The organism is Methylomonas koyamae (assembly GCF_001644025.1).
GTDB classification, from domain to species: domain Bacteria; phylum Pseudomonadota; class Gammaproteobacteria; order Methylococcales; family Methylomonadaceae; genus Methylomonas; species Methylomonas koyamae_A.
Genome location: NZ_LUUK01000145.1, coordinates 1 through 42,254, shown reverse-complemented (window position 1 = coordinate 42,254; position 42,254 = coordinate 1). Strand labels below are relative to the sequence as shown.

Here is a 42,254-nt window from a genome sequence, read left to right as displayed (position 1 = left end):
GCTCGGCATGCAAGCGGGCCAAAAACGCCTCGGCTTCCAAACAGTGTTCGCAGCCGTCGCGCACGAACGCTTCGATGTCGGCCGCGTCAGCCGCGCGGAGTCCGGTCTGCATGATCAGCGCGAGTATGCCGCAGATTAGCCGTAGGCTTAATGTTCGATAAACCGTCCTGTCGAACCCGAAAATCCGTCCGATTGAACTCATCCGTCCCCCTTGCGTCTACCGCCGGTCGGCCGTGTTAGTCGCGACCGAGATAAAATTATTGGATAATACGCCGTTATTGCCAACGACCCGCCTCCACCGCGGTGGAGCCACACCGCAACACGCCTTAGAGCGGCAGACTCCCAACGACACTGAATGGCCAAACGACCCAACAGATACCGAAAACTCACCGTTAGACGCAAAAAAACGCCCTCGAAATCCAACTGGTTGATACGCGGCGCAATCACCGTGGCGCTGGCCGCGTTGGCGGCCCTGGCAATTTATACCTTCTACCTGGATTATACCGTTCGCCAACAATTCGAAGGCAAGCGCTGGTCGATTCCGGCCCGGGTCTACGCCAGTCCGGTCGAGCTTTACAACGGCTACGAGATGTCCGCTAAAAGCTTCGAGGACTTGCTGCAACAACTGCATTACCGGATGGACCCGCAACTGGCCGCCGAAGGCTCCTACGTGGTCAAGGGCAGTCAAATATCGCTAAAAACCCGTGCCTTCAATTTCGGCGATACACCTCAGGAGAGCCGAAAAATCAACGTCGGCTTCGCCGCCGGCGGCGTTGCTAACATAGCCGACGCTGCGACCGGCGAAAGCGTCGCCATCTTGCGGATGGACCCGGTGCAGATCGGCAGTTTTTATCCTACCCGCAAGGAAGACCGCATTCTGATCAAACTGGACGAAGCGCCGCCTACACTGGTGCAAGGCTTGCTGTCCACCGAGGACCGCGACTTTTATCATCATTTCGGCATCTCGCCCAAGGGCATCGCCCGGGCGATGTGGAACAATCTGAAGGCCGGCGGCATGGTGCAAGGCGGCAGCACGATCACCCAGCAATTGGTGAAAAACTTCTTCCTGCACCCCAAACGCACTCTACGGCGCAAGCTCAAGGAAGTGCTGATGTCGCTGATTCTGGAATACCGCTACAGCAAGGACGAGATACTGGAAGCCTACTTGAACGAAATCTTCCTGGGCCAGGACGGTTCCAGCGCGGTACACGGCTTCGGTCTGGCCAGCGAGTTTTATTTCGGCCAATCGCTGAAAACGTTGAATCTGCCGCAGGTCGCTACGCTGGTCGCGCTGGTGCGCGGACCGTCGGAATACGACCCGCGCCGCAATCCGGACCACACTCTGGATCGACGCAATCTGGTGCTGGACTCGATGCTCGCCGAAGGCTATATCGACGAACAACAGGCCAGCGAAGCCAAAAAGCAGCCGTTGGGCGTGGCCAAGGTGATACACCGCTCGGCCAACCGTTTTCCGGATTTCATCGACTTGGTCAAGCGCCAACTTAGACAGGAATACAAGGAAGAGGATCTGACCTCGGAAGGCTTGCGCATTGTAACGACGCTGGACACGCGCACGCAGGACACCTTGGAGCAAACGCTGGCGAACAAACTGAAACACCTGGAGAAAAGCCCGAAAAGCGACGACTTGCAAAGCGCCGCCATCGTCACCCGCCGCGACAACGGCGAGATCGTCGCCTTGGTCGGCGGTCGCGACAGCGCGGTCACGACCGGCTTTAACCGGGCGCTGGACGCGGTCCGGCCGATCGGCTCGTTGATCAAACCGGTGGTATATCTAACCGCGCTGGAACACCCCGACCGCTACACGATCGCCACGCCGATCAGCGATACCGCGATCGCGTTGGACGACGGCAGCGGCAAAACCTGGTCGCCGGATAACTACGACAATCGCGAGCACGGCGTGGTACCGCTGCATACCGCGCTGACCCATTCCTACAATCTGGCGACGGTGCGGATCGGCATGGACATCGGGTTGGGCAAAATCGCCAACACCCTGAAGGCGATGGGCGTGTCGCGGCCGGTGAATCTATATCCGTCCTTCCTGCTCGGCGCCCAAGCCCTGACGCCGTTCGAAGTCACCCAACTTTACCAGACCCTGGCCGGCGACGGCTTCGCGACGCCACTGCGCTCGATTCGGGCGGTTAATGCCGCCGACGGCAAGGCACTGCAAAGCTATCCGTTCACGGTCCATCAGGCCGTCGATCCCGCCGCCGCCTTCATCACCAACACGATACTGCAGGAAGTGATGTATGCCGGCACCGGCCACTCGGCCTACAGCTACATGCCGCAAAGCATGGCGCTGGCCGGCAAGACCGGCACCACCAATCAGTTGCGGGATAGCTGGTTCGCCGGTTTCAGCGGCGATTTGTTGTCGGTGGTATGGGTAGGCCGCGACGATAACAAGCCGACCGGCCTGACCGGCGGCAGCGGCGCGCTGCAAATCTGGGCCGATCTGATGCGGCAGGTCTCGAAAAAGCCGGTCAGCCTGATCCGGCCGGACAATGTCGAAATGAAGTGGATCGATCCGTCCACCGGCTTGCTCAGTACCGAGGACTGCCCCGGCGCCAAATTACTGCCCTTTATCGACGGCTCCGGCCCCAGCCAATTTTCCGAATGCGGCGGCGGCGGCGAAACCGACGGCAACTGGCTTAACAACCTCAATCCTTTTTAACCGATGAAAATTCTTAGCTTCGTTTTTTGCCTAATATGCGCCACCCCATTGCACGCGGAGGAAACGCCGATCGCCCGATTGAAAACTTTTTTGGCCGGCTCGAGCGCGCTGGCCGCCGACTTCCGCCAAGTGACGCTGGACAAGAGCGGCAAACCGGCGCAAACCAGCAGCGGCAAGTTTTATTTGAGCCGCCCCGGCAAATTCCGCTGGAATTATCAAAAACCCTTCGTCCAGGAAATCGTATCCAATGGCGGCAAGGTCTGGTTTTACGATGCGGATTTGGAGCAGGTCACGGTCAAGCAATTGGACGATTCGCTGGGTTCGACGCCGGCCTTGCTGTTGACCGGTCAAATCGACATCGAAGAGAAATTCAAGTTGCAAGAGCAAGGCGAGGACGAAGGCATGAATTGGGTGAAATTGTCGCCCAAGAACGAAGAAAGCGGCTTCAAATACATCCTGATCGGCTTGGAGCGCGACCAGTTGGGCGGCATGGAATTGAGCGATAATTTCGGCCAATTGACGCGTATCTATTTTTCCAACATCCAAATCAATCCCAAGCTGGAAGAAGCCTTGTTTAACTTCAAAGCGCCCAAGGGCGCCGACGTGTTCGAAAACTAAGCGGTCGGAACCGGCAAGATTTTGCCGGCCTTGCCGTCAGGCGGCCAATTCCACCCGGTTACGGCCGCGTTGTTTGGCCGCGTACATTGCTTTGTCGGCACGCTTGACCAGCAATTCCGCGCTGTCGTCGCCTTGCAGCGTGGCAACGCCCAAACTGGCGGTCAAATTCAACACATCCATGCCGTAAGCCAGGGTATGCGACTCGATGTCGGCGCGCAGACGCTCGGCGATAATCCCGGCGCCGTCGATGTCGGTGTCGGCCAATAAAATCACGAACTCTTCGCCGCCGAAGCGGTAAACCGCATCGCTGCCGCGCACGCTATCGCGTAACCAGGCGGCCACCGATGCCAAGGCCAAATCGCCGCAAGCATGGCCGTATTGGTCGTTAATATTCTTAAAATGATCGATATCGACGAAGACCAAGGACAAATGCTGGCCGTGGCGTACCGCCCGCTTGACCTCGCGTTGCAAGCTATCGTTAAAGGCCGCGCGATTGTTGGTTTTGGTCAACGGATCGGTATACGCCATCCGTAAGGCTTGTTGAAACAGCGTGGCATTGCGTAACGGATAAATCAGACAGCACAACAGGCTTTCCAGCATTTTCAGCTCTTCGCGGCCGAAGCGTTGGGTACGGGTCAGCTTCAGTTCGCCCAGCTCCTGCTCCTCGACTTTCAAGACATAAGAGCATGAGTGGCGGGCCATCACCCCGCGCTGATAGTGCATGTTGAACAGCGGATGGTTGTATTCGACGCCGTTGTGCGGGATCGTCGCTTGAATCTTATTGCAAAAGATCCCGATCAATTCGTCGAACTCCAGCGTGGTTTGCAAGGCACTGCTGATGTCGTAATGATGAAGATTGACCGCCGTCGAGGCTTCGAAGGTTTTGTTGCTGACGACGGCTAATTCGGCGGATTGTTCTTTCATGACGGTCCCCAGTGATCGAGTTGGCGTTCAAGCCATCGAAAGCCAGGACCGTGCCAGCTTGTTTTAAGCGTTTTTTTTCAATTGGTTAATAAATTAAACATCGATTAGAAGCAACAAGGCGGCAAATTTCCGCCGGATTCCCGGCGCCGCTCAAAACAGACCCAATTGAACCTGAGCCACCTCCGACATCATTTCCCTGGACCAGGGCGGGTCCAAGACCACTTCGACATCCACGCTGTCGACGCCGGGCAAACCGCGGATACACTTCTCGACGTCGCCCTGAATCACCGGGCCCATGCCGCAACCCGGCGCGGTCAACGTCATCCGTATCCGGACGTCGTGACCGCCATTGGCGTTGGCCGTCACGTCGCAACCGTAGACCAAGCCCAAATCGACGATATTCACCGGAATTTCCGGATCGTAGACGGTTTTCATCACTTCCCAGCAATTGCGCTCGACCGCCTGCGCATCGGTTTCCGACACCAGGGTCTGCAAATGCTGAGGCTCCTTGCCGAGCGCGTCGGCGTCGACGCCGGCGATCCGCACCATGTGGCCGTAATCGGTGAAAACCGTATAGTTACTGCCCAAGGACTGGTGGATCGTGACTTCCTGACCCTTGCGCAACATGCCGTGATGGCCGTCGGGAATCGTGACGATGTTGACGTCACGGTTTAAAAACACCACTTCTCTGTCTGCCATAGCTCGTTTCAACGGTTGAATGTCTGGGCGTCAATAATTTGACCGGTGACGCCGAGGCTGGCGTCGCTGAATAAATAAACGTAGGCCGGCTGCAAACTGGCGGGCGCCGGCAGCGCCGCCTTGTCTTCGGCCGGATAGGCCTTACGCCGCAACGGACTGTCGACCGGCCCCGGCACCAAGGTGTTGACCCGGATTTTGCCGGCGGATTCCAACTCAGCCGCCAATATCGCAGCGAAACCTTCCAATGCGATTTTGGAAACGCCGTAAGCGCCGGAATAGGCTTGGCCCTTGCGAGCCGAGGAGTCCGAGGTAAACACAATCGCGGCATGCTCGGCCGCCAGCAATACCGGCAGCAAAACCCGGCACAGTAAAAACGCCGCGTTCAGATTGACGTTCAACGCATGCCCCCAATCCTTGGTTTTGTAATTGGCGATCGGGCTGAACGCGCTGAATTCCACCGCCGAATGCAATACGCCGTGCAATGCGCCGAAGCGCTCGGCGATGGCGTCGGCCATTTCCTGATATTGAGCTTCGGTGGCGCCGGCCAAATCGAAAGGGTACATCGTCGGTTCCGGACCGCCGGCCGCGACGATCGCGTCGTAGGTTTTTTCCAATTTCGGGATGCTGTTGTCCAGCAAAATCAGGCTGGCACCCTGCCCGGCCAGAGCCAGCGCGGCGGCACCGCCCAAGCCGCCACCGGCGCCGGTGATCAAAATTAATTGATTGTTCAATGACATAGACTGGTTTGGATCCATTGCGTCAGTTGACGGGGATGTTCGATCATCGCGTCCGCCCCCCAGGTATCGGGTTGGTCGTCGCTGTTCAAATAGCCGTACAAGGCCGCTAGAGTTTTCATGCGGGCGTTTTTGCCGGCGGCAATGTCGTGCGGCGCATCGCCAATGTAGACGCAGCGCTCGGGTGTTACGCCGGCCAACCGGCAAGCTTCGAACATCGGCCCCGGATGCGGCTTGCTAAACGCGGTGGTGTCGCCGCTGACCGCGCAAGCCACGCGCGTGTCCAACGCCAGCGCTCGCAACAACGGCGAGGTAAACCGCTGCTTTTTGTTGGTCACGACCCCCCACTTCAAACCGGCGGTTTCGATGGCGTCCAGGCAATCGACGATGCCGTCGAAAAAGCGACTGTGTTCGGCAATATTGGCCTGATAGGCGTCCAACATGTCGCTCAACATCGTTTGCGCCGTGGCTTCGTCCACCGTAACCGCTTGCCGAATCATCGCCATGGCGCCCCGCGAAATCGCCGGCTTCACCGTCGCCGGATCAATTTCGGCAAAACCGTGCGCCGCCAGCGTTCGATTTAGACAGGCGATCAGGTCCGGCGCGGTATCGACCAGGGTACCGTCCAAATCGAACAACACGCACTCCAGTTTGAAGTCGGTCATGCGGTTTATTCCGGACGCGCGAACGCGGCGATGTAGTTGACGTCGATATCGCGGCCCAGACTGAAGCGCTTGGCGAACGGGTTGTATTCGATGCCGGTCATTGCCTGCAATTCCAGACCGCCGGCCCGCGCCATTCGATCCAATTCGGCCGGTTTGATAAAGGTTTTATATTCGTGAGTGCCCTTCGGCACCATTTTCAGCAGATGCTCGGCGGCGACGATCGCCAGCAGCCAAGCCTTCGGCACCCGGTTCAAGGTCGAAAAAAACACCAGACCGCCCGGTTTGACCAGCGTCGCGCATGCCTTGACCACCGAAGCCGGATCGGGAACGTGCTCCAACATTTCCATACAGGTCACCACGTCGAAGCCGCCCGGCTCCTCGGCCGCCAATTGTTCGGCGCTGACCTTGCGGTAATTGACCGCCACGCCGGTTTCCAGACTGTGCAGATCGGCGATATCCAGCAGATCTTCGCTCAGATCGATACCCAAGGCATCGGCGCCCTGCCCGGCCAAACCTTCGGTCAGAATGCCGCCGCCGCAACCGACGTCAACCACCCGCTTGCCGGCCAAATCGACTTGCCGGCCGATGAATGCCAAGCGAAGCGGATTAACGGCGTGCAAGGTATGCAATTCGCCGTTCGGGTCCCACCAGCGCTCCGCTTGAGCGCCGAACTTATGAATTTCGTGAGGATGTACGTTGTCTGCTGCCGTCATGATCTACCGCGCGCTGTGTAAGTTGGCGATAGTTTACTTTAACACTAGGTTATTCGTCATGCGGCAACTGCAAGCATTCGGTTCGCCGCGACCCGCTTCATCGAATGGCGTTGAAATCGGCCGTCCAAGCCCCCAAGATTGTCAGCGTTACTCGGGACGGGCAATTCTCCCCAACTTCCGCCGGATTTGGCTAGACTAAGCCTTCCACTCACCCAGAAGCGGCGTATGCGGGAAGAAAGCAAGACGGAAGACCACAAGCTGGACATCCAGCGCATTATCCAGTGGCTGGACGACGACGGCATATTGTCGAAAGCGGACCTGGAAAAATGCCGCCAATACGCGGCCGCCAAGATCAATCTCAACAAGCATCCGTTGAAAATTTTGAGCGAATGCGAATTGGCCGACCGCAGTCAACTCGGCAAGCTGCTGACTCAGGAAGACCTCACCCAATGGTTGGCCAAAAAGCTGGCGCTGCCCTACTACTATTTCGACCCGCTGAAAATCGACGTACCCAGCGTGACCGCGATCTTCAGCAAAGCCTATGCGGTCAATTACAACATCCTGCCGATCAAGATCAACGACGAGGAAATTGTCGTCGCCACCGCCGAGCCCTTCATCCGCGCCTGGCAACTGGATCTGGCCAAGATGCACCACGGCAAGATTCGCTGCGTGTTCGCCAATCCCGACGAAATCAAGCGCTATCTGGACGAGTTTTACAACTTTTCGCAATCGCTGAAAGGCGCGCAAACCCAAAACGAAGGGCGCGGCGGCGGCCAGAACTTCGAGCAATTGGTCGAACTCAGCAAAATGGCGGACCTGGACGCCAACAACCAGCACGTCGTCAATCTGGTCAACTGGCTGCTGCAATACGCTTTCGACCAACGCGCCAGCGACATCCACATCGAGCCGCGCCGCCAGCAAGGCAACGTGCGCTTTCGGATCGACGGCATCCTGCACCACGTCTACCAGTTGCCGATGCCGATCATGAACGCGGTGCTGAGCCGGCTGAAAATCCTGGGACGGATGAACATCGCCGAAAAGCGTTTGCCGCAAGACGGCCGCATCAAAACCCAAATGAATGCCAAGGAAATCGAATTGCGGCTATCGACCATGCCGACCGCGTTCGGCGAAAAACTGGTGATGCGGATATTCGACCCGGAAGTGCTGCTGCGCGATTACGAACAACTCGGCTTCAACAAGCAGGAATTGGCGATCTGGAATCGGATGACCGGCCAGACCCACGGCATCATCCTGGTTACCGGGCCGACCGGTTCCGGCAAAACCACGACGCTGTATTCGACACTGAAACGGCTGGCGACGCCGGAAATCAATCTGTGCACCGTCGAAGACCCGATCGAGCAAATCGAACCGGTCTTCAACCAGATGCAGGTGCAGGCCAATATCGGCCTAGACTTCGCCAGCGGCATCCGCACCCTGCTGCGCCAGGACCCCGACATCATCATGGTCGGCGAGATCCGCGACTTGGAAACCGCCGAAATGGCGGTGCAAGCCTCGCTGACCGGCCATCTGGTCATCTCGACGCTGCACACCAATAACGCCCCGGCCGCCGTCACCCGCTTGCTGAATTTGGGCGTGCCCGGCTACCTGATTCAGCAAACCGTATTGGGGGTGATGGCGCAACGTTTGATTCGGGTCTTATGCAAGCATTGCAAAACGCCGGTCGCCGTCGACGACGCCCAATGGCAAGCCCTGGTCGCGCCGTTCCGAGTGGCCCCACCCAAGCAAATCCACCGCGCCACCGGCTGCAAGGAATGCCGCAACACCGGCTTCGCCGGCCGGATAGGCATCTACGAAATCTTCGAGAACAGCCAGACTTTGGAAAAGCTAATCGTGGAAGGTTGCGACACAGCCTTATTGCAAAAACAAGCCATCAAGGAAGGCATGCGACCGCTCCGCCTCAGCGGCGCCGAAAAAGTCGCGGCCGGCATCACGACCATCGAAGAGGTGCTCCGAGTCGCACCGGAGCGGATTGAATTTTAGCGGTCGGCGGAATCGCGGGGCAAAGTCTAGGCGCGGCTGAACCGGTGACAATGACATGTTCGATCATCGCATCCGAAGAATTATCCGTAGAGGAATGACATCGTCCTGGAAGTTATGAAATGCAGAAATCGACCATAGAAGACAACCGACAGGGGGTATCCAATGACTGGGGGTGAGCCAATGACCGACAGTAGGATGGGTAGAGCGAAGCGAAACCCATCAATCGAAGCACCGATAAATGAGATATGACAGAATATCACCGAGATCGCCTCAAAGGCGGTTGTTATTTTTCACAGTCACGGTTTTGGGAGCATCGAATTAGAAACGAGGACGACTTCGTCAAGCATGTCGACTATATTCATTACAATCCGGTAAAACACGGCTATGTCCGTTATGTTGCCGATTGGCGATATTCTTCATTTAATGATTTCGTCGAACGCGGCATTCTCCCGACAAATTGGGCGGGCGGCATATATCCTAAATTGGATTTGGCGTAATTGATGGTATTTTTGATGGGTTTCGGCTAGCGCCTCTACCCATCCTACGAGCTAAAATGGCTTCGCTATTAGTGGCATTGTTGGGAGAGCCAACGCTGACACATAGACGCTGTTTAGCAGGCTCATACTGTACGGCGAGCACCTCAACGCCTAACAAATCAGGGTGCTTGCATTCGCCTTCGAGAAATAAACTTAAAGCGCGATGTGCCTGTTTACTCAGTTGTTGATCTTTACGCGCCAGTTGTTTAACTGGGTCGCGTTGTTCGAAACGAGGCGCTAGACCGTCGCCTTCGCGCCATTCTTCGCACAGCAAACGTGTGCGGCTGGATTGATGTGTTTTCATAAACTTCCACAAAGCCTATCCGAAGCCTGCAGCCCAACGGCAATAGCAAGCCCTGACCGGAATCGGCCAAAAATTAAAATAAGGGATTAATGCGGAAGCCCGATCCCGACGATCGGATGAAAATTACCGACCGGTTAAGGATGCGAGGCTTAAGCGCGTTGCAAAATCGAACATACAGCCTCCTTCGGTGGGTTGGTGGGTTAGAAAGACGAGCAGTTTAGTAACCTGGACTATGGATGTCAAAATATTGTGTAGCTTGTAATTGCCGTAATGGGGCTGATATCGCTAGCGGTGTCAAAATACACCATAGTGCAATTACGGGAACGAAGGAGAGTTAATTGCTTGGGCTTAATCAATCCGCAAGATATACAGAAATCATCCAACTATACGGGTCACAAATAAAAAGCATGTACCGATCAAGTCTTCTAGCACTTTTGCACCCGCCAGAAATCGTAAAAATTAAACCATTGTCGCGGGGCGGCCAGACAGTGGTGTTGCAAACGCTCGGCGTAGCGGCGGACGGCGGCATGGATGACCGCGTCGCGGTTGGCGCGGGTCCAGGTCAAGCCGTCGCTGAACGGCTCGAAAATGATCCGGTGCCGGCCGGCCTGGTTGATGCAGAACAAGCCGTAAACCGGGCATTGCAACAAGCCGGCCAGCACGAACGGACCCTGAGGCAACGGCGCCGGCGCGCCAAGAAAGTCTGCCCAGGCTATCCGGCCGCCGCCCACCGGCGTGCGGTCGGCGGCGATGACCACCAACTCGCCCTGCTCGATTTTTTCGGCCAAGCGCATCGCCACGCCGGCGTCGATCTCGGTGACTTGCAGCAAGTTCAACGCGCTAGCCGGGTTGTAGCGCGCCAACAAACGGTTGAAGCGCTCGGCATGCTTGGTGTGTACCAGCACGTTGATCTTGACGTTCGGATCGCGCCGGGCCATGACCCGGCACACTTCGGGATTGCCCAGATGGCAGGCCAACAGCAACGCGCCGCGCCCCCGCCCCAAATCCGCCAGCAGCCGCTCGCGGCCCTGGAATTCGACCGCATCCGCCGGCAAGGCATCGGCCCAGGCCGCCATTTTGTCGATAATGGCATTGGCGAAGGCGATGAAATGCCGCCAACTCCGCCAACTCAGATGCTCCGGCCGCTCGCCGTTAAATATCGCCAAACGCCGCCAAAATTCGCGACTGGCCTGTCTGGCGTTAGGATGGCTTAGCCAGTAATAACTGACCACCGGATACAAGAACGCCTGCAACAACGGCCGGCCGCCGTAACGGAACACGCCGAACAGCAAGCGCATGCCCCAAACGCAGGTCGATTCGCCGATTTGCGCCCAATGGCCGGCGGCCTTCATCGCAAACGCCTGAACAACAAAACCGGCAGTCTGAGCAGCATCCCGAAGAACAGCCGGGCGTGCGTCGCGGAAATCAACGCGTTATCGCGCAACAGCCGAAAGTGCGACACGCCGTCTTCCGGATAACGCACCGCCGTCGGCAGATTGAGCGCGGCGACGCCTTGCCAATGCAGCCGGACCACGATATCGATGTCGAAGGCCATGCCGCTAGCCACGCGTTGCCCCGCCAGCAGGCGTTCGACCGCCGCCAGCGGATACAAGCGAAACCCGCACATGCCGTCGGCGATGGCATCCGACCAAGTGTTGATACGAATCCAGAAGTTAGTGATGCGCCGGCCGTGTACCCGGCTCCGCGGCGCGTCGGCGCCGTAACGTGGCGCGCCGAGTATCATCGCGTCCGGATACAACCTGGCCAACGCCAGAAACGCCGGAATATCGGCGGTATCGTGCTGGCCGTCGGCGTCGATTTGCAGCGCGTGGCTAAACCCGCGCGCCAGCGCTTGGCGAAAACCGTCCACGACCGCCGCGCCCTTGCCGCCGTTCGCCGGCCGTTCCAACAAGCTCAGCCAATCGCCTTGCGCGGCGGCCAGCTCGCGTAACACTTGTCCGCAGGCCGGCGAGCTGCCGTCGTTGACCAATAGGCACGGCAGTCCGTGCGGCTTGAGCCGCGCCAACAAGGCCGGCAGCGCCCGCTCGTGGTTGTACACCGGAATCACGATGCAGACCTTGATCGTCATGCTTCGGCTTGGATCAAGCGACCGGAGCTATAGGCCCGGTCGGCGTCGCGAAACTCGAAGCCCAACCGGCCGGCAGCAGCCCGCCAAGTCAAATTCAACTGAAGTTCGCTATCGGGCCGTATCGGCTGCACGAATTTGATCGCTTCCAAACTCCGAAACGGCACGACGAAACCGAACAACAAACGGCCGTAATACTCGACCCAAGCCAACTGCACCACGCCGGGCAAGATCGCAAACCGGGGAAAATGGTCGGCGAAGTAACGCAAATCGGCCGGGATCTTCAGCGTCAACTCGGCGCTGTCGCCCGACCAGCGCACTTGGCGCGGCAACGGCAAGCGATCGTCGCTGACCAACCAGCGCCGCAATGACGGCACATCCGGCTTGCCCGCCGAAGTTTCCGGCAGCGTCGAAAAAAACAGCCAGCGCCTCGGTAACAGCACCGCCTCGAAATGCCGCAGCAGACCTTCTCGCAGCTCGGCTATCAGAGCCTTGCGGCCGTCGCCGAGCATTAAGCGATGACCGGTCGCGGACAACACCCCTGCCACCGCGACGGCATCGCGCCGGCCGCTGATCGGCAAGGCCACGGCTTCGGCCAGCCAGCCGCCGGCCAATAAGCACTGCTCCAATTCGGTTAACGACAAACGCTTTTCCTCGATCTTGACGATGCGGTCGCGCCGGCCCATCAGCTCGAAACATCCGTCGGCCCGCCATGCCAGCGCATCATCCAGCGGATAGGGCTCGGCATCCGGTAAATAGGGCGAACTCAACTCGCCGTCGGGACTTAGAGTCAGCCCGGCGAACAAGCGCCAGCCGTTGTCGGGAAAGCGGCGCCAAGCGATGCCGCCGGTTTCGCTACTACCGTAAATTTCCAGCGCGGCCAGGCCGGTTTGCCGCGCCAGGCACTCGGCGGCGGCGGCCGCCAGCGGACCGCCGGAACTGAAGACGGCTGGGAAACCGGCAATCTTGGCCCAACAAGATTCGGCATCCAGGCGCTTCAGATGGGCCGGGCTGGCAATCCAGCAAACGCGCTCCGGCAAGCCGGCCGCATCCAACGCGGTTTCGCTGATAAAACCGCGACCGGCCGCCAACGGCCACAACACCCGAAACAACAAACCGTAAATGTGTTGATGACCGACGGTGCCCGCTACCCGGCAGGCGCCGAGCAAGCCGCCCCACTGGGCTTCCAGGCCGGCGACTTCGCGCCAAAGTTGGCGTTGGCTTTTAAAAATGGGCTTGGCGACGCCGGTCGAACCGGAGGTAAACAAGGCGAGGTCCGGCGGTTGGCGATCAGTCCCGCTCGCCCAGGCCCGCCAAGCGGTCCAGGGTCGGCTAAAACAGGCCGGCTCGGGCGCTTGGGCGTCGGTTGCGCCACTCGCTTCAGTGGAGATGGCTTTGAAATCCGGCCCGCTCAAGCCTTGCGCCGGCCAATCGCCGAGCAAGCGGCAGTCTTCGCTTTCCAGCAAGGCGCCGGTATCGGGCCGGTTATTCGCCGCCAGCCAGACCTGCTTGCCGGCCTGCCATAACGCAAACAACAACACCGCGAACGGATAGGCATCCTGGCAATACAAGCCGTAACGCGGATGGGAATCGGCGGCAAAACGCTCGGCCCAGGCCGCGACGGCCAGCCGGAAATCGCCGCGCGTGTAGCATAGACCGCGATGCCAAGCCACCGGCCGGCCGTCGTCGGCGCTATCGAAAGCCCGAGCCACGCGCTAACCTCGCCAACCGGCGCGGCGCCGGACACCGTATTCGCCGAGCAACAGCAGCCCCATCAACAGATAGGCGATCAGTCCGTTGTACAAGCTCCACACCTCGAAGCTGGCATACAGCGCGGTGACCAGCGCGGCCGTGCCGTTCAGCACGAAAAAGCCGCACCACAACACGGTCACCCGGCGAGTGTAAATCACGCCTGCGGCCGGTAAATCCGGGGTTTGCAACCGGGCCAGCCGCTCGATCAGGCTGGGCGGGCGCAGCAGGCTGACGCCGAAGATTGCCAGCATCGCGGCGTTGACCGCGAACGGGTAGAAACGCAGGGTCGATACCTGATTGCTCCAGACCGCGAACGCCGCGAAGGCCAAGCCGGCCCAAGCCGCCTGACGCATCCAGCGCTGGCCGGCCAAGGCCAGGCGCGCGGCCAGCAATCCGGCCAACGCCGCCGCGATCCAGCGCGGTTCCAGATAGCGTAGGCCGAAATACACCGCCGCCGGATACAACAGCATCAACAGGCCGACCGCCGCATTGAACCAGCGCGGCATGCTACTCTTGCAGCAAACGATGGACGGCCTCGACCACGTCGCCAATGCTGCGAGCGGTTTTGAAGTCTTCCGGTTTGACCATCTTGCCGGTAACTTCCTTCAGACGCACGATCATGTCCACCGCGTCTATGCTGTCGAAATCCAGATCTTCGTAGAGTTTGGCTTCCGGAACGATGGCCGCCGCGTCGATTTCGAACATTTCGACCATGATGTCGCGGATCGCCGCCAAGATGTCTTCGCGGGTTTGCATCATACCGCGCTCCCGGCGGTCGCCAAAAAGCGCGCCAGCGACGCCACCGACGCAAATATCGCCGCGACGTCGTGCTGCTCGGCATCGATCTTGACCCCGTAGCGCTTGCGGATCGCCACGCCCAGTTCCAGCGCATCGATCGAGTCCAGCCCCAGGCCGCCGTCGAACAACGCAGCATCGCTGTCGATGTCGGCGACATCGACATCCTCCAAGGCCAGCGTGTCGATAATCAGGCGTTTTAATTCAGTTTCCATCGTGTTCATCGTTCATTCGTCGTTCGCTAAAGTAGTCTTGCAAGGTTTCGGTCAGCCGCCGCACCGCGATCGAACGCGGCTCGATCGCTCGAAAGGCGTCGATATCGATGGCGTCGCCGACCTGCATTGTAAGCGCAAAGCGCCGCGCCGGGATGCGATACCACGGCTCGGCCTTGGTCAGCGTGCTGGGACGGCAGCGCAGCACCACCGGCGTGACGAGGCAGTTGGCCTGCAAGGCCAGCGCCGCCGCGCCGCGCTGAAACCGGTAGGCTCGGCCCGGTACCGAACGAGTGCCTTCCGGAAACACGATCAGACAGCCGCCTTCGCGCAGACGTTCGGCGCAGGCGTCCAACATCGCTTGCGAATCGGCGTTGCTGATGTAGCCGGCGTGCAATATCGGTCCGCGCATCGCCGGATTGCGCCATAGACTGGCCTTGACAATGCAACTGGCGTGTTGAATGCGGCTCAGCAGAAATACCACGTCGACCAGCGTCGGGTGATTGGCGACGATCAACTGGCCGGGCCGGTTAAATTTCTCCAAGCCGTCGATCCGGTAAGTCATCACGCCCAGCCGATGCATCAGACCGATGAAGGCGTAAAAGCTCAGATGCACCGCGTATTGGGCGCGGCGTTGCTTGGCGGCCGGCAAACCGGGCCGCAACGCCAAGATCGGCAACACCAGCCACCACAACAGCATGCCGCCGACGCCGAACACCGCGAAACTCAGCGCGGTGGCGAACAGCCGCCAAGCGTAGTCCAAGCTGCGAATCAGCGCTTTTGCCATAACCAGCCCTGGCCGTTGTTGCCCAAACGCAGTTCGGCGCGGGTATCGAAAAGAAATTCGACCAAGGCCGGCAATTGCAGCGGCTGCTCGCCGTCGCCGCGCGGCGCGGCCAGCGGTTCGAAACGGCAGACCAGGCCTGCCCCGCCGAGCGCCAAACGCAGGGCCAAGGCCGCGCCGGGCGCCGACAACCGATAGCCGGTAGCCGGATAAAAGTCCGGCAGCGCTTCGTCGTAAAACACCAGCAAGACTTCTTGATTGCCTTCGCCGAGCAGCCCCAAGGCTTCGATAAAGCCCGGGCCCACGCCGCCCACGCCGGGCGCCAGAGCCACTGTTTCCAGCCGGTGGGCGTAAACCATCGAATACAGGCCGGCGATGGCATTGTGTACCGACAAGCTAAATCCGGCCGGCGACAAGTCCTCGCCGGCTTGCAGGGTTTGCAGCAAGGCCAGCGAATCGGCAATTTGGCCGTGGCTGGAGCTGAATACCGCCGGCAAGGCTTCGCCCGGTGCGATGCAGCCGTCGATCGCCCGAAACGCGCGGTGGGCCAGCGGGCTCAAGCGTCGTAACAAACTTTTCGGAACCTGGCGCGGTGCCGGGCCGTCGGCCGGGTTTAAATCCGCGTGCCAGCCGCGAATCGTAAAATCGAGTGCCATGGCTTCGCTTAAACCGCCGAACGCCGCCGCCACTCCGTGTCGGCCAATCGGTACAAAACATGCCGCCGCAACGGGCTGTTTGCCGGCAGCAGCGGGTGATCGAATTCGCGGTCGCGGCGCATGCCCAAGCGCCGCATCACCGCTTCCGAGCGAGCGTTCCCCAGTGCGGTGAACGAGACGATTTCCGGCAGACTCAGGATTTCGAATCCAAAAGCCAACGCGGCCCGCGCCGCCTCGCTGGCGTAGCCCTGCCGCCAATGGCGGTAGGCCAGGCGCCAGCCGACTTCGACGCAAGGCGCGAAGTCGTGGCGGGTGGCGGGTTCGTGCAATCCCACGTAGCCGATGAACTCGCCGGAGCCGGTCAATTCCACCGCCCAGAATCCCCAACCATGCTCGGCGATCAAGGCTTGCAAACGCTCGGCCAACGCATCGCTGGCGGCCCGGTCCAGGGCTTGCGGCAGATGCGCCATCACGCGGGCATCGGCATTGATCGCTGCGAACGTCGGCCGGTCGGCGTCCCGCCACTGCCGCAGTATCAAGCGGGCAGTGGCGAGAGTGCGGACTTCGGTCATCTCCGCCCCCGTTCGGTTCCGATCGGGCGCACCGCGGTCACTCCTGCTTGTCGTTGATCAAGTCGTAAGTGATGTCAGGGTTCAAGCCGATAGGCCAATAAATGATCGCGAACGGCGGCCAAAAGATCGAAACCACCCGGAACTTGGCGCGGAGTTTACCTTCCTTCAGCACCTTGCCGTTTTTCTCCAATTTGTACGGTATGCCGCCGCCGGGCGGCATGCCAGCCGCGGTCCAGAAATACGGTTTGGTGGTAACTTCGCCGTTCGCACTGATTTGCACCGGCTCCGGACGTTTGTACAAATACAGTTGCGAGCCATCCGGCACTTTGAAGTGACCGGTCGTCGAACAGCCGGCCAATATCATCAGGGCCGCGAACCACAGGATTAATCGTTTCATGTCGTCTCCTATTAAAGTTAAGACCAGCGTTTGAAAATCAGCGAGGTATTGATGCCGCCAAACGCAAAGTTGTTGCTCATCACGTACTCGCAAGTCAACAAGCGAATACTGCCCTGAATATAGTCGAGTTCGGCGCAAGCCGGATCGACGCTTTCCAGATTGGCGGTAGCGTGAAACCAACCCTCGCGCATCATCATGATCGCGGCCCAGGCTTCCAACACGCCGCAGGCACCCAAGGTATGTCCGGTAAAGCTCTTTAAGGCACTGACCGGCATCCGCGCGCCGAACACCGCGCGGGTGGCGTGACTCTCGGCGATGTCGCCGTATTCGGTGGCGGTGCCGTGGGCGCTGACATAGCCGATCGCCGCCGGCTCCAACCCTGCGTCGCTCAGCGCCAGCCGCATCGTGGTTTGCATGCTGGCGCTGTCCGGTTGGGTCACATGCAGACCGTCGGAATTGGTGCCGTAGCCGACGACTTCCGCGTAAATTCGCGCGCCGCGCGCTTGAGCGTGTTCCAGATCTTCCAGGATGAAGGTGCCGGCCCCCTCGCCTATCACCAGGCCGTCGCGGTCGCGGTCGAAGGGGCGCGGCGTTTGCTCGGGATGGTCGTTGCGCAAGCTGGTCGCGAACAAGGTATCGAACACGGCCGCTTCGGAAGCCGACAGCTCGTCGGCGCCGCCGGCCACCATCACTTGCTGCCGGCCGAATTTGATCGCCTCGTAGGCATAGCCTATGCCCTGACTGCCCGAGGTACAGGCACTGGAGGTGGTGTAAACCCGGCCGTTGATCCCAAAATACAGGCCGATATTGACCGGCGCGGTGTGCGCCATCATTCGGATATAGGAGGTGGCATTCAGGCCATCGGTGGCGCGGTTGAGCAGCATGTTGCCGAAATCGGCGATCGCATCGTAACTGCCGGCGCAACTGCCGTAGGCGATGCCGGTTTGACCGCTGTCCAGACAGGGGTGAAACAACAAGCCGGCGTCCTTCAACGCCCATTCGGTGGCAAGCGTCGCCATCAAGGCCACTCGGCCCATCGACCGGGTTTGCTTACGGGTATAGTGCGCCGGCCGCTCGAACTCGACCGGCCCGGCCAGGCGGGTGTTCAGTCCTTTATAAATATCCCACTCCGGCATGGTCCGAATGCCGGTGCGATCAGCCTGCAAATGTTCGGCGATGGTTTCCCAATCGTTACCGATCGGCGATAGTCCGGCCATGCCGGTCACCACAACGCGTTTCAACACAGGCCTCCGTTGACCGAAATCACTTGCCGAGTGATGTAAGCCGCATCCTTGGACAATAAAAACGCGACCGTCGCCGCGACTTCCTCCGGACGACCGACCCGGCGGGCCGGAATCAAGCCCTTGATTTCGTCCAGCGGCAGTTCGTCCAGCATGTCGGTGGCGATCAGACCCGGCGCCACGCAATTGACGGTAATCTCGCGCTTGGCCAACTCCAGCGCCAAGGCTTTGGTCGCGCCGATGATGCCGGCCTTGGCGGCGCTGTAATTGACCTGGCCGCGATTGCCCATCAGGCCGGACACCGACGACAGCGTGACGATGCGGCCGGGTTTACGGCGCCGGACCATCGGCATCACCAGCGGTTGCAAGACGTTGTAAAAGGCGTCGAGATTGGTGTGGATGACGCTGTCCCATTCCTCGCCGGTCAGGGCCGGAAAAGCGTTATCGGCGGCGATGCCGGCGTTGCAAACCACGCCGTAATAGGCGCCGTGACTATCGATGTCGGCGTTCAATACCGCCGCGCATTCAGCCCGGTCGGCGACGTCGAATTGCAGGATGCGGGACTGCCGGCCGAGTTCGGCAATCTGGGCCGCCACGACTTCGGCGTCGTGGCGTCGGCCGCGGCAATGCAGGACCAAATCGTAACCCAGACCGGCCAAGTAAAGGGCAATAGCGCGGCCTATGCCCCGACTGGAGCCGGTCACTAACACGGTATCATTCATGCAAATCGTCAGGTTGGAAAACGTTGAGGGTGGCGGAAATGTCGATATTGTCGCCGCGAATCCGGCATTCGAAAACTCCCAATTGACCTTCTTGCAGAATTTTCGCGGCTTCGACCGTCAGACGAGCGCCGACCGGCAGATAATCGACATTGCCGAGATAGCGCCGGGTACCCAGCAAAAAGCCCAGCCGGATCGGCTCGCCGGCCTGCTTGGCTTTCAGTCCGGCATAAACGCCGATGGTTTGCGCCATGTATTCGATACCGGCCCAGGCCGGTACCCTCTCGGCGTCGCCGAACAACAAGCCGTCGCCGCGCACCGTTAACTCGGCGGTAACTCCGGCCTCGTCGAAATGCAACAGCCGGTCCAACAGCACCATCGCGCCGGTATGCGGCAACAGCTCGGCGATCGGCGTATCGAACCCGATCATGCCCGCGCCACGACTATCGAGACGTTGCTGCCCCCGAACGCAAACGAATTGCTCTGGCACACCGCCACCGGCCGGCCCAGCGTTTGCCCGGGCCGTACCCAGTTCAGCTGGGGCAAGGCCGGATCATCGTCGGCGTCGTTGACGTTGGGAATCAGTGCGCCGGCCGGGTTGGCATCGGTCAGCAACAACCAACAAAATCCCAATTCCAGCGCCGCCGCCGTGCCTAGCGTATGACCGGTCATGCCCTTACTGGAGCCGACCGGCACTCGACCGCCGAACACTTCATGCACGGCCCGGCTTTCCATCGCGTCGTTCAACGGGGTCGCGGTACCGTGCAGGTTGACGTAATCGACTTGCGCCGTATCTAGGCGAGCTTGCTCCAGCGCCTGCCGCATCGCGGCGGCGACCGCGACGCCGGCCGGGTCGGGCGCGGAAAAATGATGGGCGTCGCTGGTCGCAGCCGCGCCGAGCAGGGCCACCGGCCCCGGCACCCGGCTCATCACGAATAGCGCGGCCGCTTCGCCCAAATTGATACCGTCGCGCCCAGCGCCAAACGGCCGGCACAATCCCTTGCTGACCGATTCCAGCGCCGCGAAGCCGTTGACCGTCAAACCGCACAGGCTATCGGCCCCACCGACCAGCACCGCGTCGCACAAGTCCAGATCTAGTAAGCGCCGGGCCGACAATATCGCCTTGCCGCTCGAAGAACAGGCGGTCGATACCGTGTAATGCGGCCCGCCCAAGCCCAAATAGCCCGCCAAGAAATCGGCGCCGGCCCCCATTTGCTGTTGCTTGTAATGGAAACCGGCCGGAATCGCGCCGGTCTCGGCCAGCGCTTGCAAAGCCAGTTCGCTGTTGCGCACGCCGGACGTGCTGGTGCCCAGAACGACACCGATCCGGTCGGCACCGTAACGCGCGGTCATTTCGAACAACGTGGTTTCGAGCTGGCGCGCGGCCGCCAACAGCAGCCGATTGTTGCGGCAGCGATACGCGGCCCAAGCGTCCGGCAATTCGGGCAATTCGGCCCCGACCCGGCCCAGATACAGCGGCCGGCCCGGCGTGAACTCGTCGCTGGCCACCAAGCCGGAGCGGTCGCCTCGCTGCAACGCCCCGAGTATCTCGCTCCGCTGGTGGCCCAGCGCGCACAGCAGTGCCGCATCGTTGAAGTAAAACCTCATCGGCCCAGCACTATTTCACCGCCACCAGATTCAGCAGCGTCGGTTCGGGACGGGTTGGGAGCGACCAGCCGAACCATTCCAGCGCACCGGCATCCGGCCTACTCCACCACAAATACGGCGTCGAAATCCGCTCGGCATCGACGCGAAAACCGGTGTCGCGAATCAAGCGCAAATATTGGTCGGCGGTCTTTTGCACCGCCATCGGGTGGCGAAACAGCAAGCGTATCGGTAGCGAATGGATGAAACGCTTGCAAGACTCGGCAAATAACAGCAAACCGCCGGGTTTTAACACCCGGTAAAACTCCCGCATCGCCTCCGGGTGCCGAACGATATGATGAAAACTCTGATGGCAAAACACGATATCGAAGCCGGCGTCCGGATACGGCAGGCGCTCGGCGTTGCCGAGGCTGACCGTCACCGGGCAAGCGCAACGGCCGGCCTGACCTTGGGCATCGGCCAACAGTGCGGCGTCGATTTCGATCGCGGCGATGCGGCTGGGCGCGAACGCCTCCGCCAGCAACGCAAACGAATTTCCCCGGCCGCAGCCCACGTCCAATATCGTCGGTGCCGCCGGCGCGGCGGGCATCAAACGCCGCAAATCGGCGATCGCCACCCGCAACACCCGCTTACGCCAGGTTTCGGTGTTCAAAAACCAAATGCCGAAGGCGCTTTCCTTGATCCAGCAGGTTTGGGAGAGAGTCATGTCAGCAACGCTATGATCGGGCGATTGGGAAACCAGCGGAAAATGTAGTCATCGCACCGCGAATTCCGGTTTTTAGACCCGCCCTAGGTCTTGCCGGGCGAGCCAGAGGCGGATAAGTCGAAATTGACCGCGCGACACGGTTAAACAGCGGCGCATTATAAGCGGATAGGACCGATTCCGGCACGCCGGCGGCGGCTTAGATTTTCGCCAGCAACATCACCGTCGACCGGGCTTGAGCTCGGTAAACGAACTCGCCTACCGCGACCGCCGCCTCGGCACCGACGCAATCGTCCGGCGACGCCAGCGCGGTATCGATCACCCGCGCCCATTGCAGCGGGGCGTTTTGATAACTCGACGGCAATTCGAAAGCCAGGCTTTCCCAGTAGCTATTGAAAATAAAATAAATCAGATACGGCCGCTGCAGCTTGGCGATCAGAATCGCCAGGCCGTGCGAATCCCGCCCCCAATCGGGTTGATGTAACTTGACGCCGTGGTACTCGATATACAGCTGTTGGAAAAACAGATTCAACGTGGCTTGCGACTCCTTCCAGGTATACAGCAAGCCGCGCAACTCGATCAGCAGTTTGACGAAGCGGTGAATGTCGACGTGTTTGTCCCGCAATGACCAATCCAACCAGCTCAGCTCGTTATCCTGGCAATAGGCATTGTTGTTACCCCACTGGCTGCGGCAGACTTCGTCGCCCATCGTCAGCATCGGCGTGCCGGCGGAAAGCAAGGTCAAGGCCAGGAAATTCTTGATCTGCCGCTTGCGCAGCCGGTTGATGTCCGCGGCATCGGTTGGTCCCTCGGCGCCGCAATTCCAGCTGAGATTGTTGTCGCAACCGTCGCGGTTGCCTTCCCGATTGGCTTCGTTGTGCTTGACGTTGTAGGACACCAAATCGTGGAGCGTAAAACCGTCGTGGCAGGTCACGAAGTTGACGCTGGTCTCCGGCTCGCGCCGTTCGGCGGCAAAAATATCGGGACTGGCGAACAGACGATTGGGCAATTTGGCGACGCTACTCGGCGCGGCGCGCCAGAAATCGCGGATGTCGTCGCGAAACTGGCCGTTCCACTCCTTCCAGAAGTCGCCTATGAAACAGCCAACTTGGTACAAGCCGGCCGCATCCCAGGCTTCGGCGATCAATTTGCTGCCGGACAACACCGGATCGGTTTCGATGTCCCATAAAATCGGCGGATTCGGAAACGGCCGGCCTTCTTCGTCGCGCGACAAAATCGACGCCAAATCGAAGCGAAAGCCGTCCACGTGCATTTCGGTAACCCAATAGCGCAAACTATCCAAAATCAAGCGCCGCACCACCGAATGGTTGGCCTTCAGGGTGTTGCCGGTACCGGCGTAGTTGGTGTAGGCGCCGTTTTGCGGATCGAGGATGTAGTAGACGTCGTTGGCCAGGCCCTTGAAACAAAACATCGGCCCGCGCTGATCGCCCTCGGCGGTATGGTTGAACACCACGTCCAGGATCACTTCGATACCGGCGCGGTGCAGGGCTTTCACCATGTCGCGAAACTCGGCGATCGCGGCCAGCGGCGCCGAATCCGAGCTGTAACCGCAATGCGGCGCGAAAAACGAGACCGGCGAATAGCCCCAATAATTGCTCAGACCCGGCGGCGCGTCTTGCGGATCGAATTGAAACACCGGCAGCAACTCGACGGCGGTGACGCCCAAATCCTTCAAATACGGAATTTTCTCGATCACGCCGGCATAGGTGCCGCGCTTGTTCGCCGCGACGCCGGAACTGGCGTGCTGGGTGAAACCGCGCACGTGCATTTCGTAAATCACGCTACCGCGAAACGGTTTACGCAGCGGCGCGTCGCCTTCCCAGTTGTAGCCCCGGTAATCGACCACGACGCTTTTCATCGCCGCCCCCCAATTGCCGCCTGGCCGGCACGCGGCCTGGCGGTCGTAATTCGGCCCGGCCGCGACGCCGCGCGCGTAAGGATCGAGCAGCAGTTTTTCCGGATCGAAACGCAGACCGCGCTCGGGATTGTTGGGCCCGTTCACCCGGTAACCGTACAACTGGCCGGCTTGAATGTCGGGTGCGTAAATGTGCCAGTAGTGGAAGGTCCTATGGCGGAGCGGGTCCAGCGGCACGATGCGGCTGGGTATATCGTCGTCCGCCGCGTCGAACAGCAGCAGCTCGACCGAGGTAGCATTCTTGGCGTACACGCTGAAGTTGGCGCCCCCCGGACGCAAGGTTGAACCCAGCGGATAGGAACTGCCCGTGTTGACTTTGCCGTTCATGTCGCAAAAACTCCCGGTTACGTGGGATTCCCGAACCAAGATCCCTGACCGAAAGTTTAGGAGAATATCTAGAAACTGGACGAAACCTAGGGTTTTGCCGTTGCCGATCAGGCGGCCGCCAAAACGCGCGGAATCGTCAAGGGAGGTATCGCGGTTTCGGTTTGGTCATAGGGGATGACGACGCAGACCAGACAAGGTGTGCACTCCGTTAGCCGCTGGATCGAAATTGGTCGCGGACAGATTGCCGTCCCGATAGGCTTAGCACGAATTGATCGGCGCCCCTCCTGGACCCGAAAAGCCTTCAACGCTTGATGCAACTGAATACCGAAAACTTCGGATTGGCCGCCACTAACCGACAGTTGCCGAATAACTTGCCCAAACTCAGCTGATAATTCAAATGACGGTTGCCGATCACCCGCAATTCGCCGCCGCTACGCAAGACCCGTTGGGCGTGGGTAAACATCGACCAAGCGATCTGGTCGCCAACCGTATGTTGTTGATGAAAGGGCGGATTGCAAACGACGCAATCGGCGCTTTCGGCCGGAAACTCTGTCAGGCCGTCACCGGCGACAAATTCGGCGTCGCGGCTATCCGCGAATGCCGTTTGGAAATTTTCCCGCGCCGACGCCAAGGCCATGAACGATTCGTCGACGAATACCAAACGGCCGGCCGGATAGCGCCGGGCCAGCATCACGCCGACGATGCCGTTTCCGCAACCCAGGTCGATCAAATCGCGGTAGCCGGTCCGATCCGGCAGGTGCCGCAACAAAAAGCGGGTGCCGATGTCCAGCGAATCGCGCGAAAACACATTGGCGTGGTTGGTGACGATCAACTCGTCGTCTTCCAAGCGGTAACGGGTCGGATAGGGATTGGCCGGCAGTTCCAAGTCGGAATTGACTTGCACGAACAATAAGCGGGCTTTTTTGACCGCCAGCGACGGCGTGCAAGGGCCGAGCAAGCGTTCGAGTAACTTCCAGGCGGTGGGCGGCAGATTCTTGACCATGCCGGCCGCGATCACGCGAGCGCCGGGGGCCAATCGCGGTTTCAAGCCGTGTAGTTGGTGTTCCAGCAAAGCCAGCGTTTTCGGAATTTTGATCAGCAGGCAATCGATACCGGGGATAGGCAATCCGAGGCTGTCCAGCAATGCGACGTTTGCCACGTCTAGGCCGTTGCGGCGCAAATTGTCGCGGGTGGCTTGTTGCGACAGCCAGGAATCGGATATCGCGGTCGGCCGGTACGCGTGCAGCGCTACGGCCAATGCGCCGAAGCCGTCGTTTAAAATGGCGATCCTCGCGCGGTCGGAAAGCCCGATTTCCGCAAGATGAGTCAACAGATATTCGTCGGCCGCATCCCACGCTCTGAGCGTTTCCTGGCGCTGGTGTGGCAGGCGCGCCAGTTGAAAACGCCCCTGGGGCACTATCATCTCTTGTTCCATGTTCGGTTGACGGCTTCCGCCTAGAGCTTGGCGGCTAGGTGACCGCACCCAATGGTTTCAGTAGCGACAATTTGCCACGCGGCAATATGCCACATTTTCGACCGCACTTTAGTTCAGTAGACTAAACGCGACTCTTGTATGCGCCCCAGACGGGGAATGAGAGTTATACCCCACCTCTCTATGCGGTCAGCCTCAAACATCCGGGTCCTGACCGCTTTTTTTTGCCGCTGGTTCAATGCGCCTCGCCAAAACCGCCGGCAAATAAGCGATAAAAATTCTCGGTGGACTGCCGGGCGACCGTCTCGACGTCGACGCCGCGCAATTCGGCGATGTGCTCGGCGACATACCGCACATATAACGGATAATTGGGCTTGCCGCGATGCGGTACCGGCGCCAGATACGGCGAATCGGTTTCGATCAAGTAGCGGTCGGCCGGAATTCGCCGGGCGACATCCTTGATCGCTTCGGCGTTCTTGAAGGTCACGATCCCGGAAAACGAAATATAAAAATTCAGTTCCAAGGCTTTTTCGGCATAATCCCAGTCCTCGGTAAAACAATGGATGATACCGCCGACCGTATCGGCGCCTTCTTCCCTGAGCACCTGCAACGCATCCTGGCCGGCTTCGCGGGTATGAATAATCAGCGGCTTATTCAGCTGCTTGGCGACGGCGATGTGGTTACGAAAGCGGCGAAATTGCCAACCCAGATCGCCTTGGCTGCGAAAATAATCCAGTCCGGTTTCGCCGATGGCGATTACCCTGGCGTCGCTCCCCAGTTCCAGCAAATCCTCGACGCCGGGTTCGCGGCCGTCGGTCACGTTAGGATGTACGCCAACCGATAGCGAAATGTCGGGGTAAGGCTCGATCAAGCGCCGCATGGCGGGATAGGCCTCCAGATCGATGCCTATGCACAGCATGCGGCTGATTTGCTGGGCGCGAGCGGCGCCGACGAAACCGGCAAAATCGCCGCCGTAGGGCTGCAAGTCGATCCGGTCGAGGTGGCAATGGGAGTCTATGAACATCGGATGGTTTACGAAAATCAAGGCCGGCGGACATGCCGACAATACTACATGGTATGGGTGGAGCGGTCGGATTCCAGCGCGCCGGCCAGATAGGTTTCGATTTTATTGCGGGCCATGCCGCCATCCTGGTCGCTGAATTGCACGCCGATGCCGGCGGCCCGATAACCCTCGGCGCCGTTCGGGGTTTTCCAGATGATCTTGCCGGCGATCGGCAATCGCTCGGTTTCATCCATCAAATTCAGCAGCATGAACACTTCTTCGCCCATATCGTATTCGCGCTTGGTCGGAATGAACAATCCGCCGTTTTTGACGAAAGGCATATAGGCGGCATACAAGGCGTTCTTGTCCTTGATCGACAGCGAGAGTATGCCTTGCCGGGGTGACGGAGTTTCTGCCATGGCTTAATTCGGATTGAGTTGCGACCAACGGATCAGGAGTTGCTCGACCAGTAATTGCCGGTTCATTTGGGTCGCCAATTGCGATTTGGCGAGCAACAAGGCGTCGTAAAAACGGTACAAGCCTTGCAATTCTAGCCGCTTGGACAGGGCTTGCAAGGCATTTTTCATGTCGAGATCGGCTGCGCCGGCCGGCTCCGCCGCATGAGCGCAGCGAATGATGTCCGCCACCCATTGCGCCATCCAGGTCAAGGCCACCGCTAATTCCACCGGCTCGCCCTTCTGCCACTGTTCGGCAACCGCCAACGGATTACCCTGCCCCCTAACTATCGCCAACCAGTCCTGGAAATAGCGCTGGCGATATTCGGCGATGTTGCGTTGTGCATATTCGCCGGCCAGTAGCGGAGCACCGCGCGCCAACTCCAATATCGGTTCGGCGTCGGTCAATATGCCTTGTCCGGCTAGCCATTCCAAGGCCAGCGCCTTGGGCGGCAATGGACAATACAGCTTTTGACAACGACTGCGTATCGTTGCCGGTAGCCGGCCAGGTTGCTCAGTCAGCAACAGCAAACAAGTCCTTTCGGTCGGTTCTTCCAGACACTTAAGAAAGGCGTTGGCCGATGCGGTGTTGAGCAGTTCGGCCGGGCTCAAAATCACCACCCGGTAGGTGCGGTCGTATTGCGGCTTCAGCGCGAGCTTGGCGATCAAGTGGCGGATTTTGTCGATACCGATCGCCTTGCCGGGTTCGTCGGGTTCGACGCTCAAATAGTCGGGATGCGTGCCGGCCGCCACCAACAGGCAAGCATGACAGCGCCCGCAGGCTGAAGCGTCGCCCGCCGGCGTTTCGCACAACAAAGCCCGCGCGTAGTAGTCCAGCAAATGCCGCCGGCCGATGCCGGCCGGACCGGAAACCAGCAAGGCCTGCGGTATCCGCCCTTGGGCGAGGTAGGCTTGCAAGGTTTGCCAAGCCGGCTGCTGCCAGGGGTAAAGCGTCGTCATTGCCGCTCCAAAAACGCCGCCAATTCGTCGGCCAAACTAACTTGCACGTCCTCCAGCGGCCGCCCGGCATCGACGACCCGGTAGCGTTCCGGATATTGCGCGGCCCTGGATAGATAGCATTGGCGAACGCGCTCGAAAAACTCGCCACGCTCGGCTTCGAAGCGGTCGGCCGCGCCGCGCCGTCCGACCCGCCCCATACCAATTTCGACCGGCGCATCCAACAACAAGGTCAGGTCGGGCCGCAGATCGCCCTGCACGCAATGCTCCAACCATTCGATCGTCGCGACGTCCAGTCGGCGTCCGCCACCCTGATAAGCGTAAGTCGCATCGGTGAAACGGTCGCACAGTACCCATTGTCCGGACTCCAAGGCCGGCAAGATCACTTGGCGGATGTGCTGAGCCCGCGCCGCGAATACCAGCAACAGTTCAGCCTGCTCGGACAAGGGCTCGTCGGCTTTTTCCAGCAGAATCGCTCGGATCTTCTCGGCAATCCCGGTGCCGCCCGGTTCGCGAGTCACCACCGAAACGATGCCGCGCATCTCCAGCCAAGCCTTGACGAATTGTAGATTGGTGGACTTACCGACGCCTTCGCCGCCTTCCAAGGTGATGAAACAACCGCGGCTCATCGTTGGTAACGCTCCACGTACTTTTCGTGCTCGGCCAAGGTGGACGAAAACGCGTGACGGCCGTTGCCGCGCGCGACGAAATACAACGCATCGCCTTGGTCGGGATGCAGCGCGGCGACGATAGCCTCCTTGCCCGGCAATGCGATCGGCGTCGGCGGCAAGCCTTCGATGACGTAGGTGTTATAAGGCGTGGGTTCGCGCAAATCCTTGTGGCGAATATCGCCGTGATAACTGTCGCCCATCCCGTAAATCACGGTCGGATCGGTTTGCAGCAACATACCTTTTTTCAGGCGCCGGGCGAATACGCCGGCGATTTGTCGACGCTCTTCGGCCGCTCCGGTTTCCTTTTCGACGATCGACGCCAAGATCAAGGCTTGGTAGGGGGTTTCCAGCGGCACGTTTTGATCGCGCTTGGACCACTCCTCGGCCAACACTTTTTGCATCCGGTCGTGTGCGCGTTTCAGCAGTTCGATATCGGCCGTGTATTTTTCAAAGTAATAAGTATCCGGAAAAAACAAGCCCTCCGGATGGGGTTTGTCCGAGCCGATGCCCTTCATCAATTCGGTCAACTCGGCGTCGCTGAGCGTATGCGCCAAATATGGATTGGTCTTGACGGCTTGAAACAGTTGTTTGAACGACCAACCTTCCGGAAAAGTGATGGAATATTGGCGGGTGCGACCTTCGGTCAGCTGTTGCAAAATGTCGGCCGCGCTGGCGCCCTTGGCCAAGACGTACTCGCCGCGCTTGAGGCCGCGATCCAAGTGTTTTCGATAGGCGAACAGCTTGAACCAGAAGCGGTTGATTTGCACGCGGTGGGCCAGCAGTGTCGAAATCACGCTGTCCAAGGTATCGCCGCGGCGGATTTCGATCACGGTTTCGCTGGCCACCACCGGTTTTTTCTCGATCAGATGATAGTGCATCCCGGCCCAGATCGAGATCAGTCCCGCCAGCATCAGCAGCGTGAACGCGGCAATGCTGTGACCCATGACATGCTTGGCCATCACGACAACTCCCGTTGTTTGGCTAGCCGATAGGCCGCGCATATACGTTGCGTCACCTGCCCGACCGGGAAATCTTGCCCGGCCAAGCGCCGCACCGGCCAAATCCCGATTACCGAGTTGGTCACGAACACTTCGTCGGCCGCCAATACCTGATCCACGGTGATCGCCGCTTCCACCGACGGCAAGCCTTCGGCGGCCGCGAACGCTAAACTCCATTCGCGAACGATGCCGGCCACGCCGCAATCGGTCAAAGCAGGCGTCAGCAAAACGCCGTTCTTGACGATAAACAGATTACTCATCGTGCCTTCCACGACGTAATTCTGGACATCCAGCATCAAACCTTCCTGGCGGCTGTCGTCCGACCACTCTGCGCGGGCAAGTACTTGCTCCAAACGATTCAAATGCTTGATGCCGGCCAGCGTGGCATTGCTGGACAAGCGTTGCCGACAAAAATCGGCGACGATGCCGTCGGTTTGGTAATGCGCGGGGTAATCGGGATAGGGATGCAGGCTGAACAGCCGAGTAGGCTGGATAACGTCCGGTTGCCGGTAGCCTCGCCCGCCGCAACCGCGAGTAACGATCAGCTTAAGCACCGCGGCTTCCCTGCCGGCGGCGAAAGACAAGGCTTCCGCTTCGAGCAAACCGGCGTCGGGCATCGGAATCATCAAACGCCGGCAGCCCGACGCCAGACGTCTAAGATGCCGATCGAGAAATAAAGGCCGGCCCTGCCGGACTTCCAGCGTTTCGAACAGGCCGTCGCCGTATTGCAAGCCGCGATCGGCCGGATCGATGCAATGCGCGGGTTCGCCGTTCAGCAGAAACATCGCCGGTCACTGCCGCGGCCCGCAAAAATTATGCGTAGCGTTTGAACACCAGAGAACCGTTGGTGCCGCCGAACCCAAACGAGTTGGAGATCGCGACGTCGATTTTCATGTTTCTGGCGATGTTGGGAACATAATCCAGATCGCATTCCGGATCGGGATTTTCCAGGTTGATCGTCGGCGGCGCGATCTGGTTGCAAATCGCCAGCGAGGTCAGTACGGCCTCGATGCCGCCGGCCGCCCCCAGCAAATGGCCTATCATCGATTTGGTCGAACTCACCGCGACCTTGTAAGCGTACTCGCCCAACGCGGCTTTCATCGCGTGGGTTTCTCCGATGTCGCCGGCCGGGGTCGAGGTGCCGTGCGCGTTGATGTAATCGATGTCTTCCGGATTCAACTTGGCGTCGCGCATGGCGTTACGCATGCAGCGCGCCGCGCCCTCGCCGCCCTCGGACGGCGACGTGATGTGATAAGCGTCGCCGCTCATGCCGTAACCGACCAACTCGGCGTAAATCTTGGCGCCGCGCGCCTTGGCGTGCTCCAACTCTTCCAACACGATCACACCGGCACCGTCGCTCAATACAAAGCCGTCGCGATCGCGATCCCAAGGCCGGCTGGCCCGTTGCGGATCGTCGTTACGGCGAGACAAGGCCTTGGCGGCGGCAAAACCGCCCATCGCGGTCGGCGATGTCGTGCAGCGCTCGGCACCGCCGGCGACCATCACGTCCGCATCGCCATATTTGATCAAGCGAGCGGCGTCGCCGATATTGTGCGTGCCGGTCGAGCAGGCGGTGACGATCGCGAAATTCGGGCCTTTCAAACCGTATTTGATCGACAAATTGCCGGAGATCATGTTGATGATGTTGCCGGGCACGAAGAACGGCGAGATCCGCCGCGGGCCGGCCGCCGTGTAGGTGGCGTAGCACTCTTCGATACCGGTAATCCCACCGATGCCGGCGCCGATCGCGACGCCGATACGCTCGGCATTCTGTTCGGTGACGACGATACCGGAGTCTTCGAAAGCCTGACAACCTGCCGCGATGCCGTAGTGCACGAAACCATCCATGCGTTTGGCGTCTTTCTCGGCGATGTAGTCGCCGATATTGAAGTTTCTGATCACACCGCCGAAGGTGGTCGCAAAGGGCGAAATATCAAAGGAATCGATCGGACTAATGCCGCTCTTGCCATTGACGATACCGTCCCAAGTATCGGCAACATTGTTGGCTAAAGGCGTGACGGCGCCCAAGCCCGTAATAACAACTCGACGTGTGCTCACAGAAAACTACCGGTAAAAAAGAAGACAACCAGGAAGAGAGGGAGGAACCGGCTAGTGGATGGAAACGCCATCCACTAACTGACTTGAATCGACTTATTGCAAGTTGGCGTTGATGTAATCGATAGCCAATTGGACGGTGGTGATTTTTTCGGCTTCTTCGTCCGGAATTTCGCACTCGAATTCTTCTTCCAGAGCCATGACAAGTTCAACTGTGTCTAAAGAATCAGCGCCAAGATCGTCAACAAAAGACGCATCGTTTGCGATTTCTTCCTTTACGCCTAATTGTTCCGCGACAATCTTTTTTACTCGTTCTTCGATATTACTCATATATTTTTCCTCGAACAATGCAAATGCCTGATTGCAAGCACTTACCTTATCTTTAGTGTTGTATTAATTGAATTTGCAATCTCGTCACCGGCCGGGCCTAACGACTTAGCGGATTATACTTGATGTTCAAAAATTTTCACAACATTAGCCCAACCCGCTATGACTGAGGCTTGGCGCTCAAATTCCTGACGATTTCCTCGAGCGGCACCAGATTGAGCTTGATTCTGAACAGGATTTCCCTATCCTCCAACACGCCGTAACACTCGTAAGTCCGCAGCAGAATATCGGTGTGGTTCAGCGTATTGTCCTTGGATTCGGGCAGTTGCTTGACCAGAATATGCAGCTTGTCGTTGTTCTTCAAACGCTGTACCAAGCAGCGATCGACCGAGATGTCGTGCGAGGTGTACACCATCGGATTCGCCTTGAAATCGTGGTGTTCCAGCTGGGCCTTTTCCAGCAAGGCCCCCGAGGTCAAACAGCAGGGAAACACCTCCGGATAACTGGCGATGTGCGCCAGTTCGTCGAAATACGCCGATTGTTCCGCCAACGATCCCGACAGGAAATTCTTGACGTTGCCGTTATGCATCCACTTTCGTTTCAGGAAGAAGTCGGTGCCGGGTACGATGCTGTCGTCCGCCAGCGCATTCAAATCCGGCAAGCCACTCAGATCGGTATTGGCCAGGAACAACGGGGTTTTGGTTTCCTTCTTGTAACCCAGCAAGATCGTCTTGCCCTGCGATTTGATCGCCACCCGGTTGGTCAAGGTCAATTCAGGAATCGTCGCGATCAGGGTTTTTTTGATGTCCAGCGTCATTTCCTGCCGAGGCCGCAAGGCGTTGACGAAGGTGATCTGGTAATTACTGAAGCGTAGGCCGCGATCCGCGATGATCTTGTCCTCCTGATGCGCTTCACGGTACAAGCGCATCTGGTATTCGATCAGGGTATTCAACTGAAAACCCAGCACGATAGGCCCTTTGAACGGGTTATGCGTAATCTGCAGCCACTTATGCTTATCGTGAAACAAATTGAAGTCGTCCGACGCGTTGCGGGCAACTTCAATATGGATTTGTTCGAACTGAAAGGTTTGCTCTGTCATCAAAATAACCGGTTGTTTTAAGCGTAACTAGCCGCATTTTAGGCCGAATACGCGCCGATCGCGAACCGAGGCGCTCGCTGCTCTGTTTCCCGACTCAAGCGCGCCAGTAGCGCGACAGGGAAAAATTTTGTAGGCTTGACGGAACGCCGGCCCGCTTTTTAGCCGACCCACGATCAAACCAACCGGGAATCTCAATGAACCTCGATCTGCGCACGATGATGGTGATGATAGCCGTGCTCAGTTTTCTGTTCTCGATACTGCTCGCGGTCGCCAGCCTGCACGCCCGCGGCGTGCAAGGACTCCGGCATTGGGCCTTGGCAAGCTTTTGTATCAGTCTGGGCTCGTCCATCGCCTTGCCCAATCTACACGCCGGCCAGGGCTGGCCCGTGGTCGCCGGGGCGGCATTGCTGGCGGCGGGATCGACGACCCAATTGGCCGGCATTCAAGCCTTCAAGGGAGAAGCCTGCCACATTCGCTGGATGATCGCCGTCGTGGTGGCGGTCGGATTTTTCAGTTATTGGTTCAGTCTGGTGCACATCAATATTCAATTTCGAGCCATCGCCAATTCGCTGGTGTTCGGGGCGATCAATTTCACCTGCGCCCGCGCCTTGCTGATCAGACTGCCCACGCCCGAACGCACCGCCCACTGGTTGACCGGAGCCTCTTTCGCGGTGCTAAGTCTGATCTACGCCTCTCGAGCGATCGCGATTTACTCGGCGCCGCCGGGTACCTACACCCTGTTCAGCCCGATGCTAATCAACCCGGTCATGTTCTTGGCGGGCAGCGTCATCCAATTGTTTCTGACCTTCGGCTTTATCTTGATGGTCAATTACCGGATGGCTTCGCAACTGGAAAATCTGGCCACTACCGATGCGCTGACCGGCGCGTGGAACCGGCGCAGTCTGGAGTTGGAGTTGCAGCGCATGCTGGCGCGCAGCCAACGCCGTCAGGAGCCGATGTCGGTGGTTATGCTGGACGTCGATCACTTCAAGCTGATTAACGACAGCCACGGCCATCGGGCCGGCGACGAAGTCCTGCGTCAGCTGACGGCTAGAGCACGGCTGGAAATCCGCCGCGACGACTATCTGGCCCGCTACGGCGGCGAGGAATTTTGCCTGCTGCTACCCGGCACCACCGAACTGGATGCCCACCAATTGGCCGAACGTTTGCGCCGCATCCAAGCCGAGCAAACGGTCGATTGGCGCGGAACGCCGATCAACAGCTCGATCAGCATCGGCATCGCCAGTTCCGAACACACCGGCCTTAACGGCGACGCGCTGCTGGAAGCCGCCGACGCCGCGCTATACCGTGCCAAACAAACCGGCCGCAACCGCGCGGAAACATTTTCGCAATTCCGGATCAGCCCGGCATGACCGAGATAGTGCTGTGTACTCTGAATGCTCGCTACATTCATTCGGCCTTCGGTTTGCGCTACCTGTACGCCAATATGGCCGAACTGCGCGAACATACCCAAATCGCCGAATTCGGCCTACAGCAACGGCCGGCGGAAATCGTCGAGCGCTTGCTCGACCAGCGACCTAGGATTATCGGCTTTGGCGTTTACATCTGGAACGTCGCGGAAATCGGCGCGGTACTGGCCATCCTCAAGCAAGTCGCGCCGGACATCACCATCGTGCTGGGTGGGCCGGAAGTCAGCCATCCACCGGATTTGCCGGCTTGCGCCGAACTGGCCGATTACATCGTCACCGGTCCCGGCGAACGGAGTTTTCCGGCACTGTGCCGTCAATTGTTGACCGGCGTAAGGCCCGAGCCACGCATCGTCGCCGGACCGACGCCGGCGCTCGCCGAATTGGCCTCGCCCTACCCGTACTACAGCGATAGCGATTTGCGCCAACGCCTCACTTACGTGGAAGCCTCGCGCGGCTGCCCGTTTAAATGCGAGTTCTGCCTCTCGGCGCTCGACGCGACCGCCAAGCCGTTTCCGCTCGCGGCGTTTTTAAGCGAATTGGACGCGCTATACCAACGCGGCGGCCGCCATTTCAAATTCATCGACCGGACCTTCAACCTGCGCATCGACAACAGCGTGGCAATACTGGAATTTTTTCTGGATCGGCTCGGCGACGGCCTGCAAGTGCATTTCGAAGTCATTCCCGACCACTTGCCGGAACGCCTGCGCGAAGCGATTCGCCGCTTTCCGCCCGGCGTGCTGCAATTCGAAGTCGGCGTGCAAAGCTTCGACCCGGACATTCAACAACGGATCAGCCGCCGCCAGGACAACGCCGCGACCGCCACTAACCTGAGCTGGTTGCGCGAACACACCCACGTCCACATTCACGCCGATCTGATCTTCGGCTTGCCGGGCGACACCCTCGCCAATTTCGGCGCCAGCTTCGACCACCTCTACGCGCTCGGGCCACAGGAAATTCAGGTCGGCATTTTAAAGCGCCTGCGCGGCGCGCCGATCAACCGTCACGACGACGCCTACCGGATGCGTTACGATCCGAATCCGCCTTATTCGGTACTCGCCACCCGCGATATCGGTTTCGGCGAGATTCAACGCATGCAGCGATTTGCCCGATACTGGGATATGATCGGTAATTCAGGCCGCTTTACGACCAGCCTACCCCTCCTGTGCGGCGATCGGCCGTTCGAACGGTTTTTAGACTTTAGCGACGCGCTGTACGCCGGCGCCGGCAGCACTTGGCAAATCGCGTTGAAACGCCTGTACGAGCTAAGCTATGGCATCATGACCGAGCGCTTGCGGATACCGGCCGCTCCGGCGGCGGCGGCCTTGGCGGCCGACTACCGGCGGAGCGGCGAAAAAGGCCGGCCGGCGTTCGAAGCCGGCGCCTCGCCAGCGCCGGCCAAACGTCCGCAAACCGGCAAACGACAACGCCAAGCAATATGCGATTGACCCATGAAGACCCGCCGCCGCGAATGCCGCGTCGACACCCGACCTCCTCCGACTACGCAAAGGAAACCCGATGACTCCATTGAGCGAATACTTCGATTACCGGCAAGATGCCAACGGCCAAACCTATATCGCCGCTAAAATTCGCGGCATCGCCCTACTCCGGCTGCCGGCCACCAATAAAGGCACCGCTTTCACGATCGAAGAGCGTATCGAGCTGGGCGTGGACGGCTTGTTGCCGCCCCGAGTGACCGATCTTAACCGCCAATTGGACCGTCTCTACGCCAACTACCTAAAACAGCCCAGCGATCTGGCCAAGTACCAATTTCTCCGCGCCACCCAGGAACGTTCCGAAGTCTTGTTTTACGCGCTGTTGGAGCGCCACTTGGAAGAGATGGTCCCCATCGTTTACACGCCGACAATCGGTCAGGCCGTCCAACAATTCAGCTCGATGTACACCACCGCGCGCGGCCTGACGTTTTCGGTGGAAAACATCGACCGGGCCGGTACCATCCTCGACAACTACCCCTGGCACGACATCCGGATGATGGTGGTGACCGACTCGTCGGCCATTTTGGGCATCGGCGACCAAGGCATGGGCGGTCTGGCGATCTCGATCGGCAAATTGGCGTTGTATACCGCCGGCGGCGGCCTGTGCCCCTTCCAAACGCTGCCGGTCAACCTCGACGTCGGCACCAACCGCGACGATTTGCTGGCCGATCCGTTTTATCTGGGCGTGCCGCAAAAACGCCTGACCGGCCCCGCCTACTTCGAGATCGTCGATAAATTCGTCGCGGCGGTCCAAGCCAAATGGCCCAAGGCCATCATTCAATGGGAAGATTTCGCCAAAAACGTCGCGTTCGACGTGCTGGAGCGCTACCGCGACCGGATTCCGTGCTTCAACGACGACATTCAAGGGACCGGTGCGGTGGCGCTGGCGGGTTTGCTGTCGGCTTGCCGACTGAAGGGCGAAGCCTTGACCGATCAAACCGTCGTGGTGGCCGGCGCCGGCGCCGGCGGTATCGGCGTGGCGGCCGCGATCAAAAGCGGCATGATTCGCGCCGGTCTGACGCCGGACGCCGCGCAAGCCCGGATTTTCGTCATCGACGCGCACGGTCTGGTCGTCAAAGGCCGCACCAGCGATGCCTACAAATCGCCGTTGGCGCAAGATCCGGATATTTACCGCGACTGGGGCGTTGCCGCCGGCCAGGTACCCAGTTTGCAAGAGGTCATCGCCCACGCCAAACCCAGCGTGCTATTGGGTTTATCCGGCGTCGCGGGCCTGTTCAGTCGGGAAATCGTTACCGATCTGGCCGGTTTCCATGCGCAACCAATCATTTTCCCGCTATCCAACCCAACCGACAATTGCGAAGCCAATCCGCAAGATTTGCTGAATTGGAGCGAGGGCCGGGCCATCGTCGCCACAGGCAGTCCGTTTCCCGACGCCAGTTACGGCGGGCGGCAATATCCGGTGGGTCAGGGTAACAACGCCTTCATTTTTCCGGGCTTGGGCCTGGCGGCGACCTTGGCCGAATGCAGCCGCATCAGCGACGAAATGGTCCAGGAAGCCGCCTATGCACTAGCGGACTACACCGCCGAACATTGGCTGGACGCCGGCCTGATCTACCCGCCGGTCGCCGATCTGAAAAAGGTTTGCCAATCGGTCGCCAAACGCGTCTTGGCCCAAGCCCTGCGGGACGGCTCCGCCAGCCGCACCGATTTGAACGACACCGACTTGGCCGCGTATATCGAATCGGCCTCGTGGCGAGCGGAACAGCTGCCCTTCAAATACGAACCGGCTTAAACCCGCTGAGTCGCGCTATTTTCCGTCCAAGCGATGCCATCTCGGCCGAACCGAGACCGGCCCGAGTATTCAACGGACCGCTCTCGGTTGGAACGGAACAAACCAGCGGCATCGGTAGCCGACTGTCTCGTCGGCGCGGCTTATTGCCGATGCCGACCGCCCGGCGCGGCGCCACACCAAAACCAGCGAAACTGCTCGTGCTATTCTCGCCACTGTTCGGCGCTCAACGGCAGCTCGTTCAACTCGGCCCGCGCCTCGCGCCAGGCCGGATAATATTCGTTCAAGATCGCGACAAACCGTTCGTTATGGCTTGGCTCCAACAGATGCACCATTTCGTGTACCAGCACATACTCCAAAAGATGCCTGGGCTTCTTGACCAATTCGGTATTCAAGCGAATATGTCCGGCTTTGGGGTTGCAACTGCCCCATTTGGTTTTCATCCGCTGCAAAAAATACTGCTTAACAGTGACGCCCAGCTTGGCTTGCCATTTAGCAATCAACGGCGGGATGGCCTGATGCAGCAACACCTTATGCCATTCGTGCAGCAACTCGGCGCGTTTTTCCAGAGACGTATCTGGCGGCAAGTACATGGAAATCCGCCGGTGATCGACATTCACAAACGGCTTGCCGCCGCGTGCCATGATCGTCAGCAAATGCCGCCGCCCCCAAAGATAATGGGTCTCTCGCTCGACAAACTGCCTGGGCGTCTCTCTGGCCTGATTACGCAGTTTGGACTGTTGATCGCGTATCCATCCCAACTTTGAAATCGCGTAAGCCCTGGCCACTTCCAAACGGGTTTCCAGCGGCGCGGCCAAGGTAACGCGGCCTTCCGGCGGATGCACAGACAAATGCACGTTCTTGATCGCCTTTCGAGTCACCTCGATAACAATCTCACCCAGTTCGATGGTTTCAATCATCAGTAGCCCGGCTGATTCTTGATGATCTCGAACAAGGCCAAAGTGGCTTCCTTATGCTTGTTCAGCAACAGAAACAAAAAATTCAAAATCACACTTTCCTTCGCTTGGTCTCCTTTCCAGCCCGCCGGCGCTTGCTCCCGCATGGCATGATCAATTTTTAGCGCCAGTTGCGCACACTCATCGCTATAGTCGGCCTTGGGTTCATGCGCCTGTGGCGTCGGTGAGGCTTCCGGCATCAAATCGGCCAGATTGTTGTAGATGACGATGGCCTCATGCTTGCCATGCAAAATCGCCGGAATGCCGGCCTCGGGTTGTTTGGCCGCTAAGCGTTTGACCAACGCTTCGGCCTTGCGCAAAAACGCCTCATAAGCAGCAGTGTCCGCTCGGCTCAGTTTGATCAGGTCGTCGAGCAGCTTGGACATCCGCGCGTAGAACCTAGGGTCGGTGAGCTGGTCGCGGATGATGGTCTTACGGACGTTGTTGATGATCCCCTCGGCGATAGCGTTCTTCGACAGCTTGCCTTTCTGGTTCAGCTTGCGGGCAATGGCGTTGTGGATGCCGGTCTCGATGATCAGCTCGGTCAGCGACATTTCACCCAGTTCCCCTAATTCCGCCGCCGGGTCGGCCTGGATGTAAGTGTTGATGAGGTGGCGCATGTCAGCCTCGTAAGGCTTAATGTCCAGTTCTTCACCCGAGTGTTTCTTGATGGCGGCGCGAATCTCGGCGTAGAACTCCACTGCCTTTTTCAATGCCTCGGCCTCGGCCTCGGAATAACCCGCCTCAATCAGTTCCTGGGCGATGTCGGCGTAGGCACGCGCAAAGATCGCCACCGCCTTGTAGAAGGTCACCCGCAATGCTTCGGTTTCGGTTAGCGCCTCGGGATTGGCGGCATCGCCGCAGAAATAATGCAGGTACTGTTCGACTTCTCGCGGCGGCAGTACCGGTTCGCACAGGTAGTGCAGTGCTTGACGGGCATCGTCCAGTTGCCTCTTGCCTTCTTCCAGCCAGTTTTTCAGGCGCACGTTGTTTTCGCCGCCGTTGCCCTGGTCGATGTCCAGTTCGTCGGAACTGTAGACCGCGATGGCTTGTTGCACGTCGCCAAAGAGTTTTTTGAAGTCGACGATGTGGCCGTAGTCCTTGTCGTCGCCATCCAGCCGATTGGTGCGGCAGATGGCCTGGAAAAGATTGTGGTCGCGCAGTTCGTTATCGAGATAGATATAGCTGCAGCTCGGCGCGTCGAAGCCGGTCAGCAGCTTGCTCACCACGATCAGCAATTTAAGATTGGCCGGCTCGTCGATGAAGCGGCGCTTCATCTCCGTTTCGTATTTCTCGGTGCTCGGAAAATCCTTCAATACCAACTGACTATAGGTATCAAACTTATAGCGTTCATCGCTGTTGGCGGCTTCTTTCGAGATGGCATTGGCATTCGCTTCGTACGAGGTAATGATGCCGCAGTAGGGGCCAAACTGGGTATTTCTGAACAGCCTGAAATAATGACAGGCATCGTAGATGGAGGCCGCCACCAGAATAGCGGTGCCGCGGTCGTTGTTCAAACGCGGTTTGAGGGCGAAATCGGAGATGATTTCAGCGACCACCTCGCGTTTACGGCCCTCGGCGCTCATCAACTCTTCCATCGTCGCCCAGCGTTTACGCAACGCCGCCTTCTGAAAGTTGTTGAGGTTTTGGGTTTTCCGCTCGAACCACTCGTCGATTTTCTTCTGCGAGGTCAGCCGTTCGGGCACGTCGCGGGCCTCGTATTTCAAATCCAGCACCACTTTATCGGCCACCGCCTGATGAAACTTGTAGGTATGGATATAGGTGCCGAACACGTCCCGCGTCATTTGCTTGTCCTTGCGCAGCAGCGGCGTGCCGGTAAAACCGATGAAGATCGCGCTCTCCAGCCAGCGCTTCATCTGCTTGTTCATGTCGCCGCCTTGGGTGCGGTGGCATTCGTCGACGAACACGTAGAATCGGCCGAGTATTCTTGGAAGTCCTCGGTCTTCAAGAACTTCGGTTATTCCGTCATAGAGATCATCTTCACGCTTGCGTTTTTTTCGAGTAGGGAACTTATGTATCAAAGCACACATGACTCTGGGATTGGTTGCAGCCAATTTAGCAACCAATTCGTTCCGTGAAGTAATACGCGGCGACGCCGAGTTTTCGCCAATCACCCCGGCATTGCGCATGACGCCGACAATCTGCTTGTCCAGCTCGTCGCGGTCGGTGACCACCAATATCCGCGCCTCGGGATCATGCTCCAGCAACCACTTGGCGATCAGCACCATCAAGATGCTCTTGCCACTGCCCTGGGTATGCCAGATCACCCCACCCTCGCGCTTGGCGATCCGTTCCTGCGCAGCTTTCACACCGAAAAACTGGTGCTGGCGCGGCACCTTTTTCTGGCCGGCGTCGAAAATGATGAAGTTGCGGATCAAGTCCAGCAGCCGGGCTTTGTCGCACAACTGCGCCAACGGTCGATCCAGCAATGCGCCGATGGCTGTCGTAGGGGCGGGTTTCAAACCCGCCCCTACCAAACCGTCCCCTTCATCCTTCCACTCCACGAAGAACTGCTCAGGTGTGCCGGTCGTGCCGTAACGCAGCCCTTGCGCATCGCTGCCCGCCAACACCAGTTGCACCGTGCTGAAAAAGCCTTGATTGAAAATGGCTTCCTGATTGGTGATCAGCTGGCGTATGCCATCGGCTACATCCACCGAACTGCGCTTTAACTCGATCACCGCGATGGCAATGCCGTTGATATACAACACAATGTCCGGCCGCCGCTCGTGGCCGCCTTTCAGCGTCACTTCCTCGGCCAACGCAAAGTCGTTAAGTTCGGGATGTTCCCAATCGATCAAATGCACAGTATCGTGCGACTGACCGGCAGCGATTTGCACCGGAATGCCGTAGCGCAACAGTTGGTAAGTGCGTAAGCTGGCCTGGTAAAGCGTGATACCGGTGGTTTCGGCGGCAATCTCCAGTTTCTGCAAGGCAGCGCCGATGTGGGCGGCGGAATAGCCACGTGCCGTCAGGTTGTCACGCAATAGCTTAGTTTCAAGGAGGCGGTTGTTCTGGCGTTTACTCCATTCGCCAAGATAACGGTAGCCCAAGCCATCCGGCCGTGTCGGGTCGGCGAACAAGGCGACTACGCGGTTTTGCGTGCTACGTTCCGAACGGCTGTGTTGTTCCCTCATGAATTAAGCTCCTATTGCCTGTCGGTTTGTGGTTGCAATTTCGCCAGCGTTTTTTCGACAACGGTTATAAAAATCGGACTTGGTATTTTCACCAGCGTTTTAGCCGGCGTTTTCACCCGCACTTTCAGCAAGCGACTGCACTGGCAGTAAGCTCGGTGCATCGTCACCAATCAGCGCCGGCTTGCCGTTCTGCCAGACCACGGCATACTGACCCAGGCGGCGTTTGCGTTCTAACGCTTCACCAACCGCTGCCGTCAGGCAATCCAGAAGTTGTTTCTCTTTGGCGGGAATCGTATTCATCATTGGGCCTCGCAAACGCTTAAACTAAAAAATCTATTATGCTGAGGCTAAGTCGTGCCACAAATCCTGCCAGCTCGGATTGGCTTGCTCAATCAGCCGTTTTTTAGCGGCTCGCGACCAATTCTTTAACTGCTTTTCCCGCAATATGGCACTCTCCATCCTGTCGTGCACCTCATACCAAACCAGCAGGTGCGCTCCATAGCGTTTGGTGAAGCCTTCGGCCATATCGGTTTTATGTTGGTAAACACGCCCAATCAAATTCGAAGTCACGCCAATGTAAAGCGTCCCGTTTCGTTGACTGGCCATTATATAAACACAGGGTTGTTTATCCATTTTTGCATGATTTTCAGCTTGACCTGCTGACTTTGATCCCGCCAAAAACAGCGCCGACAAACTTTAACGCAAATACCGCAAGAATTGCAGCGTCACCCCGGCAGGGATTGCCGGGGTCCAGAAGCCACGGAGGGTTTTGGCGTTTACCTCCCTGTAATCTGGGTTCCGGCAA

The 42,254-nt window shown here is 58.9% G+C and carries 42 protein-coding genes and 1 pseudogene; 7 read left to right on the top strand and 36 right to left on the bottom strand.

The genetic code is table 11. The features are described 5' to 3' along the window. Positions 1-355 precede the first annotated feature (355 nt). The gene (gene mrcB, locus A1355_RS09835) at positions 356-2,689 is read left to right on the top strand and encodes a penicillin-binding protein 1B (RefSeq protein ID WP_082885471.1); all 2,334 of its coding nucleotides are present in this window, start codon (positions 356-358) and stop codon (positions 2,687-2,689) included. 3 nt (positions 2,690-2,692) lie between these two features. Continuing rightward, complete coding sequence (gene lolA / locus A1355_RS09830) at positions 2,693-3,307, top strand: outer membrane lipoprotein chaperone LolA (RefSeq protein ID WP_064027489.1); 615 nt, start codon at positions 2,693-2,695, stop codon at positions 3,305-3,307. A gap of 36 nt (positions 3,308-3,343) precedes the next feature. On the opposite strand, the gene A1355_RS09825 is transcribed toward lolA, so the two are convergent. From A1355_RS09825 to ubiG, 5 genes are all read right to left on the bottom strand, one after another. Beyond that, on the bottom strand, positions 3,344-4,231 hold the full coding sequence (locus A1355_RS09825; protein ID WP_064027487.1) for a GGDEF domain-containing protein: 888 nt from the start codon (positions 4,229-4,231) through the stop codon (positions 3,344-3,346). Positions 4,232-4,381: 150 nt separating this feature from the next. Then, positions 4,382-4,930: a putative Fe-S cluster assembly protein SufT gene (gene sufT, locus A1355_RS09820; RefSeq protein WP_064027485.1), complete on the bottom strand. Its 549-nt coding sequence runs from the start codon at positions 4,928-4,930 to the stop codon at positions 4,382-4,384. An 8-nt stretch (positions 4,931-4,938) separates the two neighbouring features. Further along, the gene (locus A1355_RS09815; RefSeq protein WP_082885470.1) at positions 4,939-5,667 is read right to left on the bottom strand and encodes an SDR family NAD(P)-dependent oxidoreductase; all 729 of its coding nucleotides are present in this window, start codon (positions 5,665-5,667) and stop codon (positions 4,939-4,941) included. Next, on the bottom strand, positions 5,658-6,329 hold the full coding sequence (locus tag A1355_RS09810; protein ID WP_064027481.1) for an HAD family hydrolase: 672 nt from the start codon (positions 6,327-6,329) through the stop codon (positions 5,658-5,660). Before A1355_RS09810 ends, A1355_RS09815 begins: the two co-directional genes overlap by 10 nt. Positions 6,330-6,334: 5 nt before the next feature. Next, positions 6,335-7,042, bottom strand: a complete 708-nt coding sequence (gene ubiG, locus A1355_RS09805; RefSeq protein ID WP_064027479.1) for a bifunctional 2-polyprenyl-6-hydroxyphenol methylase/3-demethylubiquinol 3-O-methyltransferase UbiG — start codon at positions 7,040-7,042, stop codon at positions 6,335-6,337. A 225-nt stretch (positions 7,043-7,267) separates the two neighbouring features. On the opposite strand from ubiG, the gene A1355_RS09800 reads away from it, so the two are divergent. Further along, on the top strand, positions 7,268-9,043 hold the full coding sequence (locus A1355_RS09800) for a GspE/PulE family protein (RefSeq protein ID WP_064027477.1): 1,776 nt from the start codon (positions 7,268-7,270) through the stop codon (positions 9,041-9,043). Between the two features lie 293 nt (positions 9,044-9,336). Next, positions 9,337-9,540 (top strand): annotated as a pseudogene (locus tag A1355_RS26600) (transposase); the annotation flags it as partial. Here the strand turns inward: A1355_RS26600 and A1355_RS25185 are convergent. The 27 genes from A1355_RS25185 to A1355_RS09665 all read right to left on the bottom strand — a co-directional run bounded on the left by A1355_RS25185 (position 9,521) and on the right by A1355_RS09665 (position 32,665). Next, positions 9,521-9,883, bottom strand: a complete 363-nt coding sequence (locus tag A1355_RS25185) for a hypothetical protein (RefSeq protein WP_157197828.1) — start codon at positions 9,881-9,883, stop codon at positions 9,521-9,523. The pseudogene A1355_RS26600 and the gene A1355_RS25185 sit on opposite strands and share 20 nt — an antisense overlap. A 425-nt stretch (positions 9,884-10,308) precedes the next feature. Continuing rightward, entirely contained in the window at positions 10,309-11,235 is a 927-nt protein-coding gene (locus tag A1355_RS09790; RefSeq protein ID WP_064027472.1) for a hypothetical protein, read from the bottom strand. Beyond that, positions 11,232-11,972, bottom strand: a complete 741-nt coding sequence (locus A1355_RS09785) for a glycosyltransferase family 2 protein (protein WP_064027470.1) — start codon at positions 11,970-11,972, stop codon at positions 11,232-11,234. Before A1355_RS09785 ends, A1355_RS09790 begins: the two co-directional genes overlap by 4 nt. Beyond that, positions 11,969-13,681 (bottom strand): AMP-binding protein, encoded by a 1,713-nt coding sequence (locus tag A1355_RS09780; RefSeq protein ID WP_064027468.1) that lies wholly within the window; start codon positions 13,679-13,681, stop codon positions 11,969-11,971. The genes A1355_RS09785 and A1355_RS09780 overlap by 4 nt, the downstream gene beginning before the upstream one ends. A 3-nt stretch (positions 13,682-13,684) precedes the next feature. Beyond that, on the bottom strand, positions 13,685-14,227 hold the full coding sequence (locus A1355_RS09775; protein ID WP_064027464.1) for a hypothetical protein: 543 nt from the start codon (positions 14,225-14,227) through the stop codon (positions 13,685-13,687). Between the two features lies 1 nt (position 14,228). After that, a complete protein-coding gene (locus tag A1355_RS09770; RefSeq protein ID WP_064027499.1) occupies positions 14,229-14,477 on the bottom strand; it encodes an acyl carrier protein in 249 nt (82 codons plus the stop codon). Beyond that, complete coding sequence (locus tag A1355_RS09765; RefSeq protein ID WP_064027461.1) at positions 14,477-14,740, bottom strand: phosphopantetheine-binding protein; 264 nt, start codon at positions 14,738-14,740, stop codon at positions 14,477-14,479. Before A1355_RS09765 ends, A1355_RS09770 begins: the two co-directional genes overlap by 1 nt. Continuing rightward, positions 14,721-15,515, bottom strand: a complete 795-nt coding sequence (locus A1355_RS09760) for a lysophospholipid acyltransferase family protein (protein ID WP_064027459.1) — start codon at positions 15,513-15,515, stop codon at positions 14,721-14,723. The genes A1355_RS09765 and A1355_RS09760 overlap by 20 nt, the downstream gene beginning before the upstream one ends. Next, positions 15,500-16,168, bottom strand: coding sequence for a beta-ketoacyl synthase chain length factor (locus A1355_RS09755; RefSeq protein WP_157197827.1), 669 nt, complete (start codon positions 16,166-16,168; stop codon positions 15,500-15,502). Before A1355_RS09755 ends, A1355_RS09760 begins: the two co-directional genes overlap by 16 nt. A gap of 8 nt (positions 16,169-16,176) precedes the next feature. Then, positions 16,177-16,740: a GNAT family N-acetyltransferase gene (locus tag A1355_RS09750; RefSeq protein ID WP_064027455.1), complete on the bottom strand. Its 564-nt coding sequence runs from the start codon at positions 16,738-16,740 to the stop codon at positions 16,177-16,179. A gap of 37 nt (positions 16,741-16,777) precedes the next feature. Continuing rightward, complete coding sequence (locus tag A1355_RS09745; RefSeq protein WP_064027453.1) at positions 16,778-17,137, bottom strand: hypothetical protein; 360 nt, start codon at positions 17,135-17,137, stop codon at positions 16,778-16,780. Between the two features lie 17 nt (positions 17,138-17,154). Beyond that, positions 17,155-18,381, bottom strand: a complete 1,227-nt coding sequence (locus tag A1355_RS09740; protein ID WP_197471774.1) for a beta-ketoacyl-ACP synthase — start codon at positions 18,379-18,381, stop codon at positions 17,155-17,157. After that, the gene (gene fabG / locus A1355_RS09735) at positions 18,375-19,100 is read right to left on the bottom strand and encodes a 3-oxoacyl-ACP reductase FabG (protein WP_064027452.1); all 726 of its coding nucleotides are present in this window, start codon (positions 19,098-19,100) and stop codon (positions 18,375-18,377) included. Before fabG ends, A1355_RS09740 begins: the two co-directional genes overlap by 7 nt. Continuing rightward, complete coding sequence (locus A1355_RS09730; RefSeq protein WP_064027450.1) at positions 19,093-19,527, bottom strand: hotdog family protein; 435 nt, start codon at positions 19,525-19,527, stop codon at positions 19,093-19,095. The genes fabG and A1355_RS09730 overlap by 8 nt, the downstream gene beginning before the upstream one ends. Continuing rightward, complete coding sequence (locus tag A1355_RS09725) at positions 19,524-20,705, bottom strand: beta-ketoacyl-[acyl-carrier-protein] synthase family protein (protein WP_064027448.1); 1,182 nt, start codon at positions 20,703-20,705, stop codon at positions 19,524-19,526. Before A1355_RS09725 ends, A1355_RS09730 begins: the two co-directional genes overlap by 4 nt. Before the next feature lie 10 nt (positions 20,706-20,715). Then, positions 20,716-21,408, bottom strand: a complete 693-nt coding sequence (locus A1355_RS09720; protein ID WP_064027446.1) for a class I SAM-dependent methyltransferase — start codon at positions 21,406-21,408, stop codon at positions 20,716-20,718. 196 nt (positions 21,409-21,604) lie between these two features. Beyond that, positions 21,605-23,668, bottom strand: coding sequence for a glycogen debranching protein GlgX (glgX, locus tag A1355_RS09715; protein WP_064027444.1), 2,064 nt, complete (start codon positions 23,666-23,668; stop codon positions 21,605-21,607). Positions 23,669-23,969: 301 nt separating this feature from the next. After that, positions 23,970-25,091: a methyltransferase gene (locus A1355_RS09710; protein ID WP_231883630.1), complete on the bottom strand. Its 1,122-nt coding sequence runs from the start codon at positions 25,089-25,091 to the stop codon at positions 23,970-23,972. 244 nt (positions 25,092-25,335) lie between these two features. Then, positions 25,336-26,124: a TatD family hydrolase gene (locus A1355_RS09705; protein ID WP_064027440.1), complete on the bottom strand. Its 789-nt coding sequence runs from the start codon at positions 26,122-26,124 to the stop codon at positions 25,336-25,338. A gap of 44 nt (positions 26,125-26,168) precedes the next feature. Beyond that, a complete protein-coding gene (locus tag A1355_RS09700; protein WP_064027438.1) occupies positions 26,169-26,522 on the bottom strand; it encodes a PilZ domain-containing protein in 354 nt (117 codons plus the stop codon). Between the two features lie 3 nt (positions 26,523-26,525). Beyond that, positions 26,526-27,518 carry a DNA polymerase III subunit delta' gene (locus A1355_RS09695; RefSeq protein WP_064027436.1) on the bottom strand — a complete coding sequence of 331 codons (993 nt, stop codon included), beginning with the start codon at positions 27,516-27,518 and terminating at the stop codon, positions 26,526-26,528. Further along, on the bottom strand, positions 27,515-28,144 hold the full coding sequence (gene tmk / locus A1355_RS09690) for a dTMP kinase (RefSeq protein ID WP_064027434.1): 630 nt from the start codon (positions 28,142-28,144) through the stop codon (positions 27,515-27,517). Before tmk ends, A1355_RS09695 begins: the two co-directional genes overlap by 4 nt. Then, a complete protein-coding gene (gene mltG, locus A1355_RS09685; protein WP_231883629.1) occupies positions 28,141-29,145 on the bottom strand; it encodes an endolytic transglycosylase MltG in 1,005 nt (334 codons plus the stop codon). Before mltG ends, tmk begins: the two co-directional genes overlap by 4 nt. Continuing rightward, positions 29,145-29,969 (bottom strand): aminodeoxychorismate lyase, encoded by an 825-nt coding sequence (gene pabC, locus A1355_RS09680; protein ID WP_064027432.1) that lies wholly within the window; start codon positions 29,967-29,969, stop codon positions 29,145-29,147. Before pabC ends, mltG begins: the two co-directional genes overlap by 1 nt. A gap of 28 nt (positions 29,970-29,997) precedes the next feature. Beyond that, positions 29,998-31,242 carry a beta-ketoacyl-ACP synthase II gene (fabF, locus tag A1355_RS09675; RefSeq protein ID WP_064027430.1) on the bottom strand — a complete coding sequence of 415 codons (1,245 nt, stop codon included), beginning with the start codon at positions 31,240-31,242 and terminating at the stop codon, positions 29,998-30,000. Between the two features lie 93 nt (positions 31,243-31,335). Next, positions 31,336-31,569 (bottom strand): acyl carrier protein, encoded by a 234-nt coding sequence (gene acpP, locus A1355_RS09670; RefSeq protein ID WP_013820083.1) that lies wholly within the window; start codon positions 31,567-31,569, stop codon positions 31,336-31,338. 157 nt (positions 31,570-31,726) lie between these two features. Next, complete coding sequence (locus A1355_RS09665; RefSeq protein ID WP_064027428.1) at positions 31,727-32,665, bottom strand: hypothetical protein; 939 nt, start codon at positions 32,663-32,665, stop codon at positions 31,727-31,729. A gap of 194 nt (positions 32,666-32,859) precedes the next feature. Between A1355_RS09665 and A1355_RS09660 the strand changes: the two genes are divergently transcribed. The 3 genes from A1355_RS09660 (at position 32,860) to A1355_RS09650 (ending at position 37,341) form a co-directional block, all read left to right on the top strand. Beyond that, positions 32,860-34,038: a GGDEF domain-containing protein gene (locus tag A1355_RS09660; protein WP_064027426.1), complete on the top strand. Its 1,179-nt coding sequence runs from the start codon at positions 32,860-32,862 to the stop codon at positions 34,036-34,038. After that, entirely contained in the window at positions 34,035-35,540 is a 1,506-nt protein-coding gene (locus tag A1355_RS09655; protein WP_064027424.1) for a B12-binding domain-containing radical SAM protein, read from the top strand. The genes A1355_RS09660 and A1355_RS09655 overlap by 4 nt, the downstream gene beginning before the upstream one ends. Positions 35,541-35,610: 70 nt before the next feature. Continuing rightward, entirely contained in the window at positions 35,611-37,341 is a 1,731-nt protein-coding gene (locus A1355_RS09650; RefSeq protein ID WP_064027422.1) for an NAD-dependent malic enzyme, read from the top strand. 200 nt (positions 37,342-37,541) lie between these two features. Here A1355_RS09650 and A1355_RS09645 read toward each other — a convergent pair whose 3' ends face one another. The 4 genes from A1355_RS09645 to A1355_RS09630 all read right to left on the bottom strand — a co-directional run bounded on the left by A1355_RS09645 (position 37,542) and on the right by A1355_RS09630 (position 42,142). Further along, positions 37,542-38,258, bottom strand: coding sequence for a M48 family metallopeptidase (locus A1355_RS09645; protein WP_064027420.1), 717 nt, complete (start codon positions 38,256-38,258; stop codon positions 37,542-37,544). Continuing rightward, complete coding sequence (locus A1355_RS09640) at positions 38,258-41,449, bottom strand: type I restriction endonuclease subunit R (RefSeq protein ID WP_064027418.1); 3,192 nt, start codon at positions 41,447-41,449, stop codon at positions 38,258-38,260. Before A1355_RS09640 ends, A1355_RS09645 begins: the two co-directional genes overlap by 1 nt. Positions 41,450-41,548: 99 nt before the next feature. Beyond that, positions 41,549-41,752, bottom strand: coding sequence for a hypothetical protein (locus tag A1355_RS09635; protein ID WP_197471773.1), 204 nt, complete (start codon positions 41,750-41,752; stop codon positions 41,549-41,551). Positions 41,753-41,785: 33 nt separating this feature from the next. Continuing rightward, a complete protein-coding gene (locus A1355_RS09630; protein WP_231883628.1) occupies positions 41,786-42,142 on the bottom strand; it encodes a GIY-YIG nuclease family protein in 357 nt (118 codons plus the stop codon). Between the last annotated feature and the right edge of the window lie 112 nt (positions 42,143-42,254).

Coding starts and splice junctions, on each gene's coding strand:
- A1355_RS09775 (WP_064027464.1), bottom strand. CDS start 14,227: ATGCCGCGCTGGTTCAATGCGGCGGTCGGCCTGTTGATGCTGTTGTAT.
- A1355_RS09745 (WP_064027453.1), bottom strand. CDS start 17,137: ATGAAACGATTAATCCTGTGGTTCGCGGCCCTGATGATATTGGCCGGC.
- A1355_RS09660 (WP_064027426.1), top strand. CDS start 32,860: ATGAACCTCGATCTGCGCACGATGATGGTGATGATAGCCGTGCTCAGT.
- sufT (WP_064027485.1), bottom strand. CDS start 4,930: ATGGCAGACAGAGAAGTGGTGTTTTTAAACCGTGACGTCAACATCGTC.
- A1355_RS09765 (WP_064027461.1), bottom strand. CDS start 14,740: ATGAACACGATGGAAACTGAATTAAAACGCCTGATTATCGACACGCTG.
- A1355_RS09665 (WP_064027428.1), bottom strand. CDS start 32,665: ATGACAGAGCAAACCTTTCAGTTCGAACAAATCCATATTGAAGTTGCC.
- glgX (WP_064027444.1), bottom strand. CDS start 23,668: ATGAACGGCAAAGTCAACACGGGCAGTTCCTATCCGCTGGGTTCAACC.
- A1355_RS25185 (WP_157197828.1), bottom strand. CDS start 9,883: ATGAAAACACATCAATCCAGCCGCACACGTTTGCTGTGCGAAGAATGG.
- mrcB (WP_082885471.1), top strand. CDS start 356: ATGGCCAAACGACCCAACAGATACCGAAAACTCACCGTTAGACGCAAA.
- ubiG (WP_064027479.1), bottom strand. CDS start 7,042: ATGACGGCAGCAGACAACGTACATCCTCACGAAATTCATAAGTTCGGC.
- fabG (WP_064027452.1), bottom strand. CDS start 19,100: ATGAATGATACCGTGTTAGTGACCGGCTCCAGTCGGGGCATAGGCCGC.
- A1355_RS09725 (WP_064027448.1), bottom strand. CDS start 20,705: ATGAGGTTTTACTTCAACGATGCGGCACTGCTGTGCGCGCTGGGCCAC.
- A1355_RS09720 (WP_064027446.1), bottom strand. CDS start 21,408: ATGACTCTCTCCCAAACCTGCTGGATCAAGGAAAGCGCCTTCGGCATT.
- A1355_RS09710 (WP_231883630.1), bottom strand. CDS start 25,091: ATGATAGTGCCCCAGGGGCGTTTTCAACTGGCGCGCCTGCCACACCAG.
- A1355_RS09760 (WP_064027459.1), bottom strand. CDS start 15,515: ATGGCAAAAGCGCTGATTCGCAGCTTGGACTACGCTTGGCGGCTGTTC.
- A1355_RS09790 (WP_064027472.1), bottom strand. CDS start 11,235: ATGAAGGCCGCCGGCCATTGGGCGCAAATCGGCGAATCGACCTGCGTT.
- A1355_RS09810 (WP_064027481.1), bottom strand. CDS start 6,329: ATGACCGACTTCAAACTGGAGTGCGTGTTGTTCGATTTGGACGGTACC.
- A1355_RS09695 (WP_064027436.1), bottom strand. CDS start 27,518: ATGACGACGCTTTACCCCTGGCAGCAGCCGGCTTGGCAAACCTTGCAA.
- pabC (WP_064027432.1), bottom strand. CDS start 29,969: ATGTTTCTGCTGAACGGCGAACCCGCGCATTGCATCGATCCGGCCGAT.
- A1355_RS09640 (WP_064027418.1), bottom strand. CDS start 41,449: ATGAGGGAACAACACAGCCGTTCGGAACGTAGCACGCAAAACCGCGTA.
- acpP (WP_013820083.1), bottom strand. CDS start 31,569: ATGAGTAATATCGAAGAACGAGTAAAAAAGATTGTCGCGGAACAATTA.
- lolA (WP_064027489.1), top strand. CDS start 2,693: ATGAAAATTCTTAGCTTCGTTTTTTGCCTAATATGCGCCACCCCATTG.
- A1355_RS09825 (WP_064027487.1), bottom strand. CDS start 4,231: ATGAAAGAACAATCCGCCGAATTAGCCGTCGTCAGCAACAAAACCTTC.
- A1355_RS09755 (WP_157197827.1), bottom strand. CDS start 16,168: ATGGCACTCGATTTTACGATTCGCGGCTGGCACGCGGATTTAAACCCG.
- A1355_RS09645 (WP_064027420.1), bottom strand. CDS start 38,258: ATGATTGAAACCATCGAACTGGGTGAGATTGTTATCGAGGTGACTCGA.
- mltG (WP_231883629.1), bottom strand. CDS start 29,145: ATGGCCAAGCATGTCATGGGTCACAGCATTGCCGCGTTCACGCTGCTG.
- A1355_RS09800 (WP_064027477.1), top strand. CDS start 7,268: ATGCGGGAAGAAAGCAAGACGGAAGACCACAAGCTGGACATCCAGCGC.
- A1355_RS09650 (WP_064027422.1), top strand. CDS start 35,611: ATGACTCCATTGAGCGAATACTTCGATTACCGGCAAGATGCCAACGGC.
- A1355_RS09635 (WP_197471773.1), bottom strand. CDS start 41,752: ATGATGAATACGATTCCCGCCAAAGAGAAACAACTTCTGGATTGCCTG.
- A1355_RS09700 (WP_064027438.1), bottom strand. CDS start 26,522: ATGGCAGAAACTCCGTCACCCCGGCAAGGCATACTCTCGCTGTCGATC.
- A1355_RS09785 (WP_064027470.1), bottom strand. CDS start 11,972: ATGACGATCAAGGTCTGCATCGTGATTCCGGTGTACAACCACGAGCGG.
- A1355_RS09705 (WP_064027440.1), bottom strand. CDS start 26,124: ATGTTCATAGACTCCCATTGCCACCTCGACCGGATCGACTTGCAGCCC.
- A1355_RS09815 (WP_082885470.1), bottom strand. CDS start 5,667: ATGTCATTGAACAATCAATTAATTTTGATCACCGGCGCCGGTGGCGGC.
- A1355_RS09770 (WP_064027499.1), bottom strand. CDS start 14,477: ATGCAAACCCGCGAAGACATCTTGGCGGCGATCCGCGACATCATGGTC.
- tmk (WP_064027434.1), bottom strand. CDS start 28,144: ATGAGCCGCGGTTGTTTCATCACCTTGGAAGGCGGCGAAGGCGTCGGT.
- A1355_RS09730 (WP_064027450.1), bottom strand. CDS start 19,527: ATGATCGGGTTCGATACGCCGATCGCCGAGCTGTTGCCGCATACCGGC.
- A1355_RS09655 (WP_064027424.1), top strand. CDS start 34,035: ATGACCGAGATAGTGCTGTGTACTCTGAATGCTCGCTACATTCATTCG.
- A1355_RS09750 (WP_064027455.1), bottom strand. CDS start 16,740: ATGACCGAAGTCCGCACTCTCGCCACTGCCCGCTTGATACTGCGGCAG.